The sequence below is a fragment of the Streptomyces sp. A1277 genome (assembly GCF_004795015.1).
Classification (GTDB): Bacteria; Actinomycetota; Actinomycetes; order Streptomycetales; family Streptomycetaceae; genus Streptomyces.
Window position 1 is genome coordinate 55,220 of sequence record NZ_SSBI01000018.1, and the last position, 56,994, is coordinate 112,213.

General features: G+C 72.4%; 52 protein-coding genes and 1 pseudogene (2 of these 53 only partly in view). 27 read left to right on the plus strand and 26 right to left on the minus strand.

Annotated elements, in window-relative coordinates; translation table 11 throughout:
• The 4 genes from E6R18_RS14620 to E6R18_RS14635 form a co-directional block, all read right to left on the minus strand.
• Positions 1-609 carry the 5' portion of a TetR/AcrR family transcriptional regulator gene (locus E6R18_RS14620; protein ID WP_240799730.1) on the minus strand. Its footprint begins 171 nt before the window's first position, so only the first 609 of its 780 coding nucleotides appear in the window; its start codon is at positions 607-609; its stop codon lies beyond the left edge, outside the window.
• The gene (locus E6R18_RS14625) at positions 606-1,286 is read right to left on the minus strand and encodes a DUF4166 domain-containing protein (protein WP_136317318.1); all 681 of its coding nucleotides are present in this window, start codon (positions 1,284-1,286) and stop codon (positions 606-608) included. Before E6R18_RS14625 ends, E6R18_RS14620 begins: the two co-directional genes overlap by 4 nt.
• Positions 1,283-2,077 (minus strand): hypothetical protein, encoded by a 795-nt coding sequence (locus E6R18_RS14630; protein WP_136317319.1) that lies wholly within the window; start codon positions 2,075-2,077, stop codon positions 1,283-1,285. Before E6R18_RS14630 ends, E6R18_RS14625 begins: the two co-directional genes overlap by 4 nt.
• A gap of 143 nt (positions 2,078-2,220) precedes the next feature.
• Positions 2,221-2,712: a hypothetical protein gene (locus tag E6R18_RS14635; RefSeq protein ID WP_136317320.1), complete on the minus strand. Its 492-nt coding sequence runs from the start codon at positions 2,710-2,712 to the stop codon at positions 2,221-2,223.
• 61 nt (positions 2,713-2,773) lie between these two features.
• Between E6R18_RS14635 and pip the strand changes: the two genes are divergently transcribed.
• Both pip and E6R18_RS14645 read left to right on the plus strand, forming a co-directional pair.
• Positions 2,774-3,751: a prolyl aminopeptidase gene (pip, locus tag E6R18_RS14640; RefSeq protein ID WP_136317321.1), complete on the plus strand. Its 978-nt coding sequence runs from the start codon at positions 2,774-2,776 to the stop codon at positions 3,749-3,751.
• Positions 3,752-3,801: 50 nt separating this feature from the next.
• Positions 3,802-4,797, plus strand: coding sequence for an aldo/keto reductase (locus E6R18_RS14645; protein WP_136317322.1), 996 nt, complete (start codon positions 3,802-3,804; stop codon positions 4,795-4,797).
• Between the two features lie 208 nt (positions 4,798-5,005).
• On the opposite strand, the gene E6R18_RS14650 is transcribed toward E6R18_RS14645, so the two are convergent.
• Both E6R18_RS14650 and E6R18_RS14655 read right to left on the minus strand, forming a co-directional pair.
• A complete protein-coding gene (locus E6R18_RS14650; RefSeq protein ID WP_136317323.1) occupies positions 5,006-6,340 on the minus strand; it encodes an MFS transporter in 1,335 nt (444 codons plus the stop codon).
• Between the two features lie 96 nt (positions 6,341-6,436).
• Positions 6,437-6,877, minus strand: a complete 441-nt coding sequence (locus E6R18_RS14655; RefSeq protein WP_136317324.1) for a MarR family transcriptional regulator — start codon at positions 6,875-6,877, stop codon at positions 6,437-6,439.
• Positions 6,878-7,021: 144 nt separating this feature from the next.
• Between E6R18_RS14655 and E6R18_RS14660 the strand changes: the two genes are divergently transcribed.
• On the plus strand, positions 7,022-7,240 hold the full coding sequence (locus E6R18_RS14660; protein WP_206308284.1) for a hypothetical protein: 219 nt from the start codon (positions 7,022-7,024) through the stop codon (positions 7,238-7,240).
• A 28-nt stretch (positions 7,241-7,268) separates the two neighbouring features.
• Here E6R18_RS14660 and E6R18_RS14665 read toward each other — a convergent pair whose 3' ends face one another.
• The gene (locus E6R18_RS14665) at positions 7,269-8,720 is read right to left on the minus strand and encodes an NCS2 family permease (RefSeq protein WP_136317325.1); all 1,452 of its coding nucleotides are present in this window, start codon (positions 8,718-8,720) and stop codon (positions 7,269-7,271) included.
• Positions 8,721-8,906: 186 nt separating this feature from the next.
• On the opposite strand from E6R18_RS14665, the gene E6R18_RS14670 reads away from it, so the two are divergent.
• A complete protein-coding gene (locus E6R18_RS14670; protein WP_136317326.1) occupies positions 8,907-9,197 on the plus strand; it encodes a DUF2530 domain-containing protein in 291 nt (96 codons plus the stop codon).
• A gap of 116 nt (positions 9,198-9,313) precedes the next feature.
• Positions 9,314-11,782: an HAD-IC family P-type ATPase gene (locus tag E6R18_RS14675; protein WP_136317327.1), complete on the plus strand. Its 2,469-nt coding sequence runs from the start codon at positions 9,314-9,316 to the stop codon at positions 11,780-11,782.
• Between the two features lie 33 nt (positions 11,783-11,815).
• On the opposite strand, the gene E6R18_RS14680 is transcribed toward E6R18_RS14675, so the two are convergent.
• The 3 genes from E6R18_RS14680 to E6R18_RS14690 form a co-directional block, all read right to left on the minus strand.
• On the minus strand, positions 11,816-12,751 hold the full coding sequence (locus E6R18_RS14680) for a hypothetical protein (protein WP_136317328.1): 936 nt from the start codon (positions 12,749-12,751) through the stop codon (positions 11,816-11,818).
• Positions 12,752-12,930: 179 nt separating this feature from the next.
• Positions 12,931-16,140, minus strand: coding sequence for a molecular chaperone Hsp90 (locus E6R18_RS14685; protein WP_136317329.1), 3,210 nt, complete (start codon positions 16,138-16,140; stop codon positions 12,931-12,933).
• A gap of 495 nt (positions 16,141-16,635) precedes the next feature.
• Positions 16,636-17,553, minus strand: coding sequence for a DUF3027 domain-containing protein (locus tag E6R18_RS14690; RefSeq protein WP_206308285.1), 918 nt, complete (start codon positions 17,551-17,553; stop codon positions 16,636-16,638).
• Between the two features lie 419 nt (positions 17,554-17,972).
• On the opposite strand from E6R18_RS14690, the gene E6R18_RS14695 reads away from it, so the two are divergent.
• The 4 genes from E6R18_RS14695 to E6R18_RS14710 are packed head-to-tail and all read left to right on the plus strand — an operon-like array spanning position 17,973 to position 21,488.
• On the plus strand, positions 17,973-19,403 hold the full coding sequence (locus E6R18_RS14695; protein WP_136317330.1) for an MFS transporter: 1,431 nt from the start codon (positions 17,973-17,975) through the stop codon (positions 19,401-19,403).
• Positions 19,404-19,430: 27 nt separating this feature from the next.
• On the plus strand, positions 19,431-19,910 hold the full coding sequence (locus tag E6R18_RS14700) for a DUF2771 domain-containing protein (RefSeq protein WP_136317331.1): 480 nt from the start codon (positions 19,431-19,433) through the stop codon (positions 19,908-19,910).
• A 29-nt stretch (positions 19,911-19,939) separates the two neighbouring features.
• Positions 19,940-20,650: a futalosine hydrolase gene (locus E6R18_RS14705; protein ID WP_136317332.1), complete on the plus strand. Its 711-nt coding sequence runs from the start codon at positions 19,940-19,942 to the stop codon at positions 20,648-20,650.
• Positions 20,625-21,488 carry a 1,4-dihydroxy-6-naphthoate synthase gene (locus E6R18_RS14710; RefSeq protein WP_136317333.1) on the plus strand — a complete coding sequence of 288 codons (864 nt, stop codon included), beginning with the start codon at positions 20,625-20,627 and terminating at the stop codon, positions 21,486-21,488. Before E6R18_RS14705 ends, E6R18_RS14710 begins: the two co-directional genes overlap by 26 nt.
• Before the next feature lie 153 nt (positions 21,489-21,641).
• Here E6R18_RS14710 and E6R18_RS35255 read toward each other — a convergent pair whose 3' ends face one another.
• Complete coding sequence (locus E6R18_RS35255; protein ID WP_136317334.1) at positions 21,642-22,025, minus strand: cold-shock protein; 384 nt, start codon at positions 22,023-22,025, stop codon at positions 21,642-21,644.
• Between the two features lie 212 nt (positions 22,026-22,237).
• Between E6R18_RS35255 and E6R18_RS14720 the strand changes: the two genes are divergently transcribed.
• Positions 22,238-22,471, plus strand: coding sequence for a hypothetical protein (locus tag E6R18_RS14720; RefSeq protein ID WP_136317335.1), 234 nt, complete (start codon positions 22,238-22,240; stop codon positions 22,469-22,471).
• 13 nt (positions 22,472-22,484) lie between these two features.
• On the opposite strand, the gene E6R18_RS14725 is transcribed toward E6R18_RS14720, so the two are convergent.
• The gene (locus E6R18_RS14725) at positions 22,485-23,099 is read right to left on the minus strand and encodes an HAD family hydrolase (protein WP_136317336.1); all 615 of its coding nucleotides are present in this window, start codon (positions 23,097-23,099) and stop codon (positions 22,485-22,487) included.
• Between the two features lie 198 nt (positions 23,100-23,297).
• The gene (locus E6R18_RS14730) at positions 23,298-24,356 is read right to left on the minus strand and encodes a hypothetical protein (RefSeq protein WP_136317337.1); all 1,059 of its coding nucleotides are present in this window, start codon (positions 24,354-24,356) and stop codon (positions 23,298-23,300) included.
• A gap of 85 nt (positions 24,357-24,441) precedes the next feature.
• On the opposite strand from E6R18_RS14730, the gene E6R18_RS14735 reads away from it, so the two are divergent.
• On the plus strand, positions 24,442-26,886 hold the full coding sequence (locus E6R18_RS14735; protein WP_136317338.1) for a helicase C-terminal domain-containing protein: 2,445 nt from the start codon (positions 24,442-24,444) through the stop codon (positions 26,884-26,886).
• Positions 26,887-27,009: 123 nt separating this feature from the next.
• Here E6R18_RS14735 and E6R18_RS14740 read toward each other — a convergent pair whose 3' ends face one another.
• From E6R18_RS14740 to E6R18_RS14750, 3 genes are all read right to left on the minus strand, one after another.
• Positions 27,010-27,483 (minus strand): DUF4429 domain-containing protein, encoded by a 474-nt coding sequence (locus E6R18_RS14740; protein WP_136317339.1) that lies wholly within the window; start codon positions 27,481-27,483, stop codon positions 27,010-27,012.
• A 142-nt stretch (positions 27,484-27,625) separates the two neighbouring features.
• Positions 27,626-28,501 carry a thiopeptide-type bacteriocin biosynthesis protein gene (locus E6R18_RS14745; RefSeq protein WP_240799731.1) on the minus strand — a complete coding sequence of 292 codons (876 nt, stop codon included), beginning with the start codon at positions 28,499-28,501 and terminating at the stop codon, positions 27,626-27,628.
• A gap of 95 nt (positions 28,502-28,596) precedes the next feature.
• Positions 28,597-29,190 carry a lanthionine synthetase LanC family protein gene (locus E6R18_RS14750; protein WP_346764987.1) on the minus strand — a complete coding sequence of 198 codons (594 nt, stop codon included), beginning with the start codon at positions 29,188-29,190 and terminating at the stop codon, positions 28,597-28,599.
• 55 nt (positions 29,191-29,245) lie between these two features.
• Between E6R18_RS14750 and E6R18_RS14755 the strand changes: the two genes are divergently transcribed.
• Entirely contained in the window at positions 29,246-30,463 is a 1,218-nt protein-coding gene (locus E6R18_RS14755; RefSeq protein WP_136317341.1) for a hypothetical protein, read from the plus strand.
• A gap of 3 nt (positions 30,464-30,466) precedes the next feature.
• Here E6R18_RS14755 and E6R18_RS14760 read toward each other — a convergent pair whose 3' ends face one another.
• Positions 30,467-31,498, minus strand: coding sequence for an NAD-dependent epimerase/dehydratase family protein (locus E6R18_RS14760; protein WP_136317342.1), 1,032 nt, complete (start codon positions 31,496-31,498; stop codon positions 30,467-30,469).
• 277 nt (positions 31,499-31,775) lie between these two features.
• Here E6R18_RS14760 and E6R18_RS14765 point away from each other — a divergent pair, with 277 nt between their 5' ends.
• Positions 31,776-33,419, plus strand: coding sequence for a DNA repair helicase XPB (locus tag E6R18_RS14765; RefSeq protein WP_136317343.1), 1,644 nt, complete (start codon positions 31,776-31,778; stop codon positions 33,417-33,419).
• Positions 33,420-33,441: 22 nt separating this feature from the next.
• Here the strand turns inward: E6R18_RS14765 and E6R18_RS34030 are convergent, their stop codons facing one another.
• Complete coding sequence (locus E6R18_RS34030; protein ID WP_168712351.1) at positions 33,442-33,615, minus strand: hypothetical protein; 174 nt, start codon at positions 33,613-33,615, stop codon at positions 33,442-33,444.
• 411 nt (positions 33,616-34,026) lie between these two features.
• On the opposite strand from E6R18_RS34030, the gene E6R18_RS14770 reads away from it, so the two are divergent.
• Complete coding sequence (locus E6R18_RS14770) at positions 34,027-36,099, plus strand: UvrD-helicase domain-containing protein (RefSeq protein ID WP_136317344.1); 2,073 nt, start codon at positions 34,027-34,029, stop codon at positions 36,097-36,099.
• A 50-nt stretch (positions 36,100-36,149) separates the two neighbouring features.
• On the opposite strand, the gene E6R18_RS14775 is transcribed toward E6R18_RS14770, so the two are convergent.
• Together E6R18_RS14775 and E6R18_RS14780 are read right to left on the minus strand one after the other, a co-directional pair.
• On the minus strand, positions 36,150-38,786 hold the full coding sequence (locus tag E6R18_RS14775) for a glycoside hydrolase family 9 protein (protein WP_136317345.1): 2,637 nt from the start codon (positions 38,784-38,786) through the stop codon (positions 36,150-36,152).
• A 466-nt stretch (positions 38,787-39,252) separates the two neighbouring features.
• A complete protein-coding gene (locus E6R18_RS14780; RefSeq protein WP_136317346.1) occupies positions 39,253-39,942 on the minus strand; it encodes a copper homeostasis protein CutC in 690 nt (229 codons plus the stop codon).
• A gap of 251 nt (positions 39,943-40,193) precedes the next feature.
• Here E6R18_RS14780 and E6R18_RS14785 point away from each other — a divergent pair, with 251 nt between their 5' ends.
• The gene (locus E6R18_RS14785; protein ID WP_206308286.1) at positions 40,194-42,515 is read left to right on the plus strand and encodes a heavy metal translocating P-type ATPase; all 2,322 of its coding nucleotides are present in this window, start codon (positions 40,194-40,196) and stop codon (positions 42,513-42,515) included.
• A 40-nt stretch (positions 42,516-42,555) separates the two neighbouring features.
• On the opposite strand, the pseudogene E6R18_RS14790 reads toward E6R18_RS14785, so the two are convergent.
• The 4 genes and pseudogenes from E6R18_RS14790 to tgmA all read right to left on the minus strand — a co-directional run.
• Positions 42,556-42,816: pseudogene (locus tag E6R18_RS14790) on the minus strand (GNAT family protein); the annotation flags it as partial.
• A 245-nt stretch (positions 42,817-43,061) separates the two neighbouring features.
• Positions 43,062-44,231 (minus strand): ATP-grasp peptide maturase system methyltransferase, encoded by a 1,170-nt coding sequence (tgmC, locus tag E6R18_RS14795; RefSeq protein ID WP_136317347.1) that lies wholly within the window; start codon positions 44,229-44,231, stop codon positions 43,062-43,064.
• Positions 44,228-45,187, minus strand: a complete 960-nt coding sequence (gene tgmB, locus E6R18_RS14800) for an ATP-grasp ribosomal peptide maturase (protein WP_136317348.1) — start codon at positions 45,185-45,187, stop codon at positions 44,228-44,230. The genes tgmC and tgmB overlap by 4 nt, the downstream gene beginning before the upstream one ends.
• 3 nt (positions 45,188-45,190) lie before the next feature.
• Positions 45,191-45,445 (minus strand): putative ATP-grasp-modified RiPP, encoded by a 255-nt coding sequence (gene tgmA / locus E6R18_RS14805; RefSeq protein WP_136317349.1) that lies wholly within the window; start codon positions 45,443-45,445, stop codon positions 45,191-45,193.
• Positions 45,446-45,458: 13 nt separating this feature from the next.
• Here tgmA and E6R18_RS14810 point away from each other — a divergent pair, with 13 nt between their 5' ends.
• From E6R18_RS14810 to E6R18_RS14850, 9 genes are all read left to right on the plus strand, one after another.
• Positions 45,459-46,661 (plus strand): XRE family transcriptional regulator, encoded by a 1,203-nt coding sequence (locus tag E6R18_RS14810; protein ID WP_240799736.1) that lies wholly within the window; start codon positions 45,459-45,461, stop codon positions 46,659-46,661.
• A gap of 20 nt (positions 46,662-46,681) precedes the next feature.
• The gene (locus E6R18_RS14815) at positions 46,682-47,263 is read left to right on the plus strand and encodes an HD domain-containing protein (RefSeq protein ID WP_136317350.1); all 582 of its coding nucleotides are present in this window, start codon (positions 46,682-46,684) and stop codon (positions 47,261-47,263) included.
• Between the two features lie 71 nt (positions 47,264-47,334).
• Positions 47,335-47,883: a hypothetical protein gene (locus tag E6R18_RS14820; RefSeq protein WP_136317351.1), complete on the plus strand. Its 549-nt coding sequence runs from the start codon at positions 47,335-47,337 to the stop codon at positions 47,881-47,883.
• Positions 47,880-48,428 carry a hypothetical protein gene (locus tag E6R18_RS14825; protein ID WP_136317352.1) on the plus strand — a complete coding sequence of 183 codons (549 nt, stop codon included), beginning with the start codon at positions 47,880-47,882 and terminating at the stop codon, positions 48,426-48,428. Before E6R18_RS14820 ends, E6R18_RS14825 begins: the two co-directional genes overlap by 4 nt.
• Before the next feature lie 256 nt (positions 48,429-48,684).
• Complete coding sequence (locus tag E6R18_RS14830) at positions 48,685-49,134, plus strand: hypothetical protein (protein WP_136317353.1); 450 nt, start codon at positions 48,685-48,687, stop codon at positions 49,132-49,134.
• Positions 49,131-49,976: a hypothetical protein gene (locus E6R18_RS14835; RefSeq protein WP_136317354.1), complete on the plus strand. Its 846-nt coding sequence runs from the start codon at positions 49,131-49,133 to the stop codon at positions 49,974-49,976. Before E6R18_RS14830 ends, E6R18_RS14835 begins: the two co-directional genes overlap by 4 nt.
• A 29-nt stretch (positions 49,977-50,005) precedes the next feature.
• The gene (locus E6R18_RS14840) at positions 50,006-50,899 is read left to right on the plus strand and encodes a transporter substrate-binding domain-containing protein (RefSeq protein WP_240799732.1); all 894 of its coding nucleotides are present in this window, start codon (positions 50,006-50,008) and stop codon (positions 50,897-50,899) included.
• 45 nt (positions 50,900-50,944) lie between these two features.
• A complete protein-coding gene (locus E6R18_RS14845; protein WP_136317355.1) occupies positions 50,945-51,595 on the plus strand; it encodes a hypothetical protein in 651 nt (216 codons plus the stop codon).
• 158 nt (positions 51,596-51,753) lie between these two features.
• Entirely contained in the window at positions 51,754-53,019 is a 1,266-nt protein-coding gene (locus E6R18_RS14850; protein ID WP_136317356.1) for a Cmx/CmrA family chloramphenicol efflux MFS transporter, read from the plus strand.
• Positions 53,020-53,028: 9 nt separating this feature from the next.
• On the opposite strand, the gene E6R18_RS14855 is transcribed toward E6R18_RS14850, so the two are convergent.
• Positions 53,029-53,304, minus strand: coding sequence for a DUF4031 domain-containing protein (locus E6R18_RS14855; RefSeq protein ID WP_136317357.1), 276 nt, complete (start codon positions 53,302-53,304; stop codon positions 53,029-53,031).
• Positions 53,301-53,669 (minus strand): hypothetical protein, encoded by a 369-nt coding sequence (locus E6R18_RS14860; RefSeq protein ID WP_206308290.1) that lies wholly within the window; start codon positions 53,667-53,669, stop codon positions 53,301-53,303. Before E6R18_RS14860 ends, E6R18_RS14855 begins: the two co-directional genes overlap by 4 nt.
• 117 nt (positions 53,670-53,786) lie before the next feature.
• On the opposite strand from E6R18_RS14860, the gene E6R18_RS14865 reads away from it, so the two are divergent.
• From E6R18_RS14865 to E6R18_RS14875, 3 genes are all read left to right on the plus strand, one after another.
• The gene (locus tag E6R18_RS14865; RefSeq protein ID WP_136317359.1) at positions 53,787-54,704 is read left to right on the plus strand and encodes a MurR/RpiR family transcriptional regulator; all 918 of its coding nucleotides are present in this window, start codon (positions 53,787-53,789) and stop codon (positions 54,702-54,704) included.
• Between the two features lie 71 nt (positions 54,705-54,775).
• Positions 54,776-55,741, plus strand: coding sequence for an N-acetylmuramic acid 6-phosphate etherase (gene murQ / locus E6R18_RS14870; RefSeq protein ID WP_136317360.1), 966 nt, complete (start codon positions 54,776-54,778; stop codon positions 55,739-55,741).
• A gap of 31 nt (positions 55,742-55,772) precedes the next feature.
• On the plus strand, positions 55,773-56,994 hold the 5' portion of the coding sequence (locus tag E6R18_RS14875) for a PTS transporter subunit EIIC (RefSeq protein ID WP_136317361.1). Its footprint extends 299 nt past the window's final position; 1,222 of the gene's 1,521 nt are visible here — the first part of the coding sequence; its start codon is at positions 55,773-55,775; its stop codon lies off the right edge, out of view.

A 56,994-nucleotide genomic window follows, 5' to 3' on the forward strand; every position in this document is an offset into this window, starting at 1 on the left:
GAAGGCCGCGGAGGCCGCCTTCGCCAGACCCCTCACGTCCACGAACTCGGCGAGCGGCGTGCCCGCCAGGACCCGGCCGAGCACCCGCTCGATCTCCTCGGTCCACAGCGTGAGGCCCGCGGCCGTGGCGGTCGCGAGGCGCGGCTGCGTCTGGCCGCCCGCGAGCAGCTGCCCCAGCACGGCGACCTGGCCGCCCGCGCGTTCGGAGGCGTTCAGCTCGCGGGCCACGGCCAGGAGTTCGCCCAGGGAGCGCACCCGGTCCAGGCGTTCGCGGTAGGTCGCGAGGCGCTGCTCCGCCCCGTAGCGGCAGGCCGCGGCGAGCAGTTCGTCAACCGTGCCGAAGTGGTAGAAGACCAGCGCCTGGTTGACCCCGGCGGTGGCGGCGATGCTCCGCGCCGAGGTCTTGGCGATGCCCTGCTCGGTGAGCGTGGCGAGGGCCCCGGCGAGCAGCTTCGTGCGCGTGTCCTCGCCGGAGGGCGTCCGGCCGGTTGCGGCCCGTTTCCCCCCGCCCGCGTCCGCGCGCTTCTCCCCGCTCGTGTCCGCCCGTTTCTCCCCGCTCGTGTCCGCGCGCTTCTCCTCGCTCGTGTCCGCGCGCTTCTCCCCGCTCATGCCCGCGCCTCCTCGCGTACCGGGCGCAGGTCCCGGCGTACGCCCTGCCCGCGCACGTCCGCGTACTCCGCGGTGAACGAGCCCTCGTAGCCGAACAGCGGGCCGAAGCGGCGGTTGGTGACCGAGACCTGGATGCGGAAGCGGCCCGCCGCCTCGTCGAACGATTCCCTGACCACCGCGTCGCCCCCGATCAGATCCGGCACCCGGGCGTCCACCGGGCCCTCCCGGAAGCGGTGCTCGCCGGAGCGGATGACCAGGGCGCCGGCCTCGTCCACCGCGAGGTGGAGGTCGGTGGCCAGGTGCTGATGCGTGCCCAGGTAGTCCACCACACAGCCGCGTTCCGCGCTGTAGACCATCGTCGCGTCGAACCGCCGGGGCCCGTCCGGGAAGGCGAACGTCCTCACGAAGGTGACCGTCTCGCGGCCGAAGGAGTCCGTGAAGGGGACGTTCTCGATGGTGAACGGGACGTCGCGCCCCGCGCGCGGGACGAGGATGTGGCGTATCCCGCCGAGCGCCAGGAACGGCCGCACCCAGGGGCCGCCGTGCCAGACCCGGTCCATCACCCCGCGCCCCGTGCAGGACTCGCCGCTGTCGAGGCCGACGGAGAAGCGGCGCCGGACGCGCGGGTGGAGGCGGTCGAAGTCGGCCCCCAGGGCCTGCTGGAAGATCGAGGTCACGGACGCTCCAGGTGGTCGAGAAGGGCGGGCGGCGCGGTGGTGGTGCGCGCGGGCGGGCGGCGCAGGCAGCGGGCGGCCGACGGGGTGGAGGGCAGCGGCGGCAGGAGGACGGCGGCAAGCAGGACCGGTACGGCGGCGAGCGGGGCAGCCCAGGCCGCCAGGGCCACCGCCGCCAGCCGGACCGCCACCTCCGCGAGGCCGTGCCGCAGCGCGCGTTCGGGGGTGATCCCGCGCTCGCACCACAGCCGCAGCCGGTCGAACGACCAGGCGGTGGCCCAGCCCATCAGCGGGCGGAAGAGCAGGCGGTCGGCGAGCCGGCCGGGACGGCCCCAGCGGGGCTCGTAGTCGTAGCCGGTGAGGAAGCGGATGCCGCCGCCCTCGCCCGCCCGGCCGCCGCCGCCCTTCCAGCTGCCCGCGCCCTTCCAGCTGCCCGCGCCCTCCCGGCCGCCCTCGCCCGCCCGGCCGCCCTCGCAGGGCACGTAGCGCCAGTAGCCCCGACCCTCGGTGAGGAACGACAGCGGGTGGGCGCAGGCGAAGCGGAGGGCGGAGGTCCGGGTGCCGTCGGGGCGGTGCCGCTCACCGGCGGAGATGCCGGTCCCGGCGACGAGGAGCCCCGGCAGGACGCGCACCCCGTAGGTGAACCGCTGCGGCTCCCCCTCCGCGCGGGGCAGGTACGCGATGCGCGTGAACCGCAGGTCCCAGCGCTGGTGCTGCGCCGGGTCCTGGGTGCGTTCCCAGACGCACTCCAGACCGGCCCGTATCCGCGCCTCGATGTACAGGCCATGGCCCACGTTCCGCACCCCCTCCAGCGGTTTGAGCGGTCGCTCAAATCGCTGTTCCGCAGACAGTAGGGCAGTTTGAGCGACCGCTCAAGTCGATGGGCGTGCGGACGCGGGGGGCACGTACGACTACGCGCCCCCCCGGCGGGGAAGGCTCAGCGGTCCGGGAAGCGTTCCCCGCACGCGCTGCAGTACACCGGCGCGGACTCCTGGGACATCCGCCCGCACTCGGGGCAGACCCGGTCCAGCGCGCAGGGCGCCTCGCCGCCCTCCCGTACGGACACCGCCGGCTTGATCGCCAGCCCCGGGCGGCGGCGGTGCACCGTCAGATAGGCGAGGCCGTCCGGGCCCGCCGTCAGGGAGCGCCGCGAGGTGCGGGGCAGCCAGGTGGCCGTGGTCGGGGTCAGCGTGAGGGGCGTACCGCCGTCGCCGGGGACGAGGCGGCCGCCGCCGGCGAGGACCACCAGGAGGACGTCGAGCACGTCCTCCTGGTGCTCCCCCACCTCCGCGCCCGGGGGCAGCCGCACCAGATTCGCGTCCAGCTCCCTCCCCTGCCGGTCCAGTTGCCACAGCGCCCCACGGGCGTCGGGGGCTGCGGCGGCGAGCAGATCGTCCAGTACGGCCAGAACCTCGGGAGTCGCGTTCACGCCGCCCAGGCTACGACCGCGTGGGCTTAAGCTGTACGCCGCTGAACGAGGGAGCCACCTCATGGGGCGCCCGCCCGACGAGAAGTACCCGCCGACCGAGCCGTACGAGCACGGCATGCTCGACGTCGGCGACGGCGACCTCGTGTACTGGGAGGTGTGCGGCAACCCGGCGGGCAAGCCCGCGGCCGTCGTCCACGGCGGTCCGGGGTCGGGGTGCACCGAGCGGCCCCGGCAGTACTTCGACCCGGAGCGCTACCGCGTCGTCCTCTTCGACCAGCGGGGCTGCGGCCGCTCGACGCCGCACGCGAGCGATCCGGCCGTGGACCTGCGGCACAACACCACCGACCACCTGGTCGCCGACATGGAACGGCTCCGCGTCCACCTCGGCATCGACCGGTGGCTGCTGTACGGGGGCTCCTGGGGCTCGACGCTGATCCTCGCGTACGCCGAACGCCACCCGGAGCGGGTCACCGAGATCGTGATCCCGGCCGTCACGACGACCCGGCGCTCCGAGATCGACTGGCTGTACCGGGGCGCGGGCCGCTTCTTCCCCGAGGCGTGGGACCTCTTCCGGGCGGGCGTCCCGGAGGCGGCGAGCGACGCGACCCCGGACGTGCTCGCCGCGTACGCCCGGCGCACCGTGGACCCCGACCCGGCGGTACGGGCGCGGGCGACGGCCGACTGGTGCGCCTGGGAGGACGCGGTGCTCTCACAGGAGGCGTACACGGGGCCGCCCCCGTACAGCGGCCGGCCGGGCCGGGCCCGGGAGGCGCTGGTGCGGATCTGCGCGCACTACTTCTCGCACGGCGCGTGGCTGGAGGAGGGGCAGCTGATCCGGGACGCGGGGCGGCTCGCCGGGATTCCGGGGGTGCTGGTGCACGGGCGGGGCGACATGGGCGGGCCGCTGGTCACCGCGTGGGAGCTGGCGAAGGCGTGGCCGGACGCGGAGCTGACGGTGATCGAGGACGCCGGCCACCTCGGCGGGGCGGCGACCAGGCGGGCGGTGCTGGCGGCGCTGGACCGGTTCGCCCAGGTGTGAAGAGGTGGCGGCTTGCTTCGAGCGCGCTCGAAGGAGTTGGCTTGGGGTCCATGAAGTACACGCAGCTCGGACGCACCGGACTCAAAGTCAGCCGCCTCGTCCTGGGGACGATGAACTTCGGCCCCCAGACCAACGAGAGCGACAGCCACACCCTCATGGACGCCGCGCTGGACGCGGGCGTCAACTTCTTCGACACCGCGAATGTCTACGGCTGGGGCGAGAACAAGGGCCGCACCGAGGAGATCCTCGGCACCTGGTTCGCGCAGGGCGGCGACCGCCGCGACAAGGTCGTGCTCGCCACCAAGGTCTACGGCAACATGGGCCCCGACGGCGAGGCGTGGCCCAACCACGACAAGCTCTCCGCCTTCAACATCCGCCGGGCCGTCGATGCCAGCCTGAAGCGGCTACAGACGGACCACATCGATCTGTACCAGTTCCACCACGTCGACCGGTCCACCCCGATCGAGGAGATCTGGCAGGCCATCGACGTACTGATCCAGCAGGGCAAGATCCTCTACGCGGGCTCCTCCAACTTCGCCGGCTACAAGATCGCCCAGGCCAACGAGGTCGCCCGGCAGCGCGGCAGCTACGGGCTGGTCAGCGAGCAGTGCATCTACAACCTGATGGAGCGCGGCGCCGAGATGGAGGTCATCCCGGCCGCCCAGGAGTACGGCCTCGGGGTCATCCCCTGGTCGCCGCTGCACGGCGGGCTGCTCGGCGGCGCGATCCGCAAGGAGCGCGAGGGCGGGGGCGCCCGGTCCACCTCCGGCCGGTCCGGCGAGGCGCTGGCCGACCCGAAGGTGCGGGCGCAGATCCAGGCGTACGAGGACCTGCTGGACAAGCACGGTCTGGAGCCCGGCGAGGTGGGCCTGGCCTGGCTGCTGACCCGGCCCGGCGTCACCGGCCCGATCTCCGGCCCGCGCACGCGGGAGCAGCTCGACTCGGCGCTGCGCGCGGTGGAGCTGGAGCTGTCGGCGGAGGTGCTGGAGGCCCTGGAGGAGATCTTCCCCGGCCCGGGCCCGTCGCCGGAGAATTTCGCCTGGTAGGAAGCGGCGCCCTCGGCCGTCCCGGCTGGGTCAGCCGAGGGCGGCCGCCACGGCGACGACGGCGAACATGAGCACGAGCACGGCTGCCATGATGCGGTTTCTGGTCTTCGGGTCCACCCGACGAGCGTAACCGGCCCGGCATCCGTGAACGCGACGCGGCCCCGTCCCGGGTATCCGGGCGGGGCCGCGTCGCGCTCACGGGCGGTTCTCAGGCCGCCGTCGCCAGTCTTTCGCGCGGGACGAAGCGCACGTGCGGGCGGCCCGGACGCAGGTCCACCTTCAGGCGCAGCCCGCCGACGCGGGCCAGCATCACGGCGACACCGATCGCCGCCACCAGGGACAGCGCGCCGCCGACCACCATGCCGGTGCGGGCGCCGTACGCGTCGCTGATCCAGCCGACGATCGGGGCGCCCACCGGCGTACCGCCGGCGAACACCATCATGTACAGGCTCATCACCCGGCCGCGCATGGCCGGATCGGCCGCCATCTGGACGCTGGTGTTGGCGCTGATGTTGGTCGTCAGGCCGATCATGCCGATCGGCACGAGCAGGATCGCGAACATCCATACGGACGGCGCGAGCGCCGCGATGATCTCCAGCAGGCCGAACGCCGTACCGGCGGCGACCAGCATCCGCAGCCGCGAGGAGCGGCGGCGGGCGGCGAGCAGCGCACCGGCCAGGGAGCCGGCCGCCATGAGGATGTTGAAGAACGAGTACATCCCGGCGCCGCCGTGGAAGATCTCGTCCGCGAAGGCCGTCAGCCAGATCGGGAAGTTGAAACCGAACGTGCCGACGAAGCCGACCAGGACGATCGGCCAGACCAGCTCGGGACGGCCCGAGACGTAGCGCAGCCCCTCGCGGAGCTGGCCCTTGGCGCGCGGCACGACGACGGCCTTGTGCAGCTCGCTCGTCCGCATCATCATCAGGCCGACCAGCGGCGCGAGGAACGACAGGCCGTTGAACATGAAGGCCCAGCCGCTGCCGACCGTCGTGATCAGCACACCCGCGACGGCGGGACCGATGAGCCGGGCGGACTGGAAGTTCGCCGAGTTCAGGCTGACCGCGTTGCGCAGCTGGGCGGGGCCGACCATCTCGGAGACGAATGCCTGTCTGGCCGGGTTGTCCACGACGGTGACCATGCCGAGCAGGAACGCGATCAGGTAGACGTGCCACACCTGGACCACGCCGGAGAGCGTGAGGACCGCGAGCACGACGCCACAGGCGCCGAGGGCCGCCTGGCTGACGAGCAGGAGCTTGCGCTTCGGCAGCCGGTCGGCGATGACGCCGCCGTACAGGCCGAAGAGAAGCATCGGGAGGAACTGGAGTGCCGTGGTGATGCCGACGGCGGCGGCGGACCCGGTGAGGCTCAGGACGAGCCAGTCCTGCGTGATGCGGGACATCCAGGTACCGGTGTTGGAGATCACGGCGCCCGTTGCGAACAGGCGGTAGTTGCGGATCTTCAGCGACGAGAAGGTCCCGCCGGGCTTGCTCTCGTGGGTGGAAGTCGGTGCGGGGGCGGAGTCTGCTCCGGATCCCGTACTCAAAAGGGTTCGCCTCCTCGGGCGTGGACTCTGTGCTGACTGACGGGGATGCGGCGGCGGGGGCGGTGCGCCGGGTGCTGCCCGGCGCGTCCCCTTCCGCTACAGGTGGGCGAGCTTCTCCAGCACGGGCGCCGCGTTGCGCAGCGTCGCCCACTCGTCCTCGTCCAGACCTTCCGCGAGGGTGGTCAGCCAGGCGTTCCGCTTGTCGCGGCTCTCGGCGAGCATGGCCTCGGCCTGCTCGGTCTGGCTGACCATCTTCTGACGACGGTCATCGGGGTGCGGTTCCAGCCTGACCAGACCCTTCGATTCGAGCAACGCGACGATGCGGGTCATCGACGGCGGCTGTACGTGCTCCTTGCGGGCCAGCTCACCGGGAGTGGCCGAACCGCAACGGGCGAGTGTTCCGAGCACCGACATCTCGGTCGGGCTCAGCGACTCGTCGACGCGCTGGTGCTTGAGGCGCCGGCCGAGCAGCATGACGGCGGAACGAAGGGAGCTCACGGCGGCGGCACTGTCGCTGTCGTGGATCAGGTCAGGCATGTTTGTTAGCGTAACTCATTACTTACCCTAAATACCACTTGGTGGTACACGCGCGAGAGCCGGATCACAATCGATCACCCGAACGAGTGAGTATGCGGCGGAAAATCACGCACGGTGGGCCCGCGGGACGTAACCCTGCTTGCCATGGGATCGACAGTGCTCAGCCTGCGCATAGACGGTGAGCTGCTCGACCGGCTCAAGCAGCACGCCGCCAAACGCGGAATGAGCGTCCAGGACTATGTGGTCCGGACGCTCATTCGCGACGACTTCGACGAGCGCTTCCAGGCGGCCGTCGACGAGACGGAGAAGTTCTACGGGATGGAGGTCCCGGCGGACGGGGTGCCGGCCGAGGAGGTCACCTGACCCCCGGGGCCGGCCCCGCACGCCGCCCTTACGTGAGGCCGAGCGCCGGCATCGTGTAGTAGAAGACGAAGACCGCCGACACCGCGTACATGGCCACCGGCACCTCGCGACCGCGCCCGGAGGCCAGCCGCAGCACGCTGAACGCGATGAAGCCGATGCCGATGCCATTGGTGATCGAGTACGTGAACGGCATCATGACCATGGCGAGGAAGGCCGGGATCGCGAGCGTGAAGTCGCTCCAGTCGATGTCCCGCACGGAACCCGCGATGATCAGGAAGCCCACCGCCAGCAGGGCCGGGGTGGCCGCCTGCGAGGGGACCATGGTCGCCAGCGGCGTGAGGAACAGCGCCACCGTGAACAGCAGCCCCGTGACGATGCTCGCCAGGCCCGTACGGGCGCCCTCGCCGACGCCCGCCGTGGACTCCACGAAGCAGGTCGATGCGGAGGAGGAGCTCGCACCGCCCGCGGCGACGCCGATGCCGTCGACGAACAGCACCCGGTTGATGCCGGGGAAGTGGCCGTCCTTGTCGGTCAGCTTCGCCTCGTCGCCGACGCCGAGGATGGTGCCCATCGCGTCGAAGAAGCAGGACAGCAGCACGGTGAAGACGAACAGGATGCCGGTGAGGACGCCCACCTTGTGGAAGCCGCCGAACAGGCTGAAGTGACCGAGCAGCCCGAAGTCCGGGGTGGCGACCGGATTGCCCGGCCACTCCGGCACGGTCAGCCCCCACGCCTCGCCCGGCAGGTCGGCGACCGCGTTGATGATCAGCGCGAGGACGGTCATCGCCACGATGGAGATCAGGATCGCGCCCGGAACCCTGCGTACGATCAGCACGAGGGTGAGCAGCGCGCCGAGCACGAAGATCAGGACCGGCCAGCCGGTGAGGCGGCCGTCACCGCCGAGCTGGAGCGGGACGGTGGTCAGCGCCTTGTCGGGGATGCGCGAGACGAAACCCGAGTCCACCAGACCGATCAGCAGGATGAACAGGCCGATGCCGATCGCGATGCCCTTGCGCAGCGAGCCCGGTACGGCGTTCATCACGCGTTCCCGCAGTCCGGTCGCGACCAGCAGCATGACCACGATGCCCGCGAGGACGACCATGCCCATGGCGTCGGGCCACGTCATCCGGGGGGCGAGCTGGAGGGCGACGACGGTGTTGACGCCGAGGCCCGCGGCCAGCGCGATCGGCACGTTGCCGATGACGCCCATGAGCAGGGTGGAGAACGCGGCGGTCAGCACGGTCGCGGTGACCAGCTGGCCGTGGTTGAGGTAGTTCTCGTTGATGTCCTTCGCGCTGCCCAGGATGATCGGGTTCAGCACGATGATGTAGGCCATCGCGAAGAAGGTCGCGAATCCGCCGCGGACCTCGCGGGCTACCGACGACTTCCGCTCGGAGATCTTGAAGAAACGGTCCAGGCCGCCGGTGGGCTGAGGAGCCGGGGGCGTGGCGTCGACCGGAGCGGTGGCCGAGGGGGACATGTATGACCTCAGTCGTACGTAGAGGGGGATAAAAGTGGTCAGCTTTGGACGTTCACACGAATAATTCGAGCCAGTCCTAAGCAGATTCAGTATGAATACATGAGGCGAAGATCGCTATCTCCGCGCGTAGACCCTTGGGCCGACTGACCCGGCGGCACTTGCATACGCGCCGCATACACTGACCGCATGGCGAAGTGGACACCGAAGCACGAGGCGCCCGAGCCCCTGGAGGGGCCGGTCGTCGCGACCATCACCGGCGGCACGATCCTCTGGTTCGTCCTCTTCCTCGTACAGATCCCGTTCTACGGCTGGTTCGACGACCACGGCCACCTGTGGTGGGTGTGGACCTGCCTGGCGGGCGCGGGCCTCGGCCTGATCGGCATCTGGTACGTGCGCGGACGCGACGCGGCCCTCAAGCGGGCGGCGGCGGCAGCGGACGGCTCCGGATCGGACGAAGCGCCGGGCGCCACCGCCTGAGCGGGGGGCCTCCGCGCCGGTTTCGTACGACCAGGGGACCATCCCGCTCCTCCCCCGGTCTGATCTTCACACCCCCCGGCGGGTGCGCCGGACGTTCCGCCCGTACCGTCTGAACCATGACTCAGCGGGCATCCGACCCCTCCGGAGAGCAGCGAACCGGTCCCTCCGGGCGGCCGGCGACCATCGACGCCGGGGCGGAGCTCGACCCGGTCCATCCGGTCGAGCTGCCGGACCCGCCCGCCGCACGCGGCCTGACCTCGGCCGAGGTCGCCGAGCGGATCGCCCGGGGCGAGGTCAACGACGTACCGGTGCGCTCCTCGCGGTCCCTGACCGAGATCGTCCGGGCCAACGTCTTCACCCGGTTCAACCTCATCATCGGCGTGCTCTGGCTGATCATGCTGTTCGTGGCGCCGATCCAGGACAGCCTCTTCGGCTTCGTGATCATCGCCAACACCGGTATCGGCATCGTGCAGGAGTGGCGGGCCAAGAAGACGCTGGACAGCCTGGCGGTCATCGGCGAGGCCAAGCCCACGGTCCGTCGCGACGGGGCGGCCGCCGAGATCCACACCTCGGAGATCGTCCTCGGCGACCTGGTCGAGATGGGCCCGGGCGACAAGGTCGTCGTGGACGGCACGGTCGCCGAGGCGGACGGCCTGGAGGTGGACGAGTCCCTGCTCACCGGCGAGGCGGACCCGGTCATCAAGCGGACCGGCGATCCGGTGATGTCCGGCAGCTTCGTCGTCGCGGGAGGCGGGGCGTTCACCGCCACGAAGGTCGGGCGCGAGGCGTACGCGGCACAGCTCGCCGAGGAGGCGTCCCGCTTCACGCTCGTACGGTCCGAGCTGCGCACCGGCATCTCCACGATCCTCAAGTACGTCACCTGGATGATGGTGCCGACCGCGATCGGCCTGGTCATCAGCCAGCTGGTGGTCAAGGACAACAACGTCAAGGACTCGATCGCCCGGACCGTCGGCGGCATCGTCCCGATGATCCCGGAGGGCCTGGTCCTGCTGACCTCGGTCGCCTTCGCGATCGGGGTCGTACGCCTCGGCCGCAAGCAGTGCCTCGTCCAGGAGCTGCCCGCCATCGAGGGCCTGGCCCGGGTGGACGTCGTCTGTCTGGACAAGACGGGCACGCTCACCGAGGGCGGCATGGACGTCACCGAGGTCCGTGCGCTGAACGGCACCGACGAGCCGTACCTGCACCGCGTGCTGGCTGCCTTCGGCGCGTCCGAGCCCCGGCCGAACGCCAGCCTCCAGGCGATCATCGACGCCTGCCCGGCCCCGGAGGCCGGCGGCTGGGAGGTCACGGGGACGCTGCCGTTCTCCTCCGCCCGCAAGTACAGCGGCGCCGCCTTCGCGGAGGGCGGCGGCACGTCCTCCGCCTGGCTGCTCGGCGCCCCCGACGTGCTGCTGGCCGAGGACGACCCGGCCATGGCGGAGGTCGGGGAGCTCAACGAGCAGGGGCTGCGGGTGCTGCTGCTGGCGCGGGCGCGCGGCGATCTGGACGCACCGGACGCCGCCGAGGGGGCCGAGCCGGGCGCCCTGGTCGTCCTGGAGCAGCGGCTGCGGCCCGACGCCGGGCAGACCCTCGCCTACTTCGGTGAGCAGCGGGTCGCCACCAAGGTGATCTCCGGCGACAACGCCGTATCGGTCGGCGCGGTGGCCGCGAAGCTCGGCATGCCGGGCGCCGAACACGCCCTGGACGCGCGCCGGATGCCCACGGATCCGGACGAGATGGCGACCGCGATGGAGGAGAACGCGGTGTTCGGCCGCGTCACCCCGCAGCAGAAACGGGAGATGGTCGCCGCGCTCCAGTCGCGCGGCCACACCGTGGCGATGACGGGCGACGGGGTCAACGACGTCCTCGCGCTGAAGGACGCCGACATCGGGGTCTCGATGGGCTCGGGCTCCGAGGCGACCCGCGCGGTCGCCCAGATCGTGCTGCTGAACAACAGCTTCGCGACCCTGCCGTCCGTGGTCGCCGAGGGCCGCCGGGTGATCGGCAACATCACCCGGGTCGCGACCCTGTTCCTCACGAAGACCGTGTACTCGGTGCTGCTGGCCGTCCTGGTGGTCTGCTTCCAGGTCGAGTACCCGTTCCTGCCCCGCCACCTGACCCTGCTGTCCACGCTGACGATCGGCATCCCGGCGTTCTTCCTGGCGCTGGCCCCCAACAAGGAGCGCGCACACCCGCACTTCGTGCGCCGCGTCATGCGGTACGCGGTCCCCTCGGGCGTCATCGCGGCCGCCGCGACCTTCGCGACGTACCTGATCGCCCGCCACCACTACGCCGGAACGGGCGCCCTGGACGCGGAGACGAGCGCGGCGACGCTCACGCTGTTCCTGGTCTCGATGTGGGTCCTGGCGATCATCGCCCGCCCCTACACCTGGTGGCGGATCTGCCTGGTGGCCGCGATGGGCCTGGCCTTCCTGATCGTGCTCGCGGTGCCGTGGCTCCAGGACTTCTTCGCGCTGAAGCTGGTGGGTACGCGGATGCCGTGGGCGGCGGTGGCCATCGCGGTGGCCGCGTCGGCGGTGCTGGAGTACGCCTGGCGGCTGGTGGGCCGCCGCTTCCCGGTGTAGTCCCCGTACGGGGAAGCGGCGGCCCCGGCCGGTCTACTTCACGTCGACGTAGTCACCCGTGGCCGTGACGGCCGGGGTGGTGGACGTACCCGCGAAGCTGTAGCGCCAGTAGCCGTCGACCGCGGCCTTGACGGTCGTCTTCAGGTCGCCCTTGTTGTTCGTCTTGACGGTCTTCACCGTGGTGTAGGTCTTGCCGCCCTTCTTGCGGAACTGCAGCTTGACGGGCTGGGCGGTGTAGCCGTGGTACTTGAAGTCGTCCCAGTTGGCCCGGGACAGCCAGCCGGTGACGGTGATGGTCTTGCCCTTCTTGACCGGCTCGGGCGAGGCGTTGACGGTCAGCTTCGACGCGCGCTGGACGAGGGCCGTCCCCAGCTTGTCCTGGACGACGAAGCCGACGTCGCCCGGTTCGACCTCGTCCGGGTCCTGACCGTTGAGCGCGACCGCGTAGCCCACGGCCTTCCACTTCGTGGCGTCGGCGTTGCCGAACAGGTCGAACTCGGGGTAGACCGCGATGTTCCCCTTGCAGGTGGCGACCGTGGCGGACACCGCCTTGCAGACGGGGAAGTCGTCGCCGTAGAACTCGTTGGCCGGCTTGTCGAACGAACCGCGGTAGAGCCCGACCTCCAGCATGAAGTCCTTGGCGAAGATGTTCACGTCGGCGGCGTGCGTGACGGTGAAGGTGGTCGGGACCCGCTTGGTGTACGTGGTCCCCACCACGATCGGCTTGCCGCCGTTGATCGTGAACTTGGAGAAGGTGAGGGCGAGCGGAGCCGGCTCGGCCGCGGGTGCGGCGGACCGGGCGCCGGTCTTCGCGCCGGAGTGCGCGGCGGCGGACTGGGCCGCCCGCGCGAGGTCGGCGACACTGCCGGTCGAACCGTGCGCACCGTCGGCCTGGGCGGCCGACGGAAGAGCGAGAGCGGAAAGGGCCAGGGCGCCGCTGACAGCGGCCACGGTGGCACGTATGCGCATGTTCGTTCCCCAAGGTGGAGAAGGGGGCCCGCCGCGACGGTCGTCGCGCGGGCCCGAGGTTGTCTGTGGAGCCTGATGGCTCCACAGACCAGACGGAGTTCACCTGTGAAGGGTTGTGCGGAATCTGAGACTTTTTTGTGAATTCTCCCCGGCCGCCCGGTCACCGCCCGGGCCGGACCTCAGTCGAACCAGCGGTCCCGGGCCAGCTCCCGCGTCCGGGACGGGTCCTCCAGCAGGGCCGCGACCTCGAAGCGGCGGGGCCACTGGCCGGCGGCCCAGGCCAGGCCCGCCGCGACGCCCTCCAGGGTGGCGGCGTGCACCACGCCGTCCGGGGTGCGGCGCCAGTCCAGTTCGACGCCGCCCGCGCGCAGCTCGCCGTGCTCGACGTACGTGGCCGGGGTGCCCGGGCCCAGCAGGACGCGGACCGGCTCGGGGACCTCGTGCTCCTCGCCGTCGCTGGTGACCTCGGCCGCCACGCTGTCACCGAGCCGCCGCACCTGGAACAGCTCGGCCAGCTCCGCCGCGTGCGCCGGGGCCACGGGCAGCAGCCCCAGCCCCTCGGTGAGCGGGAGCAGGTCCGGCGCGTCCGCGACCACCGCGTCCGCCGCGTCCACCACCCGCACCTCGCCGTCCACGACCGCCCGCAACTCGTCGGGCAGCGTGACCTGTTCCGGGTCGAGCGCGGCCAGCGCCGTGTACAGGCCGTGCAGGTGTACGGGGCCGACCGGGCGGTCCTCGTCGGCGAGCCGGCCGAGGAGTTCGGCCGCGCCGCCCGGCTCGTCCAGCAGGGCGTCGAGCGAGGTCCGCACGCCGAGGGCCCGCAGCACCTCGGCGTCGTCGAAGCCGGTCGCGTCCACGGAGTCGTACAGGCCCGCCAGATGGGGGTCGCCCCCGTGGGCGCGCAGTCCTGCCGGGCGGCGGCCGTCGAGCACCGGGTGGCCGCGCAGCCACCAGGCCGTGTACGGGCGCACGGACTGCGTGGTGCCGTCCGGGAGCAGCACCCGCACCGGCTGGGTGAGGGCGTCGCGCAGCGGCGGGCGGGCGAGGAGGGCGAGGGCCTGCGGCCAGGCGTCGTCGTCCACGAGGTCCAGGTCGCGGACGGCGACGAGTTCGGTGGCGACGGGCGGCACGGGGCTGTCCGGCAGCTGGTCGAGGATGTCCTCGCACCACACGTCGACGGCGTCGAGCAGCCCGGCGTCGTCGGGTTCGGCGAAGTCGCCGTCACGCGGCTCCAGTTCGTCCGGGTCGAGGACGACATCGGTGGCGCGTACGAGGGCGAAGGTGGCGAGCACCCCGCAGGCGGTGAGCGGCTGCTCACCCCAGCGCTCGGCCAACTCCTCGTCGCACAGCGCGAGTTCGCCCTCACGCATGACGGCGGCGAACGCACTGCCGGGCAGCACCAGTTCACCGGCCGGGGCGGGTTCGCCGTCCTCGTCGGGCAGCGCGAGCGCGCCGAGCCAGGGCTCGTCGCCCGGCTCCAGGGCGGCGTCCCGGACCAGGGTGAGCACGGTGTCGGCCAGCTCGTCGCCGTCGAGCGCGTCCTCGTCCCAGATCTCGCCCGCGTCCAGCGAACCGGCGACGGCGGTCCGTACCTGCGGGGTCGTCAGCACGGCGCGCGGGGTCGCGGGCAGGGCGCCCAGCTTCTCCAGGAGCGGGTGCGCGGCGTCCGGGTGGGCGACCTTCAGCCCGAGCCGGGCGAGCCGGTCCAGGACCGGTCCGGTCAGCGCGTCCGGGAGCGGGAGCAGGACCTGCCGGGGGCCGATCGTGGTGCGGGGCCGGGCCGGAACGTCCGGGTCGGGCCCGGCGGACTCCGTACCGGCGAGCGGCACGGGCAGCCCGGACAGCCGGTCCGGGTCGACCCCGGCCAGGCTCTCGTACAGCCGCCGCCACCAGGCCGGATCGCGCTCCAGACCGGCGAGGCGGTCGATCGCCTCGGTCAGCGGGACGCGGGCGACGCCGAGCGTGCGCAGCTCGACGCGCCGCTCAAGCCCGGCGGGCAGCAGGCAGGGCAGCACCTCGGCGAGCACCGCGACGGTCTGCGCGCCGACGCCCTCCACCACCTCGGCCTCGACCGGCCGCAGCGCGACGGCGTCCTTGCGGACGGCCTCGTCCCCGTCCCAGCCGTCCCACCGGTCCGGCTCGGCGGCCGGGTCGCGCGGGGCGGCCGGCTCCAGGAACGCCACGCGCGGCAGCCGCTCCAGGATCGCGCCGCGCAGCGCGCCGTCCAGCCCGCCCTGCCCGAGCGGGCCCGGCACCAGGGCGATCGTCGCGACGGACACCGGCTCCCAGGCGCCGAGCAGTTCCGCGTACGCGTCGGCCGCGCGCGCCACCAGGAAGTCGGTGAGCGGCCCGGGCGCGGGGTGCCTGCGGGTGGTGTCCAGCGGCAGCGAGGCGATGAGCAGCGCGGGCAGGCCGAGCGGTTCGTCGGTGGGCGTCGGCGCGTGCACCACGGGGGCGGTACGGGGAGGGACCGGGGCGCCGTCCGCGTCCACCGGGACGGCCCAGGTCACCGACCAGTGCGGGCGCAGCCGTTCCTCCAGCGGGCGGTCGGCGAGCAGGGCCGGCTCGACGGGGCCGTGGTGGACGGCGGTGCGCCAGCGGTTCGTACCGTGCGCGGAGTCCTCGATGTGGGTGTACGGGCCGTGTTGCGAGCGGCGCAGCGTCCGTACGGCCTCCGGGGTCTCCACGACGACCTCGTCGAGCCCGGTCAGCGTGAGCAGCAGCGCGTCGTCCACGGCGGCCAGCAGCCGGCCCACCAGGTCCTCGGCGACGCCGTCGCGCAGCGGCAGGACGACCACGGTGTCGTAGCCGTCCGGCGCGGTGCCCTCGGCGGGCAGCGGGAGCCGCAGCAGCGGTACGTGGCCGTCGCGGCGGCGCAGCTCGTCGCCCAGGCCGGGGCTGCCGACGGCCGCCGCACGGGCCAGCTCGCGGGCCTCGGCGAGGGACCAGCGCACGCCGCCGTGCCGGCCGACGATCGCCGGCTCGTCGCTCACCGCGAGCACGGCGGCGAACCCGACGCCGAACCGGCCCACGGCCCCCTCGTGGCCCTCGCGCTTGGCGGAGGCCCGCAGCGTCGACAGCGACTCCACGCCGGTGGCGTCCAGCGGGGCGCCGGTGTTCGCGGCGGCGAGGACGGCGGGGCCGCCGTCCGCCGCCGGGTGCAGGGTCAGGCGGAGCCGGCCGGGGACGTGGGCGCGGGCGGCGGCGTCGGCGGCGTTCTGGGCCAGCTCCACGACGAGGCGGTCGCGGTAGCCGCCGAGCGCGAGGTCCTCCTCGGCGTTGGCGTCCTCCCGGAAGCGGGCGGGGCCGGCGCCCCAGGCGTCGAGCACGCCGCGCCGCAGCCGCGCGGTGCCGAATGGGTCGGCGCCCTCGGTCGCATTGATGCCCACGCGTACTCCCTCTGCCGGCTTCCAGTGTGCGCCCGAAGCTACCGGGTGCGCGGGGGTGCGGGTCGCGGCCCCCGGCGCAACGGCCCCCGCAGGCGGCCGGCCCCCACCCGAGGGCTTCCGTCCTCAAACGCCGGACGGGCTGGGGTTTCGCCGGCGCCCGGCCGCACTCATCGAGACCGGCCGGCCAAATCAAGCCCGTCCGGCGATTGAGGACGGAACCGGCCCACCGGAGCACGGCAAGCACAACCAAGCCCGTCCGGCGATTGAGGACGGAACCGGCCCACCGGAGCACGCCAAGCACAACCAAGCCCGTCCGGCGATTGAGGACGGAACCGGCCCACCGGAGCACGCCAAGCGCAACCAAGCCCGTCCGGCGATTGAGGACGGAACCGGCCCGCCGGAGCACGGCAAGCACAACCAAGCCCGTCCGGCGATTGAGGACAGAACCGGCCCGCCGGAGCGCCCGAGGCCGCAGGGCCCCGGGCCCAGGCCCGGCTACGCGTGGCCCAGGTCCTCCGAGGACCCTTCGGCCTCCGCCCGCAGCGAGTACTCGTCCACCCGCACCGTGTCCAGCGCATGCGGCGCCGGCTTCGGCGGCGTCGGCATCACCGCCGCCTCCGAGTGCCCCCCGCACCCGTACGCCAGCGACACCACATGCCCGTCCGCCGGGGCGAACTCGTTCGCGCACACCCCGAATGCCTGCCGCAGCGAGCCCGCCAGCGGCAACAGGAAGGCGCACGACACGCACGAGGCCGGCGCCGCCTGAGCCATCGGCGTCTTCGCGCCGAACTCCTCGTCCCAGCGGTCGGCCGCCTCGCGCAGCCCGTACCGGGACAGCACCCGCGCCCGCCGCACGCCCAGCTCGTCGGCGACCGCCGCGATCGACCCGCGAAGCGGCGGCTCCGGGCGCGTCGTCAGCTCCGCGTCCTCCGCGTCGACGAGGTCGGCCAGCTCGCCGGTGACCGAGGCGACCGCCGAGTTCGGCGGGGGCTCGTCCGCGCCGGTGTACCCGGGCTCCAGGCGCAGGTCGTCCGCCTCGGTGGGCAGCAGGTCGCCCGGCCCCATGTCGCCCGGCCGCAGCCGCTCGCTCCACGGCACCCACTCCGGCGCGAGCAGCGCGTCGCCGCCCGGCAGCAGCACCGTCTCGTCCAGCGTCACGTTCTTCGCGCGGGAGGCGCGGGCGACCGTCACGGCCCAGCGCCAGCCCCGGTAGCCGGGATCCTCGCACTCGAAGTAGTGCGTGACGACCCGGTCCCCCTCGGAGACCACGGCCACATGCTCACCCACGACCCCTGGCGCGGCCGCCTCCTCGGCCGCCGCGCGGGCGAGGTCTACGGCCTCGGCGCACAAACGGTCGGGCACAGGGGTACGGGCGGTACGGGCCGTACGGCCTCGCGTCGTCGCAGCACTCACAGGTCTCGCTTCTCTCCTACGCCAGTCTCACGAGCGCGCCAGCACATCCATCGGTTCCGGCCATACGGTCGCGGACGGAGCGGACCTGGGGGCCGCGTCGACGTCCACACCCGTTGGGCCAGCCTCGGGCACGCCTTCCGTAATCCATTCTGCGGGATCGCCGAGAGGCGCGCGGCCGAGAACAACCGCCGGTGGCGCGCTACGCACGCTACCCTCTCCGCCGCTCCCCGCCCACCTGCCCGTCCCGAACGACCGCGTATCCGGCACCGCGACGCGCCTGAGCGAGGCCGCCCGAGCACCCCCGCAGGCCCCCGCGCACCCCCCGCCACCTGGTCGATCACTGACCCGACGGGGCGGTCCCGCTCGTGCCCCGCCCGTATGCCGGTTCGCATCGCCCGGTCCTGGGGCACTATGACCAAGTGGCTTCTGCCAGGTCGCACGACGGTCCCGGCCCGCTCCGCAGGACGGGGCGGTCGATCGGCCGTGCCCTGAAGTACCCGTTCACCGGCGCCGCGCGCTCCATCCGCAGGGCGACGCACGCGCACGGGGCCGGCGAGAGCGGCCTCGGCAAACTGATCGAGCTGCACGCGGTGAACGGCGCGGGCGACGTGATGATCACCGTCGCGCTCGCCTCCACCGTGTTCTTCTCCGTACCGACGGACCAGGCGCGCGGCCGGGTCGCGCTGTACCTCGCGGTGACGATGGCGCCGTTCATCCTCCTCGCCCCGGTCATCGGCCCGCTCCTGGACCGCCTGCCGCACGGCCGGCGGGCCGCGATGGCCGGTTCCATGCTGGCCCGTGCCCTGCTGGCGCTCACCATGTCGGCCGCGGTCGCCACCGGCGGCCTGGAGCTGTACCCGGCGGCGCTCGGCGTGCTGGTCTGCTCGAAGGCGTACGGGGTGGTGCGCAGCGCCGTCGTACCGCGGCTGCTGCCACCGCGGTTCTCGCTGGTGAAGGCGAACTCCCGGGTGACCCTCGCCGGGCTGCTGGCCACCGGGGCCGCCGCGCCGATCGGGGCGGGGCTGCAGACGATCGGCCCGCCGTGGCCGCTGTACGGGGCGTGCGTGATCTTCGCCGGCGGCGCGGCCCTGGCGTTCACGCTGCCGCCCAAGGTGGACTCGGCGAAGGGCGAGCGCAAGGCGCAGCTGGTACCGCCGCACGGCGAGAGCGCGCCCCGGCCGGAACCGCTGCGGTCCTCGGACCGCAGGAGCGGGCGCAAGGAGCGCAAGCGGAAGGAGAACGGCGAGAGGCGGCCGGGGCTGCGCTCCGTCGGCCCGTCCGTCATGCACGGGCTCCAGGCCAACGCCGCGCACCGCGCGCTCTCCGGCTTCCTGATCTTCTTCCTGGCGTTCCTGCTGCGCGAGCACCCGCTGGCCGGGCAGAGCGCCGCGATCTCGCTGGGCATCGTCGGCGTGGCGGCCGGTGTGGGCAACGCGCTGGGCACGGCGGTGGGCTCCTGGCTCCGGGCCCGCGGCCCCGAGATCATCATCGCCTCGGTGCTGGGCCTGGCCCTGGGCGTCGCGGTCCTCGCGGCCGTCTTCTTCAGTACGGTCATGGTCGCCGCGCTCGCCGCGACGGCGGGGCTCACCCAGGCCCTGTCGAAGCTGTCGCTGGACGCGATGATCCAGCGCGATGTGCCGGAGGAGGTGCGGACCTCCGCGTTCGCCCGCTCCGAGACACTGCTCCAGATGGCCTGGGTGGCCGGCGGCGCGATCGGGATCGCCCTCCCCCTCAACGGCGTACTGGGCATGTCGGTCGCCGCGGGCCTCCTGGCGCTCGGCGCGTCCACCTCCGTACGGGGGCTGCTGGGCGCCGCGCGGCGCGGCTCGCCGCACCCCCGCGTGGCGTGAGCCGGAGCGACCGATAGCCTTCGGCCCATGACCGTTGCGTTCTTCTCCGGTAAGGGCCGTCGAATCGGCGTCGCTCTTGGTGCCGTGTCCGCGGGACTCCTCGTCCTCTCCGCCTGCGACAAGCCGACGCCGCTCGCCACCGTGACGGTCGGCGACGACTCGGTGAACACCGAGGCCACCTGCTACAACGACGGCAAGGCCCTCAAGGAATCCGAGTACAAGAGCTGCCTCAACGAGAAGGCGGAGAAGACCGTCAAGGTCGGGATGGACGACAAGGTCCGCTTCGGCGTCGACCCCACCATCGCGGACAACGGCTGGACGCTGTTCATCAACGGCCAGCAGGCCGAGCAGGAGCCGTACAAGAAGACGTACCGCTCCATCCCCGGCAGCGCCTTCTTCTCCAGCCAGACCGGCGAGACCACCGACAAGACGCAGATCAGCGTGGTGGAGACGAAGGGCAAGGACCTGGTCGGTATCTGGCACTTCGAGCTGAAGAAGACCGACTGACCCCCTCCTGAACTCGAAGGACCCTCTTCGTGCGTGTGCTCGTCGTGACCGCGGTCCCGGTGGAACGGGACGCGGTCACGCGTGCGTACGGGGACGCCTCCGACGTGGCCGTGCGTACGGTGCCGGGGGCGGAGATCCACCGGGCGGGCCCGCTCGACGTCCTCGCGGGCGGCGCGGGACCGGCCGCGGCGGCGGCCTCGGCCGCGTACGCCCTGGCGGCCACGTGCTACGACCTGGTGATCTCGGCGGGCATCGGCGGCGGCTTCGCCCCGTCCGCCCCGCCGGGCTCGCTCGTCGTCGCGAGCGCGATCGTGGCCGCCGACCTGGGCGCGGACACTCCGGACGGCTTCCTGCCGGTGACGGCGCTCGGTTTCGGCCGCGACCGGTTCGCGCCGCCGCCCGCGCTGGTACGGGAGACGGCCGCCGCGACGGGCGCCCGGACCGGCGAGATCCTCACCGTCTCCACCGTCACCGGCACGGCGGAACGCGCCGCCGCCCTCATCGCCGCGCACCCCGGCGCCCTCGCCGAGGCCATGGAGGGCTTCGGGGTCGCGGAGGCGGCCGGCCTGCGGGGTGTGCCCGCCCTGGAGATCAGGGCCGTGTCGAACGCGGTCGGCCCGCGCGACCGCGACGCCTGGCGCATCGGCGACGCGCTGCTGGCGCTGACCGAGGCGTTCGGGAAGCTCATACCCGTACTGGAAGGCTGGACCCGCCATGACCGAGACGACACCGGCAGCTGACGCGCTGCGCATCGCTTTCTCGCCGTGCCCGAACGACACGTTCGTCTTCGACGCCTGGGCGCACGGCAGGGTCCCCGACGCGCCCGCGCTCGACGTCACGTTCGCCGACATCGACCTCACCAACGGCATGGCCGAGCGCGGCGAGCTGGACGTGCTCAAGGTGTCGTACGCGGTGCTGCCCTGGGTCCTCGACGAGTACGCGCTGCTGCCGTGCGGCGGGGCACTGGGCCGGGGCTGCGGCCCGCTCGTCCTCACCCGCGGGGCGGACACCGACCTGACGGGGAAGACCGTCGCCGTACCGAGCGAGCGCTCCACCGCCTACCTGCTGTTCCGTCTCTGGGCCGCCGACGTGGTGCCGGGCGGGGTCGGCGAGATCGTCGTCATGCCGTTCGACCAGATCATGCCCGCTGTACGGGACGGCAAGGTGGACGCCGGTCTCGTCATCCACGAGGCGCGCTTCACGTACCGGAACTACGGCCTGCACAACCTGGCCGACATGGGCCGGCACTGGGAGGACACCACCGGCCTGCCGATCCCGCTCGGCGCGATCATCGCCAAGCGGTCACTCGGCGCGAACACGCTGAAGCTGCTCGCCGAGTCGGTGCGCGCGTCGGTACGGATGGCCTGGGACGACCCGGAGGCGTCCCGCCCGTACGTGCTGGAGCACGCGCAGGAGATGGACCCGTCCGTCGCCGACCAGCACATCGGCCTGTACGTCAACGAGTTCACCGCCGATCTGGGCGAGGACGGCTACGCCGCGATCCGCGGCCTGCTGACCCGCGCCGCCGCCGAGGGCCTGGTCCCGCCGCTCGGCCCGGACGCGCTGTCGTTCGTCTGACGTGCCCGGGCACACCGTTGCGCGGTCGGTGCCGCCGTCGCTCGCACGAGAAGCGGGTGCCAGCGGCCCGGTCAGGGCGTCCGCACCCGCGTCGCGCTACGGCTCACACGTCGAGGTCGCGCTACGGCTCACACGTCGAGGTCGCGCCACGGCTCACACGTCGAGCTGGTCGGCGACCGCCCGCAGCAGAGCGGCGATCTTGGCGCCCGCGGCCTTGTCGGGGTAGCGGCCGCGCTCCAGCATCGGCGTGATGTTCTCCAGGACGGTGGTCAGGTCCTGGACGATCGACGCCAGCTCGTCCGGCTTGCGCCGCTGGGCGGCCGCGACGGACGGGGTGGGGTCGAGGATCGCCACGGAAAGCGCCTGGTCACCGCGCTGACCGGCGACCACGCCGAATTCGACGCGCTGGCCGGGCTTGAGGGCGTCGACCCCGGCCGGGAGCACGGACGAGTGCACGAAGACGTCGCTGCCGTCGTCGCGGGAGAGGAAGCCGAAGCCCTTCTCGCTGTTGAACCACTTGACCTTGCCAGTCGGCAAAGCACGCACCCCATCTCAACCCGTATGCCGGAACAAAGCCCTCAGCAGGTCAGGCCGTCCTGTGGTCGTGCTTCCCCTGCTGGCTGAAGCCTCCACAGGTGAAGTACCCCTCGTCAAGCCTGGTCATCCGGACTGTGTCCGGAAACGGCACCTGCTTCACCCGCAGGGCGCCCGGGCGCGGTTTCGGCGTGCCCGGGAACTACCCTGGCGGGGTGAGTACTCCATCTTCTGGCCCGGGCGACCGGCTCGTCCGGATCGGCGCGATCGTCTTCCTCGTCGGCGCCCTCTCCACCCTCGCCACCATGGCCCCCCTCTTCCTCGGCACCCGTCCCCTGCCGTCCGTCTTCTGGTCCCTCTGCATGCTGATGGGCGCCGGTTTCCTGATCGCCGCGGCGGGCGTGGTGCGGTCGGTACGGGCGGGGGCACGCGCGGGGGCCGGGGAGTAGGGCTCTTCCGGCCCTACGACGCGTACGCCTCCAGCCAGGCGGGCAGCTCCGTGAGCGACGACAGGACGATGTCCGCGCCCGCCGCACGCAGTTCCTCCGCGTCGCACGGGCCCGTCGTGACGCCCACCGAGACGGCGTTCGCCGCGCGGGCGCCGCGTACGTCGCCTATGTGGTCGCCCACGTAGACCGTGGCCCCGTGCTCCTTCAGGGCCACCGCCTTCTGCTCCGCCCAGAGGTCGCCCACGAGCACGTCCGGTTCGATCCCGAGGTGCGACAGGTGCAGCTTCGCGTTCGGCTCGTACTTGGCGGTGACGACGATCGTCCGCCCGCCCCGCTCCCGGATCGCGTCGACCGCCTCCCGGGCGCCCGGCATGGCGAGCGTCGAGGTGATCGCGTGGGAGGGGTACATCTCCCGGAACCGCTCCGCCATCACGGCCACCTCGCCGGGCGGGAACCAGTTCGCGAGCTCGTGCTCCAGCGGCGGGCCGAGACGGCTCACCACCAGGTCGGCGTCGATCACGGCGCCGGTTTCGGCGGCGAGCGCCACGAAGGCGGTCCTGATGCCGGGGCGGGAGTCGATGAGCGTCATGTCCAGGTCGAAGCCGACCGTAAGAGGGTGCGAGGCCATGGCGTCCATTGTGCCGGGCCGGCCTGCGGCCGGGGGCGGGGTTACGAGCCATTGCTCGTCCACGCACGTGAGCCCGGCCTTCCCCCCGACGGACGGTTCCGTCCTCAAACGCCGGACGGGCTGGGATGGGCGCCGGACGGGTGGGGGCGCGGACGGGCCGGGGCCGCGGGAAGGCCGCGGGCGGGCCGGCAAGGGCGGTTATCGGCGCCTTGCCCGCCAGAGCAGGAAGGCCGCCGAGGCCACCGCCGCCGTGCGTACCGTGATCGGCCACACGTCGCTCAGGGCGTCCGCCATGCCGTGTTCCGGGATGGGGGTGCCCCAGCGGCCCTCCATGCGGCCCCACAGCCAGACCACGGCGCCCGCCGCGACCACCCCGGGCAGGCCCAGGGCCGCCCACTTCGCCTCCGCGCGCGACAGCTTCCGGGAGCCGTACGCGAGGAGCCAGCCGCCGCCCAGGGCCAGCAGTGAGCCCATCACCGCGCCGGTGACCAGCAGGGCGGCGGCGAGCAGGAGCAGGGGGTGGCCGAAGCCCCGGGGGGAGGCGGCGGGTGCCGCGTCCGTGGGGCGGGAGCGGCGTACCTTCGGCAGCCAGCGCCTCCGGCGCCGCTCGGGGAGCGCCGCCTCTTCTTCGTCCTCGGGCTCGCGAGGCTCCCCGGATCGCTCCGGTTCCTCGTCCTCCTCGTCCTCCTCCGGTGCCGGGGGGCGCAGGATCTCGGGGATCTCCACGCCGCCCCGGAAGCCGGGGACCTCCGTCCCGGGTCCGAACTCGCCGAAGGGGCCCGGCTCGACGCGCCACCAGTCCGGTTCGCCGCCGTCGGGGCCCAGCTCGTCCGTGCCGGCCCGGTGGGGGGCGGAGGGCTGGGGCGGGGGCGGCACCGGCTCGCGCTCCTGGGGCGCGTCCTTGCGGAGAGGGTCCTTCCTGAGGGGGTCCTTCCGGAGGCGGAGCTTCGGCCGGCGCGGGCTGGGGATCTTGGTGGTGGCCTCCGGCCGGCCCTCCTCCCGGGTCTGCGGCGCCGGCGCCGCCACGCCCGTCCGCGCCGCCGCCTCGACGAGTTCGTCCGGCGTACCGAGCGTGCCGATGATGCGGCGTACCGCCCCGGGCGTGTCAGCCGCCTGGGCCGCGCGCTGCCGTTCGATCTCGGTCCGGAGCTCCGCCACGAGCCGCATCCGTACGCCCGACGACAGCTGTTGCCGCTGCGCCAGGTCCCCGACCCGGCTCAGATAGTCGTAGACCAGCTGGTCGCTCTCGATCCCCACGCGATGGTTCCCCTCGGTTCCCCGCTACCGCACTGCACCGACGGTAGCGCCCTCGCGGCTGTCCGGAGCGACTACCGTGGGGCGGATGGGGACGACCACACCACCGCGCACGCTCGCCGAGGCTCTGCGCGCCCGGGACGACGAGTCACTGGCCGGGCTGCTGCGGGCGCGACCCGATCTCCTCTCCCCCGTGCCGGGCGACATCACGCAGCTCGCCACGCGGGCCGGCACCCGTGCGTCCGTCGTCCGCGCCCTGGAACACCTCGACCGGTTCGCCCTGCAGACCGCCGAGGCGCTGGCGGTCACGCCCGACCCCGCCCCGTACGCCACCCTGCTGAGCCTGCTCACCGGTGACGGGCAGGACGACGGCGAGCACCGCGACGACGCGGGCGCCGCGATCACCGCCGCGCTGCCCGGCGCCCTCGCAACCCTGCGCGAGCAGGCCCTCGTGTGGGGCGAGGACGACCGGCTGCGGCTGGTGCGTACGGCCAGGGAGCTGCTGTCGCCGTCGCCGCAGCACCCCTCCCCCACCGGTCTCGGGCCGACCGTCGCCGAGGCCACCGCCGGGATGTCGCCCGGCCGGCTCCAGGAGATCCTGGCCGCCGCGGGGCTGCCCGCCACCCACGACCCGGTCTCCGCGGTGACCGCCCTGACCGCGCTGTTCACCGACCGCACCCGGATGGGCGAACTCCTCGACACCGCCCCCATGGAGGCCCTGGCGGTGCTCGACCGGCTCGTCTGGGGGCCGCCGTACGGGGAGGTGACGCCGAACCCGACCCCGCCCGTGAGGTGGCTGCGCGACCGGGGCCTGCTGCTGCCCGTCTCGACCCGCACCGTCGTACTGCCCCGCGAGGCCGCGCTGCACCTGCGGGCCGGGCGCGCCCACCGGGTGCCCGAGCCGCGGCCGCCCGCCGTGGCCGCCGTCGCCGAACGCGATCCACAGGCTGTGGACAGCGCCGCGGCCGGCCAGGCGTTCCTGGCGGTCGCCACCGTCGAGGAACTGCTCAAGGCGTGGAACGGCGGCGGCCCCACCGTCCTGCGGGCCGGCGGGCTCAGCGTCCGCGAGCTGAGGAAGACCGCCGCCGCGCTGGACGTCTCCGAACCCGTCGCCGCGTTCTGGGTCGAACTCGCGTACGCGGCCGGGCTGCTGGCCTCCGACGGCGAGGCGGACGAGCGGTACGCGCCGACCCCTGCGTACGACGAATGGGCCGAGCTGCCCGCCCAGGACCGCTGGGTCGCCCTCGCCACCGCCTGGCTCACCGCCACCCGCGCCTCGGGGCTGGTCGGCGGCCAGGACGCCAAGGGCCGCGCGCTGTCCGCCCTCGGCCCCGACCTGGACCGCTCCGCCGCGCCGGAGGTCCGCCACCGCGTCCTCGCCCTGCTCGCCGAACTGCCCGCCGGCACCGCGCCCGACCCGGAGACCGTGCTCGCCCGGCTCCGCTGGGAACGCCCCCTGCGCGGGACCGCCGCGACCGCCGGGGACGCCACGGATCTGCGGTCCCGGATCGCCCTGTGGACGCTGACCGAGTCCGAGTTCCTCGGCATCACCGGGCGCGGCGCGCTCGCCTCCCAGACCCGCGCGCTGCTCACCGGCGGCCCCGCCGAGGCCGCCGCCCGGCTCGCCCCGCTCCTCCCCGAACCCCTCGACCACGTCCTCCTCCAGGCCGACCTCACCGCCGTCGCGCCGGGCCCGCTGGAACGCCCGCTCGCCGAGGTGCTCGGGGCGCTCGCGGACATCGAGTCGAAGGGCGGTGCGACGGTGTACCGGTTCACGCCCGGGTCCGTGCGGCGCGCCCTGGACGCCGGGCAGACCGCCGCCGACCTGCACGCCTTCCTCGCCGCGCACAGCCGTACGCCGGTGCCGCAGCCGCTCAGCTACCTCATCGACGACGTGGCCCGCCGCCACGGGCACCTGCGCATCGGTGCCGCCTCCTCCTACGTGCGCTGCGACGACGAGGCCGTCCTCAACGAGATCCTGGCCGACAAGCGGTCCGCCGCGCTGCGGCTGCGCAGGCTCGCCCCGACGGTCCTTGCCGCCCGCACCGACCCGGCGGCCCTCCTCGACGGCCTGCGCGACATGGGCTACGCGCCCGCCGCGGAGTCCGCCGACGGCGACGTCCTGATCACCCGCGCCGGCGCCCACCGCACCCCGCCCCGCTCCGCGCCCGTCCCCGTCCCCGAGGGCCCGCCCGTCCCCGACCCCACGCTGCTCGGCGCGGCGGTCCGGGCGATCCGGGCCGGCGACACCGCCGCGACGGTCGTCCACAAGGACGCCGAGGCCGCCGCGTCGCCCGGCGGCCCCCTGCCCCGGACGACACCCGCCGAGACCCTGGTCACCGTCCAGGCCGCCGCGATGACCGGCTCCGCGGTCTGGATCGGCTACGTCAACGCGGAAGGCACCGCGAGCCAGCGCGTGATCGCCCCGGTACGAGTGGAGGGCGGCTTCGTGACCGCGTACGACCACACGGCGGACGAGGTCCGCACGTATCCCCTCCACCGGATCACGGGCGTGGCGGAGCTGGCGGAGTAGCGGTTGCCCCCGGTCAGGGGCGGAAGGTTCCGTCCTCAATCGCCGGACGGGCTTGAGTGGCGTTTGTTTCGTCGGGGCGCAATGCATCGCCCACTGAACTGCGGAAGCAGGCCGGACTCGGAGTCACTGGCCGAGGATGCGAGACTTTTGCGCGTCGAATTCTTCGGGGGTAAGAATGCCTGCCTCTCGGAGACCGGCGAGTTTGGTCAGCTCGTCAGCTACCGATGACGACGTAGCGGCAGGTGCGGCGTGCTGCGAGGTGTGCTGAGCCAGGATTGCCGCGTCGAGTCGGGCGCGCAGCTCCTCGAAGGCCGGCATCTGCTGCTTGGTGAAGACGACTGAGTTCTCGTCCTTCGCAGCATTCGATGTCTGCGAGCCGAGCCTGCCCCGGACCTCGTTCCCTCCGGGAACGGTGAACTGGATGAAACCGTTGACCAGCGGGCCCGCCGGCTTCCATTGGATCGCGGCGACTTGGCTGATGTGAAGCCGCTTCTCACCCTTGCCATGGGTGGCGCGAGCGAGAAACCCTTTACGGGTGATGGTGATGTATTGGCCATCGAACTCGATCTGTCCGCCCTGACCTGACACTTGTGTCACTGGCACCCCTTCGTTTCTTGTGAAGGCAGGGTGCCACACATGTGGAAGGTACGTGAAGGAAAGTGAGCAAGAGGCTGATCAGCCCGACAAACCGTGTGGGAACTCGTACCCGAGCGGTGGCCGGATGGGCAGACACGGCTTGCTATGCCTGGTTCCTGGTGTCGAGGATCGCGGACCTGGCTGCCCCGGCCAAGATGCTCTGTCCCCGCATGGACAGTCCGAGGCGGTTCCAGTGGAAGAGCACGTGATAGCTGAGTACCCGTCGCAACCCGCGGTCGAGCGTTCCTTCCTTGACGGCATGGCCGAGTTCCTGTCCCGCGTCGCGGAAGGCGGCGGCCCACTCGCTGACGGGCTCCAGCGGTCCGCCGGGGCGCAGCAGGATGTTGCTGTCTGCGAGGAGCAGAGGCCGGATCTCCTGGGCGCGGGCTTCGAGACTGCTGGTCGGGACATCGTTGATGACTGAGCGGCCCTCTTCCGTGATGACGCGGTGCCAGACGTCTCCCTGCTCGTACCACTCCAGCTTGGCGGCGCGCATCATGATCGTGCAGAGGAGAACCGACAGCTCGCGAGGCCCCACGGCCAGTTCGTTGCGCTGCCGCAACTGTTGCGCCTGCCGACTGTCGGTGATGAACAGGCCGTGCGCGGCGGCCATGCCGGCCGCCCCTCCGAATGCCGCGGTCTCCGGCTCGTAGATGCCGGGCCACCACCGTTGGACATGCCCGTCGGCGACGAGGCGATCCAAGTCGTCGCCGACAGCCAACCCAACGCCGGATCCCGGTCGTACGCGCAGACGCAGGCGCCAGCACGGGTACTTCCGGGTGTACCACCAGCCATCGACGGCGTGGTCGGCTTCAGCGTCTCGCAGGACAGGCAGCACGTGCGTGGTGAAGATGGTGTCGGCATTCGCCCAGTCGGTGAAGTGGAGGTATGCCTGCCACCAGTTGGTGGTTGCGAAGCAACGGCCCAGGGCTTCTCGGCCGGCCTGGTCGTAGACCTTCACGGCGTCGGCCAAGGTCACGGTGTCCACCCGGCACCGGCGTGCGGCGTCGGCAATCGGTAGTCCGGTGAGCACAGCGAGGGCCGCGCTCCGGATGGAGGGCGGTTCCGCCTGAGTCAGTTGATCAGGAGACATGAGTCCCATCCGGTGATCGGGGCCTGCTGCGAGGCGTAGGTCGTGAGGGCGAGCGCGGTGCCGGCGGCGCCGCTGATCAGCCCGGTAGCCGGGAGGCCGCCGGGTCGGACGTTCGCCGCGAGAGTGTCCCCGAGGCTCTGTGGGAGCGTCCGGAGGCGGGGATCGAGGGCGTCGGCGGCGGCACGGAAGGCGGTCTGGTAGATGCCTGCCCAGCCGTGGCACAGGCCGGTGTCGGTGACGTGGGCGAGTTGTTCGGGGTCAGTCAGGGCCCGGTACAAGGCGCCCTCGTAGAACGCCTGGAGATGGGGAGCGTGCAGGGCGATCCCGGCGAGTTGGCCGGCCCGTGCGATGCCCGTCGTCCCGTAGCACCAACTCGGTCGGGTGGGGGCGTCATGGTGAGGCTGCGTACGGTCGAAGTCACGGCGCGAGATGTGCTCGGGCCACCAGGCACCGGAGGGACTGCGCCGGCACCAGGTGTCGAGGTGTTCGCAGATGGTCCACATGGCTTCGCGGTGACCGTTGACGGTGATGCCGAGGCGCAGGGCTTGAGCCAGGAGGAGGAGCGGGCCGGTGATACGCCCGCGTTGCCGAGCAGTACGGAGCGAGGGCCATGAAGTCGCCCCAGCTCCCGTGGCGCGTCACTACGAGCGCTTCCTCAAGCACGGGGGAGTCAAGACGACGCCGCACGCTCCCACTGCCCGGGTGCTGGAGCGCATGTTCCGGATGCCCGTGGGAGACCTGTTCGGCTCGGCCTCCGCCGTCCGGGAGCTCGAGCCGGGGGGATCCGCTCGGGCCCCTGCTCCGCCCGTGCTCGACGAAAGTGAACTGCTGATGACCGCTCGGGATGCCGCCTCACACGCCAGTGAGGCCGCCTCGCTGCACTTGCACGAGTTGACCCTGGACCAGCTCCATGACGATCTGGCTCACTTGGCGCGTACGTATGGTCAGACAGTCCCGGGCGAGGTCTACCGGAACGCGACGAACCTGCTGAACCAAGCACAGGTGCTGGTCGAACGCACCCGGTCCCCCGAGCAGCACACACGCCTCTACTACGCGGCGGCGCAGGCCAGCGCGATGCTCGCCGCGGTCTCTTTCGACCTAGGCGCATTGGCGCCCGCCGTCACCTTCGCCCGGTCCTCCGCGCAGTACGGCAAGACCATCAACAACGGACCGGTGCAGGCGTACGCCTACGGGATGATGGCCTTCATGGCGTTCTGGGGCGGGCGTCCCGGAGAGGCCGTACGGCTCGCGAAGTCGGGCCAGCAGTTCGGCGGGCTGGGAGATACCGCCCGCCGCCGCCTCTACTCCATCGAGGCCCGAGCGCACGGGCATCTGCGCAACGAAGACCAGGCTGAGCGGGCCGTCCGCGATGCACTCGGCCAGAGCAGCGGCCGCCGGGACGAGCTGCACGACGACATCGGCGGCGAGTTCGCCTTCGACGCCGCCCGTACGGCCATGAGCAACGCGACGACATGCCTGCTACTGCGGAACGCCGAGGGCGCGGAGGAGTTCGCCACAAGGGCACTCGCCCTGGTCCACGCGCGCCCCGCCGATGAGCAGCAGATCCCGGTGTCCGGCCCGGCAGCCGTCGACCTGGCCCGTGCACGATTGCTTCGCAACCAGGTCGAGGGAGCCCAGGAGGCGCTGACCACAGTTTTTCATGTGCCGCCGGGCTGGCGAGGCTCCGGTCTGTTGGAGCGGCTCACAGCGGCGCGGATCGAGCTCACTCGCACCGAGTTCCGGAACGCGCCTGTGGCGCTTGAGCTGGCCGAACAGATCGAGGCGTTCAGCGCGCTGTCCCCGACCCGTCGGCTCGGCGCTGCGAACCCGCTCGCGATCGAAGCCTGACTGCTACCGGCCGAGCGCGGCCAGGATCACAGCCTCCTTCTCGGGCGTGATCCCGTGCTCGGCCCAGCGGGGGTGCTCCACCGGCATGCCCCCGCCCCGAAGCCACGCCCAGGTGTCGGCAACGGTGTCCGCCAGTGGTCGGCACACCAGCCCTGCTCCCTGGGCCCGCGTGGACTCGATCCGCCACACACCGGAGTGCGTACGCCACAGTGGCAGCTCCGTCCACTGCTGGACCCCATGGTCCAGGAGCAGCTTGTCCGGCGCCCATGCCAATCGTGCGCCGCCTTCAGTGGCGAGAACGCAGGAGGCAAGAAGGTCCCCCATGGTGTCCCGGCCGATCGGCGCGACGCAGTTGTACGCGCCACCGTGGTCGTCTGCGGCCCGGTCCAGCGCGAACGCGGCCACGTCACGTACGTCGATGGGCTGGATACCCTTGTCCGCGGCGCCCGGGGCGAGCATCGGGCCGCCGCGCGCGGCGCGGTTGAGCCACCAGGGGAGCCGGCCGACATACTCACCGGGCCCGAGGATCACGCCCGGCCGAAGGACGGCCGTGCGGTCGTCGCCGAACATCGTGGTGACGGCCCTCTCAGCACCAGCCTTCTGCCGGCCGTAGTACCAGTCCGGTCCGTCCCAGCCCTCGGGGAGCCGCCCATAATCAGCATCGGCGTCCGGTGGACCGTCCAGCACGTGCGAGTCCTCGGAGAGCGGTTCGTCGGGCCAGCCGCGGTAGGCGTTCACCGTGGAGACGTAGACGTATCGGCCCGCTACCGGTTCCAGGGCATGTGCGCCGGCGAGGACGTCGCGCGGTGCCATGTCGGACGCGGAGGTGTCCACCACGGCATCCCAAGGGCCTTCGCCCGCCAGCCGCACCAAGTCCGCGACGACCGTGCGGTCACCGTGGACCCCCCGGGTGCCCTCGGGTGCGATTCCCGACCGGCCACGGTTGAAGACCGTCACCTCCCACCCGCGATCGAGCGCGGCCTGTGCGACCGCCCGTCCCAGGAACCAGGTTCCGCCGAGTACGAGAATCTTCATGACGGCGATCTTGCCGTGCCGAACAGCAGTCGCGGAAGGCGGTCGGACTCGGACTGCCGGGCGGAATTCCATCCACAGTCGCCGGACGGGCTGGGCTTGTGCGGGTCGCTCCGCGGGGCGCGGGTCGCCTCCACCCGGTGAATGGGGGCAGGTCCAAACCCAGCCCGTCCGGCGCTAGAGGACGGAACCCCGCGCCCCGGACCGGGGCAAGCACCGACACGCCCGCCCCCGCATACGGCACACTGGACGTTTCCCCTAGCCGAAAGGGCCGAAGCGCGTGAGCGGACCCCTCATCGTCCAGAGCGACAAAACGCTCCTTCTGGAGGTCGACCACGAGCAGGCCGACGCCTGCCGCAGGGCCATCGCGCCGTTCGCGGAGCTGGAGCGCGCGCCCGAGCACATCCACACCTACCGGCTGACCCCGCTCGGGCTGTGGAACGCCCGAGCGGCCGGGCACGACGCCGAGCAGGTCGTGGACGCGCTCGTGACGTACTCCCGCTACCCCGTACCGCACGCGCTGCTCGTCGACATCGCCGAGACGATGGGCCGGTACGGGCGCCTCACGCTGTCGAAGCACCCCGTGCACGGGCTGGTGCTCACGACGACGGACCGGCCGGTGCTGGAGGAGATCCTGCGGTCGAAGAAGGTGCAGCCGCTGGTCGGGGCGCGGATCGACCCGGACACCGTGGCGGTGCACCCGTCCGAGCGCGGGCAGGTCAAGCAGACGCTGCTGAAGCTGGGCTGGCCGGCCGAGGACCTCGCGGGGTACGTGGACGGCGAGGCGCACCCGATCGAGCTGGACGAGAACGGCTGGTCGCTGCGGCCGTATCAGAAGCAGGCCGTCGAGGGGTTCTGGCACGGCGGGTCCGGGGTCGTCGTGCTGCCGTGCGGCGCGGGCAAGACGCTGGTCGGGGCGGGCGCGATGGCGCAGGCGAAGGCGACCACGCTGATCCTGGTGACGAACACCGTCTCCGCCCGGCAGTGGAAGCACGAGCTGGTGAAGCGGACGTCGCTGACCGAGGACGAGATCGGCGAGTACAGCGGGACCAGGAAGGAGATCCGGCCGGTCACGATCGCCACGTACCAGGTGCTGACGACGCGCCGGAAGGGCGTCTACCCGCACCTGGAGCTGTTCGACTCCCGCGACTGGGGCCTGGTGGTCTACGACGAGGTGCACCTGCTGCCGGCCCCGGTCTTCAAGTTCACCGCGGACCTCCAGGCCCGCCGCCGCCTCGGGCTGACCGCGACGCTGGTGCGCGAGGACGGGCGCGAGTCGGACGTCTTCTCGCTGATCGGGCCCAAGCGGTTCGACGCCCCGTGGAAGGAGATCGAGGCGCAGGGCTACATCGCCCCGGCGGACTGCGTCGAGGTCCGGGTCAATCTGACGGACTCGGAGCGGCTGGCGTACGCGACCGCCGAGACGGAGGAGAAGTACCGGTTCTGCGCGACGACCGCGACGAAGCGGAAGGTCACCGAGGCGCTGGTGCGCAAGCACAAGGGCGAGCAGACGCTGGTCATCGGGCAGTACATCGACCAGCTGGACGAGCTGGGCGAGCACCTGGACGCCCCGGTGATCAAGGGCGAGACGAGCAACGCCCAGCGCGAGAAGCTGTTCGAAGCCTTCCGGCAGGGCGAGCTGAACGTGCTGGTGGTGTCGAAGGTGGCGAACTTCTCCATCGACCTGCCGGAGGCGACGGTCGCCATCCAGGTGTCGGGGACGTTCGGTTCGCGCCAGGAGGAGGCGCAGCGCCTGGGCCGGGTGCTGCGGCCGAAGGCGGACGGGCACGAGGCGCGATTCTACTCGGTCGTCGCGCGCGACACGATCGACCAGGACTTCGCGGCGCACCGCCAGCGGTTCCTGGCCGAGCAGGGCTACGCGTACCGGATCGTGGACGCGGACGAGCTGCTGTCGGAGAGCTGAGGGGCGGGGCGGGGGCGCGCGTTCAGCGCGTACGGCGTACCCCCGCCTCCTCCGCGTACTCGCCGAGGACGACGACGCCGAAGACCGCCTGGGCGAAGACCTTGACGGCGCGCAGGGCGCCGGAGGCGCGGTTGTGGGGGTGACCGGGGGCCGCGGTGGCGCCGGTCCTTCGTGGGTCCAGGGTGACGGTGCTCATGTATCCATGGTGCTCCGGGCGGCCGGGCCGGGGCGTCGGCCCGGAGTCGGAAGCACGGGGCGACGCGCGTACGCCTGGGGTCGCACGGCGTCCCCTACGGGACGGACACGCCCCCTACGGGACGGACGGGCCGAGGGAGGGGCTTCGGGAGGGCGGTAATCCGTTCGCGCGCGGGACGGGCCGCCGGTACACTCGCCGCTCTGCCCGCCTCCCGCACCGTGGTACCGGCGGCCCGTGAGGGCCCGCGCCGGCAGCCGGGGGAGCGCCGCCGACCGGACGGAAACCGGCCGACAACCGTACGTGCGTCCCCGTACGTACCAGTGATCGATCCCCGAGCGGACCGCATCGACCCCCTTGCACCGGGGACGGGTTGCGGTCCGCCGTCCTGCGTTGAATGCCGGAGGCAACACCGTGCCCGCGCACGAATTCGAGAGCGACACCACCACCGACCCCCTCGCCCATGAGCGCGCCCATCTCGCGGCCTCGCGCGCCGCGCTGCGCGCCATGCGGGAGGACGCCCAGGCCCTGGACATCCGCGATGTCACGGCGAACTGGGTGAACGCAGCCGTGCTTCAGGCGCAGATCGACGAGCGCATCAAGTCGCTCGCCGACCTCTCGCACACCCCGCTCTTCTTCGGGCGGCTCGACTATCTCCACGTGGTCGGGGCCGAGGAGGCGGAGGGTGCGGAGGGCGAGCAGTTCTACATCGGGCGCCGCCACGTGCACGACGCCGCCGGGGACCCGATGGTCATCGACTGGCGTGCGCCGGTCTCGCAGCCGTTCTACCGGGCGTCCCGCAAGGACCCGCTGGACGTCGGCCGCAGGCGCCGTTTCGGGTACACGGGCGGCGATCTGACCGCGTACGAGGACGAGCACCTGACCGACCCGGCGGAGGCGGAGCAGACGAGCAAGCTGCTCCAGGCGGAGATCGAGCGGCCCCGTGTCGGGCCGATGCGGGACATCGTGGCGACGATCCAGCCGGAGCAGGACGAGATCGTCCGCAGCGAGCTGGGCGGCACGGTGTGCGTGCAGGGCGGGCCCGGCACCGGGAAGACGGCCGTGGGCCTGCACCGGGTGGCGTATCTGCTGTACGCGCACCGCGAGCGCCTGGCCCGCACCGGGACCCTGGTGGTCGGGCCGAACCGGTCGTTCCTGCACTACATCGAGCAGGTGCTGCCCGCCCTCGGTGAGCTGGAGGTGAAGCAGGCGACGGTCGAGGACCTGGTGGGCGCGCAGGTCGAGGTGCGGGGCACGGACGAGGCGCGGGCCGCCGTCGTGAAGGGCGACGCGCGGATGGCCGAGGTGCTGCGGCGGGCGCTCAGGTCGCACGTGACGCCGCCGACCGAGCCGGTGATGGTGGTGCGCGGCTCGCGGCGCTGGCGGGTCCCGGCGTACGAGATCGAGGAGATGGTCCAGGAGCTGCTGGCCCGCGACATGCGGTACGGGGCCGCGCACGAGGCGCTGCCGCAGCGCATCGCGCACGCGGTGCTGGTGCGGATGGAGGAGGCGGGCGAGGCGCCCGACGACCGGGTGCAGAACGCGGTGGCCCGCACCCCCGCCGTGAAGGCGGCGGTGAAGGCGGTCTGGCCTGCGGTGGACCCGGCGAAGCTGGTGCTGCGGCTGCTGTCGGACCCGGAGTTCCTGGCGGCGCACGCACAGGGGCTGCTGTCCGAGGACGAGCAGAAGGCGATCCTGTGGACGAAGCCGGCCCGCAGTGTGAAGTCCGCGAAGTGGTCGGCGGCGGACGCGGTGCTGATCGACGAGGCGGCGGACCTGGTGGCGCGTACGCACTCGCTGGGCCATGTCGTGATCGACGAGGCGCAGGACCTCTCCCCCATGCAGTACCGGGCGGTCGGCCGCCGCTGCTCGACCGGTTCGGCGACCGTGCTCGGCGACCTGGCGCAGGGCACGACGCCGTGGTCGACGCAGAGCTGGGAGCAGGCGCTGCACCACCTGGGCAAGGCGGACGCGGTGGTGGAGGAGCTGACTGCGGGCTTCCGCGTGCCGCGCGATGTGATCGCGTACGCCTCCCGGCTGCTGCCGGTGATCTCGCCGGGGCTGACGGCGGTGGAGTCGGTGCGTGAGTCGCCCGGTTCGCTGTCCGTACGGGAGGTGGCGGGCCCGGAGGCGCTGGACGCGGCGGTGGTCGCGGCGTGCGAGGAGGCGCTCGGGCACGAGGGGTCGACCGGTCTGATCGCCGCCGACGCGCGTATCCCGGCGCTGGCCGAGGCCCTGACGGCGGCGGGTCACCCCTACCTCTCCCCCGGCCAGGAGACGACCGCCGAGTCCCGGCTGACCCTGGTCCCGGCGTCGCTGGCCAAGGGCCTGGAGTACGACTACGTGGTGCTGGACGAACCGGCGGCGGTGGTCGACGGGGAGCCGGACGCGCGCACGGGCCTGCGCCGGCTGTACGTGGCGCTGACCCGTGCGGTGTCCGGGCTTACGGTGCTTCACTCCGCGCCGCTGCCGGAGGAGTTGGCGTAGGAGGCGGAGTGGGGGCGGGGGGCCTGTGCACACCCCCGCCCCCGCCCCGGTCAGCCGGCCGTGCAGGCCCTCCCGTTCAGCTTGACCGTGCCCGGGTCTGCCGCCGGGCCGGAGACGGTGCTGTTGAAGCCGAAGTCGACCGAGGCGCCCGGTGCGAGGGTCCGGTTCCAGGACAGCGGGGCCGCCGTCACCGTCCGCCCGTACTGGGCGATTTCGGCGCTCCAGGTGTGGCTGAGCTTCTGGTCGCCGGGCAGCAGCCAGGTCAGGGACCAGGGGGTGACGGCCTCGGTGCCGGTGTTCTTCACCGTGACCGTGGTGGTCGATCCGGTGCTCCACGGGTGCGAGGAGTACGTGACCCGGCAGGCGCGGTCCGGGCCGGCGCCGTCGCCGGCGTCGTCCAGGTAGGAGGTGACGAAGGCGAGCGGGGCGTTCCAGTTGATGGCGACCTCGTTGGTGGCGTACGAGCCGTTGTCGTCGAGGTAGCACATCGCGGCCGCGCAGCCCTTGAGCTTCGCCGCGGCCTCCGGGTCGCCCGAGGTGGGGGCGGTGAGGTTGGGGCCGCCCGCGAGGGAGCCGGCCGGCGGGTGGGGCAGGGCGGGGTCGGACTCGTGCGCCCAGAAGCGGTGGTGCTGGTTCCGCGAGAAGCGCTCGCCGTACCCGGTGACGTAGGACTGGTTGAGCGGGTTGCGCCCGAACAGGTAGTCCGCGCCGCGCAGGACGGCGTCGCGGTAGGCGGCCTCGCCGGTGAGGTCGGCGGCGGTGGCCAGCACGATCATGTTGTTCAGCACCTGGCTGTTGGAGCCCCAGGTGTAGTTCTGGCCCGCGGGGGCGTACGGCACGCCGTACAGCTGGTCCCGGGTCTGCCGCGCGTAGCGGTCGGCCGCCGTGGTGACGACCGCGCGTACGTCGGCGAGCTGGCCGGCGGTCAGGTCGTTGGGCACGGTGGCCAGGGTCAGCACGCCGAGCCCGGCGGTGCCGCCCCACCACATGCCGCCGTCGGCGGGGAAGGCCGCGTCGGCGTCACCGTGCAGCGGCGAGTCGAGCAGGGCCCGGCGGTAGGTGTCCTTGCCGGTGGTGGTGAACAGCTCGGCGGCGGCCCAGTAGAACTCGTCGCTGACGTCGTCGTCCTCGTAGGTGCCGCCCCCGACGCCGTCCGCGGGGCTGGCGTACACGGCCGGGTGGGCCTTCGCCGCGGCCCACGCCGTCTCGGCGGCGGTACGGCACTCGGCCGCGAAGTCCGCGTCGAACGGCTCGTACAGCCGGGCGCACTGGGCGGCGGTCGCGGCGAGGTTGAGGGTGGCGGCGGTGGTCGGCGGGTGCAGTTCGCGCTGCTCGGGGTCGAGTTCGGGCCGCATCGGCAGGCCGGTCCACTGGGCGTCGTGCACCTTGTGGTGGACCATTCCGGCCAGCGGGTTCCCGGCCGGGACCTGCATGCGCAGCAGGAAGTCCAGCTCCCAGCGCGCCTCGTCCAGGATGTCGGGCACGTCGTTGCCGTGCTCGGGCACCCGCAGCGCGCCGTCGCCGAGTTCGGCGGACTCCGCCCCGTCTGCGGTCAGGGTCCGCTCGTAGGTGTCCATCAGCTCGGCGACCGCGATGCCGCCGTTGACGACGTACTTGCCGTGGTCGCCGGCGTCGTACCAGCCGCCCCGCACGTCGAGCCGGTAGTCGCAGGCCCCGGGCTGGCACGGCACGTCGGTGTCGCCCTTGTTGGGCGCGACGTCCAGGTGGCCCGCCGGGCGCGCGTACTCCTCGCCGACGAGGTCCGCGTCGATCGCGATGCCGCTGCGGTTCTGGTAGAAGTACGCGAGCGAGTCGGAGCGCAGGCTGTCGTAGAGGTCGGCGCGGATCGAGAAGGGCTCGCTGACCTGCCCGTCCGCCTCGATCGTGAAGCCGTCACCGGTGGTGGTGACGTCGCTGAAGTCGAAGGTGTGGACGTTCTGCCGGGAGGTCGGGTCCTCCCCGCCCGGCACGGTCGTCCCGCTCGCGACCGCCGCCCCGTCGGCCGCCTTCAGCGTCCACGGCAGCGGGTCGGTCGCGTCGGTGACCAGGGTGCCGGTCTTGGGACCCTTGGGGAGGTAGCCGACCTGGTTGACGCGGACCGGCGAGCCGGTGTCGGGCTCGTACACGGGCGGTTCGGCGCCGCCGCGCAGGGACACGTCGTCCACACAGAAGGTGGCCGCCTCGGCGCCGCCGCCGATCTGGAAGGCGACCTGGGCGGCGTCCCGGTCGGCGGTCGCGGTGAAGACATGGGTGACCGGGACCGCCTCGGCGCCGATGCGGTCGGTCGCGGAGAGGTCGGTGGTGTACGGCTCGGTGGCCATCTGCACGTTGGTGTGGATGGAGAGCGGGACGGTGGAGGTGGCCGTGTAGGTGAGGGTGTAGGTCTCCCCGGCGATGAGCGGGATGTCGTTCTGGCCGACGATCGCGTCCCACGGGTTGGCGGTTCCCGCCTCCACGTCGGCGCAGAGCCGGCCGTCCACGACCGCGGCGGGCGCGTTGGCCGTCCACCACCAGGGCGCGGTCCCGGCGGAGAAGTCGCCGTTGGTGATCTGCTCCGGGGCGGGGTCGTCGTCCGCGGCGGCGGCGCCGGGCGCGGTGAGGGCGCCGCCGAACAGTGCGGCGAGGGCCAGCACTCCGAGCGCGCGGTGTCTGCGGCGGGCGGGGGACGGGGGTGGGGAGGCGTTCACCGGGGGCCTTTCGTCAGAGCGGGTGGGGTGTGACGGGCAGCCGAGCGGGTTCAAGGCGATGGGAGCGCTCCCACGACAGACGGGCATGCCGGGGAGGCGCATCATGGGAGCGTTCCCATCACCGCGCAGCCATTGTGGAGCGGGGTGCCGCTGTTACGCCAGGGTCATGACAGCCGCACTCGGAAACCGCACCCGGGGACCCGCGTCCGCGACAGTCATGACCACCGGCGCGCACCCGCGAGGCGGCCGGTGGGGGCGTACAGGGCGGTCCCCGCAGAAAACGGCATACGCCCCGGGCCCCCCGCGTACCCGGGTGAACGCGCCATTTTGAGGAGTCCGGGGCCCGCCCCCGCCCAACGGGTGAAGGCGCACCCCGCGTACGGCCGAACCCAGCCCGTCCGGCGCTTGAGGACAAAACCCCCGCCCCGGACCGGGCCGGCCTTCAGGAATGCCGCTCGCCCAAGGGCTACGCGTCCAGCACGTCCCGCCACTCGCGCACCGCCGCCGCGTCCACCGGGCCGGACCAGCCGGCCGGGCGGGCGGCGCCGCCGATGTGCACGGCGTCGATGCCCGCGTCCAGCAGCTCCGGCAGGTGGTCCAGGCGCAGGCCGCCGCCGACGAGGATCTGCGCCTCGTACCCCGGCTCGCCCTTGCGGGCCGCCTCGACCACCAGCGTGGGGATGCCCTCGTCCACCCCGGCGGCCGAACCGGCCGTGAGGTACGTGTCCAGGCCCGGCAGATCCGCGAGGGCCTTGCGCAGGGCGTCCCGGTCGGCGGCGCGGTCGATCGCGCGGTGGAACGTCCAGTGACAGCCCTCCAGCTCGGCGACGAGCCGTTCGACCGCGACCAGGTCGGGGTTGCCGTCCGCGTCCAGGAAGCCGAGCACGAACTCGTCGGCGCCCTCGGCCCGCAGCTCGCGGGCCTTGCGTACGAGTACGTCGACGTCGCCGGCCGCGAAGCCGTCGGCGACCCTGAGCATCACGCGCAGCGGAATGTCCACCGCGGCGCGGATCGCCGCGAAGGTCGCACAGGACGGGGTGAGGCCGTCCGCCGCCATGTCGGTGACCAGCTCAAGCCGGTCCGCACCACCCGCCTGGGCAGCGACCGCGTCCTCCGCGTCGAGAGCGATCACCTCCAGGACTGCACGGTTGCTCATGGGAACCCAATCCTCCAGGAAGCAGCTATAGGTCTAGTCCAATGGCCAGCCTACGGGGCGGTAGCCCGGCGGCGCAGCCCTCACCGTGAACGTGAAGATACGCGAGGTCAAACGCACGACCGGCGCCCGGCCGCGCGCGGGCCGGGCCCCGCCGAAGGATCACCCTTGCGGATGGATAGGGGGTGGGGGTATACAGGAGACACAAGGGGATACCCCCCCGGGGTATTACTCCACTCGCAGAGGAGGGCACTGTGTCCGCGCAAACCGCAGCCACCACCGCAGCCACCACCGCTGCCGGCACCGCTGCCGGCACCGCTGCCGGCACGACCGTCGGCGCCGCAGAGGTCGAGCTCGCCATCGGGGGCATGACCTGTGCCTCGTGCGCGGCCCGTATCGAGAAGAAGCTCAACCGGATGGACGGCGTCACCGCCACCGTCAACTACGCCACCGAGAAGGCCCACGTCAGCTACGAGGGCGCCGACGTCTCGGTCCAGGACCTCATCGCCACGGTCGAGAAGACCGGGTACACCGCGCACGAGCCCGCTCCCCCGGTGCGTACCGAGGGCGCGGCCGACGCCCCGGCCGAGGAGGCGGACGAGTTGCGTCCGCTGCGGCAGCGGCTGGTCACGGCCGTCCTGCTCGCGGTGCCTGTGATCGCGATGGCGATGATCCCGGCGCTCCAGTTCGACTACTGGCAGTGGCTCTCGCTCACCCTCACGGCGCCCGTCGTCACCTACGCCGCCTGGCCCTTCCACCGGGCCGCGTGGACCAACGCCCGGCACGGCGCGGCCACGATGGACACGCTGATCTCGGTCGGCACCTCGGCCGCGTTCCTGTGGTCGGTGTGGGCGCTGTTCTTCGGCACCGCCGGGATGACCGGCATGACGCACCCCTTCGAGCTGACCATCGGCCGCGGCGACGGCGCCGGGAACATCTACCTCGAAGCCGCCGCCGGCGTCACCGCGTTCATCCTCGCCGGGCGCTGGTTCGAGGCCCGTTCCAAGCGGAAGGCGGGCGCCGCGCTGAAGGCGCTCCTGGAGCTCGGCGCGAAGGAGGTCACCGTCCTGCGCGACGGCCGCGAGGTGACCGTGGACACGGCGGACCTGCGGGTCGGCGACCGCTTCCTGGTCCGCCCGGGCGAGAAGATCGCCACGGACGGCGTGGTCGTGGAGGGCGGTTCGGCGGTGGACGCGTCGATGCTCACGGGTGAGTCGGTCCCCGTCGAGGTCGCGGTCGGCGACCCGGTGACCGGCGCGACGCTGAACGCGGGCGGCCGGCTCGTCGTCGAGGCGACCCGGGTCGGCGCCGACACGCAGCTGGCCCGGATGGCGAAGCTGGTCGAGGACGCGCAGAACGGCAAGGCGGCGGCGCAGCGGCTGGCGGACCGGATCTCGGCGGTGTTCGTCCCCGTGGTGATCGTGCTGGCGCTCGGCACGCTGGCCTTCTGGCTGAGCACCGGGGCGGGCCTCACGGCCGCGTTCACGGCGGCGGTGGCCGTCCTGATCATCGCCTGCCCGTGCGCCCTGGGCCTCGCCACACCGACCGCCCTCATGGTCGGCACCGGACGCGGCGCACAGCTCGGCATCCTCATCAAGGGCCCCGAAGTCCTGGAATCCACCCGCCAGGTCGACACGATCGTCCTCGACAAGACGGGCACGGTCACCACCGGCCGCATGACCCTCCAGGCCGTCCACACCACGCCCACCACGACCGAGACCGAAGCCCTCCGCCTCGCCGGCGCCCTGGAACACGCCTCCGAACACCCCATCGCCCAAGCCGTCGCCACCGGCGCCACCGACCGCACCGGCACACCCCTGCCCACCCCCGAGGACTTCACCAACGTCCCCGGCCTCGGCGTCCGGGGCGTCGTGGACGGCCACGCCGTCCTGGTGGGGCGCCCCCGGCTGCTCACCGACGCCGGAATCGGCCTCCCCGACACACTGGCCGCCGCACTGACGGAGGCCGCCGCTCAGGGGCGTACGGCCATCGCGGTCGCCTGGGACGGCGAGGCGCGCGCGGTGCTGGAGGTGGCCGACGCGGTGAAGGACACCAGCGCGGAGGCGATCGTGCGGCTGCGCGGGCTCGGCCTGACCCCGATCCTGCTGACCGGCGACAACCGGGCGGTGGCCGAGGCGGTCGCGGCCGAGGTCGGGATCGACCAGGTGTACGCGGAGGTCATGCCGCAGGACAAGGTGGACGTCGTCAAGCGCCTCCAGGCCGAGGGCCGTTCGGTGGCGATGGTCGGCGACGGGGTGAACGACGCCGCCGCCCTCGCCCAGGCCGACCTGGGCCTGGCGATGGGCACCGGCACGGACGCGGCGATCGAGGCGGGCGACCTGACGCTGGTGCGCGGCGACCTGCGGGCGGCGGCCGACGCGATCCGGCTGGCGCGCCGGACGCTCGGCACCATCCGGACGAACCTGTTCTGGGCGTTCGCGTACAACGTGGCCGCGCTGCCGCTGGCCGCGGCGGGCCTGCTGAACCCGATGATCGCGGGCGCGGCGATGGCGTTCTCATCGGTGTTCGTGGTCGGCAACTCGCTGCGGCTGCGCGGGTTCCGGGCGGGGGCGTAGGGGGTACGCCCCCGTTGGGCGTCCCGAGGGGCGGTCGGGCTCAGCCTCCGAGAGGGAGGCGGGTCTCCGGCCGCTCCCCGCTGTGCCCGCGCGCGATGCGCGCCCTCAAGCGCTCCCGCACCTCCGGCCACTCCTCCGCCGTGATCGAGAAGACCGCCGAGTCCCGCAGCCGCCCCTCCTCACCGGGCGCCCACGACCGGGACCAGTTGCGCAGGACGCCCTCGAAGCGCGCGCCCACCGACTCGATCGCGGCCCGCGACGGGCTGTTGCGCGCGTCCGTCTTCAGGTCGACCCGCGCCACACAATTGGGCCGTGCGGCCGACGGGAAGCTCGTGCCGTACGTGCAGGTGGACCGGGCATCCGGGCACGAAAGTCATCGCTCACCCATCCAGTCATCAGTAGCGGCAGAGGTCACAGGGGCGCGGGCCCGTGCGTAGGGTTCCAGAGCCCTCGGCCAGGTGTCGCGCGAATTCGGCTGCGGTCCCCGCCGAACGCACCCGCTCCCCACCTCGTTGCCAGTGAGCTGCCGACGTTGCGTTCACTCGGTCAGACGAGGTGGTGCTGCCAACGAAGCTCCGGATGGCCGTCGATCCAGTAGGCGTGGGCCTCCGGGGTGACGCGGAGCCGTACTGCGGTGATGTCGGGGTGGCCCGCGTCCTGCCAGGCGGTGAGGGCCTGCTCGATCGTGTCCCACAGGGCTGCCGGGCCGCCCTGGCGCACCGTCCAGGTCCCGTCGTTCTCCGTGAATGCGGCGAAGGACTCCCGGTCCGGGTCGAAAAGGTGCAGCAGCCGGTCGCCTTCCAGCGACGTGGCGCGGGAGAAGCGCACCCCCGGGGCCGTGAGCTGGGCGAGGAAGGCCGGCATCCACTCTTCGAGCAGCAGCGGGGACACCTTGGACTCGCGCTCGGTGTCGGCATAGGCGGTTCGGGCGGACAGGTCGCCGTCGATGGGGATGTCCGCCTGGGACCGGGCCCGCATGAACGAGCTGCGGCCGATGATCCTGCCCTCGGCGGTGCCGTCGTCGGCGACCGTGACCTTCGCCAGCCCCGTCCCGTAGTTCCACGCACCGCCCACCGTGGCGAGCACGATGCCGCCCGGTTCGGTCTGCCTGATCCAGGTGTACGGGATGCGGCGTACCGCGCAGGTGGCGATGACACGGTCGTACGGGGCGCGGCGGGGGTGGCCGAGCAGTCCGTCGCCGGTGACGGTCCAGGTCGAGTATCCGGCGGCCTCCAGGGCGGCGTCGGCGCGGGCCGCGACGTCCGGGTCCACCTCGATCGTGGTGACGTTGTCCTCCCCGAGGCGGAAGCACATCAGCGCGGAGGAGTATCCGGTCCCCGTACCGATCTCCAGCACCTGGTGCCCGTCCTCCACCTCAAGCTTCTCCAGCATGTCCACGACCGTGAACGGGGTAGTGGACGAGGAGGTCGGGGAGCCGGTCACGAGGTCGCAGGTCTGGTCGGCCGTCAGGTGCCCGTCCAACTGCGTGGTCAGGGACTCGTCGCGGTAGGCGGTCCGCACCCACTCGGCAGGGTCACTTCCGACCGCCGTCACCGGCCGCCACCGGCCGCCCTCCGCAGGCAGGAAGACGCCGGGGTTCAAGAACAGCTCGCGCGGTACGGCCTCCACCGCTGCCCGCCAGCGGGGGCCGGTGAGGACGCCCGCCCGCGCCAGGCGGGCGGCGAGGGCGCGTCGCTCGTAAGCGGTGTCGGTCATGGCGCGTCTCCTTGTGTCAGCAGTTCAGCGAATGCGGCGGACATCGCGAGGCCGGTGGATTCCTCCAGCCATCCCCACTGTCCGTTCGGGTTCAGCTCCAGCCACCAGAGATCACCGGCCTTGTCCACGGCAAGGTCGAAGCTCCCCGAGACCAGTCCGAAGTGGTCGAGGTACGCCAGAAGCCCCCTCTCCACGCGGTCGGGCAGGTGCACCACGCGGTAGGACAGGGCCGAGTAGTCCTTGCGCCAGTCCAGCAATCCGGACTCGATCCGTACGGCGAACACCTCGCGGCCGACAACCAGCACGCGGAGGTCGGCCACCTTGTCCACCACGGCCTGGAACAGGTGGGGCGCCAGAGCCACGCTCTCGTCGATCTCCCCGGCAGTGACCAGGTCGGCCCAGCCGGTCACGGAAACGCCGTCACGCTGGTACGGCGTCCACCGGAGGGTCTTGAAGAGCACCTGACCGTTATCACTGACGAAGGACCGCGCCGCCTCCGGGTCGTTCGTGACCAGGGTCGGCGGTACCTTCAGCCCGAGGCGCTGGGCGACGGCGAGCTGGGCGGGCTTGTAGTCGGCGGCGGCATTGTGCAGCGGGTGGTTGACCCACAGCGGCCCGGCGAGGGCGTACAGGGTTCCGCCGAGCCCGTGGCGGACCTGGGCAGCCGCGAACCGCGCGTCGTCGGCGCCGAGGTGGTCGAAGGCGGGCCACACCGGGCGGCGCCAGTAGACCGCCCGGACGCGGGCCAGGTCCACGGTCCGCGACGGGGTCCGAAGCTGCCCGGCCACGGGGGCCGGGCAGCTTCCGAACTGAGCGGAGACCGTCAGGGACGCCCCGATGTCCGCCGGGTCGAACCTGGTCACCAGCACGTTGCGCCGGTTCAGCTCGGTGATCACCATGTCGGCGGTGAGGTCGTCCGCCTCGGTGGCCACGAGCACCGGCCTCTCGTCAGTCACCGGTCAGTCCTGCTGGGAGTCCTGGTCGTGCCCCTGATCGTTCTGGGAGTCGCTGTTCGTGGTCGTGTTCGTCTCGGTGCCCTTGCTGGTGCCGTGCTTGCCCATCTCGATCACCGTGCCGGTCTGGTCGGTGTAGACCCCGAGCTGGGTGTCGGGGTCGAGCGTGACCGAAGTGTGGGGGAGACGGGTGACGGTCGGATAGGGGGCGAGCCGACCGGCCCCCCAGGGGCGCACGCCGGTCTCAACTGCGGTAGACATCCTGGCCTCCTTGATGACGGTGGTTGTTGCCGAATCCGAAGCTACGGTCACCGCGGATGGAGTAGGACTGACTGTGGGTACGGGTTGGATGACCGAGCGCACAGGGGGCGGCATGGCGGCGACCGGCGGTGCGCGCGGACGTGCCACCACGGGCACAATCGCCGGGTTCGTCCTTCGGGTCGCCCGGGAGAGTACGGTCCTCCGCACGCAGGCCGGCATGGCCGAGGCGATGGGGGTTGATCTCACCACCTGGCAGGGCTGGGAAACAGGACGGCGCCCGCTGGCCAACGTGAAGGCCGGCGCTCTTCTCGGCATCCGCCGCCGATTACTCGCATTGGGCGCGGATCCCCATGTCCTTCACCTCCTCGACCCGGCGATGGACGCGGACCGTGTCATCACCGCGACGATCCACCCGGAGGTCAACGTCCGCCACCCCCTCGCATGCTGGGTGCACACCCGCGACACGGCCCACATGATCGCCTGGGCGCTGAACGGGACCGTTCCGCCCGCTCTCGCGCACAGAGCCGTGACGGAACGACGTGGGCCCGTCACCAAGGCCCCGCTCATGCCCGCTCCCGACCGCAGCGTGTTCTTCGCCCGTCTCCGGGAGACCGCCGAGTCCGCGTTGCGCGCCGGAGACGACGGGCTGCTGCTTCACCGCCAGACCCTCTACCTCTGCTCCTACGACCGGACCCCCGAGGCGACATCGTGGGCTGTGCACGCTCTGCACAGCCGCCGCGACTTGATCTCCGCGCGCGGGTGGACACCGCACTGGGCCACGGCGCGGTCAACTGCCGCCGCCCTGGTTCGGCTTGGCGATCAGCAGCCGCTGCTGGATTTCATCGAGAGGGGCTTGGCAGGCGACGACTACGCCGAAAGCGCGAACCTCAACTACTGGGCGTACTGGCTCGGTTCGATTCAGGAGCCGCAACCGGACGACAGCTTCATGCGGCACGGGCCGACCGACTGGGATCCCGTACGGCTCCTGCGGGGGCTCGCCGCCGGCCTCCACCAAGCCCCGGCGTACATGGACCTGTACGTCCATTCGCTGTGGGCCCTGCTGAACGCCAACCCCTGGCTCCCCCTGGCAGACGCCGTCCTGACGGGCAGGCTGGCCGCACACACCGCCAGGCTCCTCGACCACGGCGGGATCTCTCCGCGGGCGAGGCGTGAACTCAGTGCGGTGCATTACGTTCTACGCAAGAACCGCACATGACACATCGGAGGGCGCATTTCATGGCGGATGCAGAGCAGGAGCAGGCAAAGGGCACCGCGGGCTTCCTGCTGGAGATGGGGATGCTCAAGCGCGCCAAGCGGAGCGGCTGGTGGATCGCCGGGGTGAAGGACCCCGAGACCATCGCCGAGCACAGTTTCAGGGTCGCGCTCATCGGCTCCGTGCTCGCCATGATGGAGGGCGCAGACCCGGCGAAGACGGCCCTCCTCGGCCTGTGGCACGACACCCAGGAGACCCGCGTCAGCGACATCCCGCACATCGGCCGCCGCTACCTCGAAGCCGCCGGCAACGAGAAGGTCACCGCTGACCAGGTATCCGCCGCGCACCCGGCCGTCAGAGCCGGTGCTCAGCGGATCGTTGAGGAGTACGAGAACGGCGACTCCCTCGAAGTCATCTGCGCGCACGACGCCGACAAGCTCGAATGCCTCCTCCAAGCCGTCGAGTACCGCGAACAGGGCTGCTCGAACGTGCAGCCCTGGATCGACAGCAGCATCGCCAAGCTCAAGACGGCTTCCGCTCAGTCCCTCGCGGACGCCGCGCTCACCATGACCTCGATCGAATGGCAGCAAACGTATCTGCCCTGACCGCAGAACCGGACCCGCCCCCAACGCCGCCTCGCGGGCCCGTTGTCAGTACCCGCGCCTACGCTCCTGCCATGAGTGACTTGCTGCACGACGCGTTCCCCGGGCACGAGGTCAACCTCGTCTTCGCCCGCGGCCTGTCCCTGTCCGCCCTCACCGCCGGTCTGCGCGGGCTGGACCGCGAGCCGCTCGCCGAGGGTGAGGCGGGCGGCTGGGCGTGGGCGGTGCACGACATGGTCAACGTGGAGATCGAGGACTGGGACGACATCGACTACCGGCGGGTCTGTCCGCAGGGGGCCGAGGTCGTGGTGTTCGTGACCGAGCCGTGCAGCGCGAAGGCCCATGGGCCGGGGTTCGACTACCTGCGCGACGGCAAGTGGACGCTCTCTTTCAGCTTCGAGGACCTGACGCAGCGCATGGGCGACAACCCCGACTACATGTCGCAGGAGCTGCTGGCCGCCAAGCTCATAGGCCCGGAGTCTGAGTGCGACAAGTGGGAGACCGAGGAGGGCCACGACTGCTGCGAGCACGAGGAAGACCGTGAGGAGCGGATCGCGAGGGCGATCGCCCAGTGCTTCGCCCTGCCGTCGCCGCCGCTCGCCCTGGCGGTGACCGCCAAGTGAACACGCCCCTCATCGCCCCCGGCACCTTCGTCACCTACGCCAGGGGCCTGGACCTGCCCGCGCTCAGCGGGATCTACGCCGACGCGGGGCTTCCCGCCCGCACGAAGGGCGCCTCGGACGGCTGGGTCTGGGTGACGCACGACGCGGCCGGCGTGAGCGGGGGCGAGGTCGCGAAACAGGCGGGCTACGTCACCGGGTACCGCTACGAGGACCGGTTCGGGCGGCCCAACCCCGTGGAGACGGTGTTCCTGGCCTCGACTCCGGCCTGCGAGTGCCCGCACGGGCAGAACTACGGGGTGCCGCACTGCGACGCGCACCCGTTCCAGTTCCTCCACAGCCGGCGCGGGTTCGCGACGACGTACTTCAACGTCGGTCGTCGCCGCGAGTCGCGCCGCCAAGGCGACCTGCTGGTACGGGAGTTGCTTGAGGCGGGCATCGTCGGCCGGGAGACCCCGCGCTACGAGGCCGAGCCCGGGTTCAACGATGACGGAGCCGTGACACTGCGGATCATCGCCGACCACTTCGGCCTGCCCGCCACCGGGTGAGCGCCACCGGATGAGCGCCACCGGGTGAGCGCCACCGGATGAGCACCAAACCGGCCCGAACGCCGAGCCGGCCGGAACCCCGGGCCGGCCCGAACCCCGAACCGGCCGGAACCCCGAACCCGCCGGAACGCGCGGCGCCTCCCCCCGCCCAACCGCCGGCGGCTGGACCTCTCGCTTGCGATGCCGGATTCGCACATACTCAATTACCCTCTGCATCAAGAGAGTTGGCAGATACCCCAAGCCTCCTGGAGCCATCGTGTCCCTGCTGATCGATCTGGCCGGCCAACTTGCCCCGCACTTCTCCTTCTTCGCCTCCCGCATGGCCGACGGTGTGATGCAGGGCGTCGCGGACCGGGTCGCGGGCCGGACCGTCAGCGCGGGCGAGGGCGCCTTCCGCAGCCTTGTCGGCACGGACGGATCGGCGGCCGACGACAGGGACGCATTCACCTCGCAGACCGCCGACGACCTGGACCGCAGGCTCGGGGAGCTGACCGATGAGCAGCGGGTCCGGCTCGCCGCGGCACTGCTCACCTGGCTGCGGAGCCCGCAGGACGACCGGCCCGGTCTCGTCGAGCTGGTGGCCGCCCGGCAGCCGGACGCCGCGCCGCCAGGACCGGGCAACCGTGTGGTGTCGTACGGCGACAACAACATGGTGATCGGCAGCGTCGGCACCTTCAACCAGTACCCGAGAGACGACCGGCCATGAGCCAGTACTCCGGTGGCTCGGGTGGGCCCTCCAACCAGTCGATCGGTCACAACAACACGGTCGTCGGCCGGGCCGACAAACTGTTCCAGATCTTCATCCAGCGGGCCTCCTTCGTCACGGGCTGGCTGTTCCTCGTCCTGGCCGTCGCCCTCGCCGGCTACGCCGTGTGGAACTGGCCCGGCGGCTCCCGCAAGCAGTACGTCCTCTTCTTCACCTTCCTGCTCCTCGCCTTCCTCGCCTCCGTCGTCCACATCAGCCTGCGGCGTCCCGAGCGCGGCCGAACAGCCGGACCCCAGGGGCAGGGGCAGGGGCAGGGGCAGGGGCAGGGGCAGGGGCAGGCGCAGGCGCAGGGGCAGGGGCAGGGGCAGAGGCGCAAGGACGGTTCGGGGCTCCGGCTTCCCGACCTGCTCCTCGTCGCCTCGCTCGTCTTCTCCCTGATCAGCTGGTGGGCGTTCGAGGACGTCGTGCGGACCGGCGAGGTGGCGGCGACGGTCCAGGTGCGCGGGGCGCAACCGCTGACCGGCGCCCTGGGCAGTGCGCTCACCCTGACACTGGTCCAGCCCGACCGTGGCGACCGGCGGGACCGGCTCCGCCTCACCCTGGAGATCGGGGAGGACGACCCGGACGCTCCGGCGTGCTCCCACAAGACGAGGGTCCTGCTCACCGCGGTCACCGAGGGCGTCACCCCGCGCCGGTCCGACCTGCCCGCCCGTTCCACCACCGACTTCGACCTCGGTGATCTCGCCGGACGGACCGGAGCGGCGTTCGAGCTGCGGGTGCGGACCGATGAGGGCTGCACCCTGCGCCTGGTGGACTGGCAGGGCGTCCTGCACAACGACTGACGGACAACTCACAGGGAGCGAGGCAGGAGATGGCAGGAGCAGCTCGGCGCCGCTGGGCGGCCCTCACCGCGGTGGCCCTTCTGTACGTGTACACGACCGGCTGCGATTCCGAGCCCCCGTCGATCCTCAGCGACCGGACGGAGGTCGGGGCCAAGAGCGACCAGCCCGGCACGAGCTTCTCGCCGCACGACGGCGAGTACAACGGCTTCGACGTCGCCGTCGTCGGCACGCTCATGAACATGCTGGGTTACGACACCCCGCGCTTCAGCGGGGTGCTGTCCAAGAACCGCGCAAAGCTGCTGCACGACGGCGACGTGCAGCTGGTGGCCGCGACGTTCTCGATCACGCCGACCCGGATGGCGCCCAAGGACAAGGGCGGCGACGACCTCGATTTCGTCGGCCCGTACGCCTCCACCCTCCAGGGCTTCCTGATCCGCGCGAACGACCGGAGCATCCGCACCCTGGCCGACCTCAACGGCAAGGTCGTCTGCGTCTGGAAGGGCACCACGTCCGCCAACGAACTCCGCAAGGCGGCGTACGACAAGATCGTCAAGCGGACCGAGGAGGACGCGAACTACTGCGTCAACGCGCTCAAGGACAAGGAGGTCGACGCGGTCTCCACGGACCAGCTGATCCTGTACGGGTTCATGCAGGCCAATCCGTCGCTCAGGGTCGTGCCCGGCATCAAGTTCGGGGAGCCCAACGACTACGGCATCGCGATGGCCAAGGGCCACCGGAAGGACTGCGTCCGGCTGCGCGACATGCTCACGCAGTACATCCGCCAGGCGACCGCCTGGGAACGCGACTTCCAGAACAGCCTTCCCGCCGTCCCCAAGGCGGCCCGGGACGAGGCCAAACCCACCGAGGACGAGGTCATGGCCCTTTCCTGCGTGGACCGGCCGGGCGACAGCCCCACCGACTGACCTGCGGCCACTCCCGCGATGCGAACACCCCCTAGAGTCGCCGCCATGACCGACAGCGCGCAGAGTCTGCGCATCCGCTGGCAGGAAGCCCTCGTCGCCGCCCGGGGCGGCGGCGAGGGCCCCGACCCGCTGCCGTACGCCGACAACCTCCTGGCGCGCTGGGCCGAACCGCAGCGCAAGTACCACACCACCGCCCATCTGGCGGCGGTGCTCGACCGGATCGACACGCTCGCCGGTCATGCCGCCGACCCGGACGCGGTGCGCCTGGCGGCCTGGTTCCACGACGCGGTCTACCGGCCGGACCGCTCGGAGAACGAGGAGCGCAGCGCGGCCCTCGCCGAGCGCGCGCTGCCCGAGGCCGGGGTGTCCGCCGAGGTCACGGCGGAGGTCGCCCGGCTGGTCCGGCTCACCGTCACGCACGACCCGGCCGCCGGCGACACGGACGGCGAGGTGCTGTGCGACGCGGACCTGGCGATCCTCGCGGCGCTGCCGAAGGAGTACGCGCGGTACGCGGCCCAGGTGCGCGAGGAGTACGGCTTCGTCCCGGAGGAGGCGTTCCGGGAGGGGCGGGCGGCGGTGCTCCGGCAGCTCCTGGGGCTGCCCCGGCTGTTCCGTACGCCGTACGGGGCGGCCGAGTGGGAACCGAGGGCGCGGCAGAACCTGCTGACCGAGCTGGAGCTGCTGACCGGCGCGTGACCCGGCGCACGCGCCGGCGGGAGCACCGGAGCGCGCGGCCAGTAGGCACCCATGGCAACGGCTGCCAGGAACACCCCGGGAATCCCGGGGGAATGCCAGGGCTGTTTTCACTGTTGGCAGCTGTCATGCCTGACTCCGCCGCTCGCGGCCGTTCCCGTATGCCTCTGGCCGTCTACATCCTCGGCCTCTCGGTCTTCGCCCTCGGAACGAGCGAGTTCATGCTCTCCGGGCTGCTGCCGCCGATCGCCGAGGACATGGACGTGTCGATTCCGCGCGCCGGACTCCTCATATCCGCTTTCGCGATCGGCATGGTGATCGGTGCCCCGCTGCTCGCCGTGGCGACGCTGCGGCTGCCGCGCCGCACCACGCTCATCGCGCTGATCTCGGTCTTCGGCCTCGGGCAGGTCGCGGGCGCGCTCGCGCCGACGTACGAGGTGCTGTTCGCGTCACGGGTGGTCAGCGCGTTCGCGTGCGCGGGGTTCTGGGCGGTCGGTGCGGCCGTCGCCATCGCGATGGTGCCGGTGAACGCGCGGGCGCGCGCCATGGCCGTGATGATCGGCGGGCTGTCCATCGCCAACGTGCTGGGCGTGCCGCTGGGGGCGTTCCTCGGGGACAACCTCGGCTGGCGCTCCGCGTTCTGGGCGGTCGGCGCGGCCTCGGCCGTGGCCCTGGCCGGAGTGATGACGCTGATCCCGCGCATCCCGCTCCCGGCCGAGAAGCCGCAGCTCAGGCGCGAGATGGGCATCTACCGCGACCGGCAGGTGTGGCTGTCCGTCGTGCTCACCGCCCTCGCGGCGGGCGGTGTGTTCTGCGCGTTCAGCTATCTCGCGCCGCTGCTGACGGATGTCGCCGGACTCGACTCGGGCTGGGTCCCGACCGTGCTGGCGCTGTTCGGGATCGGCGCGCTGGTCGGTACGACGATCGGCGGCCGGGTCGCGGACGCGCACCTCTTCGGGGTGCTGCTGAGCGGGATCGCGGCGTCCACGGTGTTCCTGGCCGCGCTCGCGCTGTTCGCCTCGAACCAGGCGGCCGTGATCACGCTGTCGTTCCTGCTGGGCCTGTCGGCGTTCTACACGGCCCCGGCGCTCAACGCCCGGATGTTCAACGTGGCGGGCGCCGCCCCGACGCTGGCGGGCGCGACGACGACCGCCGCGTTCAACCTGGGCAACACCGGCGGGCCCTGGCTGGGCGGCGCGGTGATCGACGCGGACTTCGGGTTCGAGGCGACCGCGTGGGCGGGGGCGGCGATGACGGTGGCCGCGCTGGCGACCGTGGTGGTCTCGCTGCGGCTCCAGCGGGCGCGCGGGTCGGCGTCCGGCTCGCGGCTGGTGGCGAAGGGCGCGGCGGCCAAGGGCGCGGCGGTGGAGGGCGCGTCGGCCGAGGGCGCGGCGGTGGAGTCCGCCGCCGACTGCACGACCGGCTGAGCCGGAGGCTCACACGCGCGGGGCCGGGCGGTGCTTCGGGCGGCGCAGGCCGGCCTCGGTGATGCGGCGGACCAGCTCCTTGGAGCCGATCTGCCGGGCGCCCGCCCGTACCGCGTCCTCGTACCGGGCGGCCGGGATGTCGTAGTGGTCCCGCTCGAAGGCCCGGGGCGGGCAGCCGATGGACGCCGCGAAGGCGTGCAGCTCCTCGAACGACACATCGCTGACCAGGTGCGACCAGAACCGGCCGTGTCCGGGCCAGTCCGGCGGGTCGATGTAGAGCGTCACGGGCGCAGTATCCCGCTGAGCCCGCCGACCGGGGCGACCGCGACGGCGGCCTTGGTGCACACCCAGTGCGGGTGCGGGCCGAGCTCCGGCTCGACGTCCAGGGCGTGCGGATCGCCCGCGTCGCAGACCGGGCACAGCGGCCAGCGGCCGTACTTCTCCAGGAGCGCGTCCTGCACGTCCTGGGCGACCAGGCCCACGACGAACTCGACGCCCTCCGGCCACTGCTCCACCCACCAGCGCCGGTGCGTCACCGCGTCCTCGACCATCGAGACGATCTGCGCCTCGGCCACGTCTCCGGCGGCGAGGTCGGCCATGACGAGTGCGCGGGCGGTGTGCAGCGCCTGTTCCAGGCGGTTCGGCTCCAGACGGTTCGGCTCCATGCAGCCATTGTCCACCTGCCCGACGGGACTTCCGCGGCTTCTGCCACAGGTCGGTACCAAAGGGGGGTTGACGGACTCCGCGGTTGAAAATATCTTTCAAAGGTGACCCATGACCTGAAGGAAACTTTCAGTCCGGACTCGCCGCCGGCCCCGGCCGCCCTGGCCGCCAAGGTGCGGACGCTGTCGCCGTCCATGACCCGCTCCATGCAGCGGGTCGCCGAGGCCGTAGCCGGCGATCCGGCCGGCTGCGCAGCCCTGACGGTCACCGGTCTCGCCGAGCTCACCGGCACCAGCGAGGCCACCGTGGTCCGCACCGCCCGCCTCCTCGGCTATCCCGGCTACCGCGACCTGCGCCTCGCGCTGGCCGGTCTCGCCGCCCACCAGGAGTCCGGCCGGGCCCCCGCCGTCACCGCGGACATAGCGGTGGACGACCCGATCGCCGACGTGGTCGCCAAGCTGGCCTACGACGAGCAGCAGACCCTCGCCGACACGGCCGCCGGGCTCGACACCGTGCAGCTCGGCGCCGCCGTCGCCGCGGCCGCCGCCGCCCGCCGGATCGACATCTACGGTGTGGGCGCCTCCTCCCTCGTCGGCCAGGACCTGGCCCAGAAGCTGTCCCGGATCGGCCTGATCGCCCACTCCCACACGGACCCGCACCTCGCGGTGACCAACGCCGTGCAGCTGCGCTCCGGTGACATGGCCATCGCGATCACGCACTCCGGCTCGACGGGCGACGTCATAGAGCCGCTGCGGGTCGCCTTCGACCGGGGCGCGACGACGGTCGCGATCACCGGCCGTCCCGACGGCCCCGTCACGCAGTACGCGGACCACGTCCTGACCACGTCCACCGCCCGCGAGAGCGAGCTGCGCCCGGCCGCCATGTCGAGCCGCACCAGCCAGCTCCTGGTCGTGGACTGCCTGTTCATAGGGGTCGCGCAGCGTACGTACGAGACGGCGGCCCCGGCGCTCGCCGCCTCCTACGAGGCGCTGGCCCACCGGCACAACCCGCGCACCCGCTGACCCCCGCCGGACCACTTCCGCACCCGCACCCGCACAACCGCACGCGTTACGAGAAAGCAGAGCCGCCCTCCATGACCTCCCTCACCGACGCCGACGCCGCCACCCCAGACGGGTACGGCGAGCTGCGCGCCCAGCTCGCGACGCTCACCACCGAGGAGTTCCGCCCGGAGCTGGCCGAGATCGACCGGCTGGCCACCGCCGAGATCGCCCGGATCATGAACGGCGAGGACCAGACCGTCCCCGCCGCCGTCGCCGCCCGGCTCCCCGAGATCTCCGCCGCGATCGACGCCACCGCGGACCGCATGGCCCGGGGCGGCCGGCTCGTCTACGCGGGCGCCGGCACCGCGGGCCGGCTCGGCGTGCTGGACGCCAGCGAGTGCCCGCCCACCTTCAACACGGACCCGGCCGACGTCATCGGCCTCATCGCGGGCGGCCCGTCCGCGATGGTCACCGCCGTGGAGGGGGCCGAGGACAGCAAGGAGCTGGCCGCCGCCGACCTCGAAGCGCTGGGGCTGACCGCGAAGGACACGGTGGTCGGCATCTCCGCCTCCGGCCGCACGCCGTACGCGATCGGGGCCGTCGAGCACGCCCGCGCGAAGGGCGCCCTGACCCTCGGCCTGTCGTGCAACGCGGACTCCGCGCTGGGCGCCGCCGCCGAGCACCCGCTCGAAGTCGTCGTCGGCCCCGAGCTGCTGACCGGCTCCACCCGGCTCAAGGCGGGCACGGCCCAGAAGCTCGTCCTCAACATGATCTCCACGATCACGATGATCCGGCTCGGCAAGACGTACGGGAACCTCATGGTCGACGTGCGCGCCTCCAACGAGAAGCTGCGGGCCCGCTCCCGGCGCATCGTCGCGCTGGCCACCGGCGCGTCCGACGAGGAGATCGAGACGGCGCTCGCCGCCACGGACGGCGAGGTGAAGAACGCCATCCTGACCATCCTCGGCCAGGTCGACGGACCCACCGCCGCCGCGCTCCTGTCCGCGTCGGACGGCCACCTGCGCGCCGCGCTCGCCGCCGCCCCCCGCACCACCTGACCCTCCCCCGCACAGCAAGGCACCACGCACCATGGCTACAGAAGACAAGAACCGCGCCACTGCCGCCGCGATCCTTCCGCTCGTCGGTGGCGCCGCGAACGTCAGCTCCATCGCCCACTGCATGACCCGGCTCCGGCTGGGCCTGCACGACCGTTCGCTCGTCCAGGACGAGGCGCTGAAAGCCGTGCCCGCCGTCATGGGCGTGGTCGAGGACGACACCTACCAGATCGTGCTCGGTCCCGGTACGGTCGCCCGCGTCACCCCGGAGTTCGAGAAGCTGGTCGAGGCGGGCAGGGCCGAGGCCCCCGCCCCGGCCGCCGCCCCGCTCACCGCGGAGGAGCTGGCCGCGCAGGGCGCCGAGATGCGGGCGGCCCGCAAGGCGAAGAACGCCACACCGTTCAAGCTGTTCCTGCGCCGGATCGCGAACATCTTCGTGCCGCTGATCCCGGCCCTGATCGGCTGCGGCATCATCGCCGGCCTCAACGGCCTGCTGGTCAACCTCGGCTGGCTGCCCTCGGTCACCCCGGCGCTCGCGGCGATGGCGTCCGGCTTCATGGCGCTGATCGCGGTCTTCGTCGGCTACAACACGGCGAAGGAGTTCGGCGGCACGCCGATCCTCGGCGGCGCGGTCGCGGCGATCATCGTCTTCCCGGGCGTCGCGAACATCGAGGCGTTCGGCCAGAAGCTCTCCCCCGGCCAGGGCGGCGTCCTCGGCGCACTGGGCGCGGCGGTGCTCGCGGTGTACGTGGAGAAGTGGTGCCGCCGCTGGGTGCCGGAAGCGCTGGACGTGCTGGTCACGCCGACGCTGACGGTCCTGATCTCCGGCCTGGTCACGATCTTCGGCCTGATGTACGTGGCGGGCGAGGTCTCCACCGCGATCGGTACATTCGCGGACTGGCTGCTCTCCAACGGTGGCGCGGGCGCGGGTCTCGTCCTCGGCGGCTTCTTCCTCCCGCTGGTCATGCTGGGCCTGCACCAGGCGCTGATCCCGATCCACACGACGCTGATCGAGCAGCAGGGCTACACCGTCCTGCTCCCGATCCTCGCCATGGCCGGGGCGGGCCAGGTCGGCGCGGCCATCGCGGTCTACTTCCGCCTCCCGCGCAACGAGTCGATCCGCAAGACCATCAAGTCCGCCCTGCCCGCGGGCTTCCTGGGCGTCGGCGAGCCCCTGATCTACGGCGTCTCGCTCCCGCTGGGCCGCCCGTTCGTCACGGCCTGCGTGGGCGGTGCGTTCGGCGGCGCGTTCGTCG

Bases quoted from the DNA above. Each gene is read 5' to 3' on its own strand.
- E6R18_RS14760 (WP_136317342.1), bottom strand. From the start codon at position 31,498: ATGAAGATTCTCGTACTCGGCGGAACCTGGTTCCTGGGACGGGCGGTC.
- E6R18_RS14815 (WP_136317350.1), top strand. From the start codon at position 46,682: ATGGCGGATGCAGAGCAGGAGCAGGCAAAGGGCACCGCGGGCTTCCTG.
- murQ (WP_136317360.1), top strand. From the start codon at position 54,776: ATGACCTCCCTCACCGACGCCGACGCCGCCACCCCAGACGGGTACGGC.
- E6R18_RS14780 (WP_136317346.1), bottom strand. From the start codon at position 39,942: ATGAGCAACCGTGCAGTCCTGGAGGTGATCGCTCTCGACGCGGAGGAC.
- E6R18_RS14725 (WP_136317336.1), bottom strand. From the start codon at position 23,099: ATGGCCTCGCACCCTCTTACGGTCGGCTTCGACCTGGACATGACGCTC.
- E6R18_RS14660 (WP_206308284.1), top strand. From the start codon at position 7,022: ATGGGATCGACAGTGCTCAGCCTGCGCATAGACGGTGAGCTGCTCGAC.
- pip (WP_136317321.1), top strand. From the start codon at position 2,774: ATGGGGCGCCCGCCCGACGAGAAGTACCCGCCGACCGAGCCGTACGAG.
- E6R18_RS14655 (WP_136317324.1), bottom strand. From the start codon at position 6,877: ATGCCTGACCTGATCCACGACAGCGACAGTGCCGCCGCCGTGAGCTCC.
- E6R18_RS14840 (WP_240799732.1), top strand. From the start codon at position 50,006: ATGGCAGGAGCAGCTCGGCGCCGCTGGGCGGCCCTCACCGCGGTGGCC.
- E6R18_RS14850 (WP_136317356.1), top strand. From the start codon at position 51,754: ATGCCTCTGGCCGTCTACATCCTCGGCCTCTCGGTCTTCGCCCTCGGA.
- E6R18_RS14810 (WP_240799736.1), top strand. From the start codon at position 45,459: ATGACGGTGGTTGTTGCCGAATCCGAAGCTACGGTCACCGCGGATGGA.
- E6R18_RS14735 (WP_136317338.1), top strand. From the start codon at position 24,442: ATGGGGACGACCACACCACCGCGCACGCTCGCCGAGGCTCTGCGCGCC.
- E6R18_RS34030 (WP_168712351.1), bottom strand. From the start codon at position 33,615: ATGAGCACCGTCACCCTGGACCCACGAAGGACCGGCGCCACCGCGGCC.
- E6R18_RS14670 (WP_136317326.1), top strand. From the start codon at position 8,907: ATGGCGAAGTGGACACCGAAGCACGAGGCGCCCGAGCCCCTGGAGGGG.
- E6R18_RS14675 (WP_136317327.1), top strand. From the start codon at position 9,314: ATGACTCAGCGGGCATCCGACCCCTCCGGAGAGCAGCGAACCGGTCCC.
- E6R18_RS14665 (WP_136317325.1), bottom strand. From the start codon at position 8,720: ATGTCCCCCTCGGCCACCGCTCCGGTCGACGCCACGCCCCCGGCTCCT.
- E6R18_RS14820 (WP_136317351.1), top strand. From the start codon at position 47,335: ATGAGTGACTTGCTGCACGACGCGTTCCCCGGGCACGAGGTCAACCTC.
- E6R18_RS14680 (WP_136317328.1), bottom strand. From the start codon at position 12,751: ATGCGCATACGTGCCACCGTGGCCGCTGTCAGCGGCGCCCTGGCCCTT.
- E6R18_RS14645 (WP_136317322.1), top strand. From the start codon at position 3,802: ATGAAGTACACGCAGCTCGGACGCACCGGACTCAAAGTCAGCCGCCTC.
- E6R18_RS14700 (WP_136317331.1), top strand. From the start codon at position 19,431: ATGACCGTTGCGTTCTTCTCCGGTAAGGGCCGTCGAATCGGCGTCGCT.
- E6R18_RS14845 (WP_136317355.1), top strand. From the start codon at position 50,945: ATGACCGACAGCGCGCAGAGTCTGCGCATCCGCTGGCAGGAAGCCCTC.
- tgmC (WP_136317347.1), bottom strand. From the start codon at position 44,231: ATGACCGACACCGCTTACGAGCGACGCGCCCTCGCCGCCCGCCTGGCG.
- E6R18_RS14835 (WP_136317354.1), top strand. From the start codon at position 49,131: ATGAGCCAGTACTCCGGTGGCTCGGGTGGGCCCTCCAACCAGTCGATC.
- E6R18_RS14710 (WP_136317333.1), top strand. From the start codon at position 20,625: ATGACCGAGACGACACCGGCAGCTGACGCGCTGCGCATCGCTTTCTCG.
- tgmA (WP_136317349.1), bottom strand. From the start codon at position 45,445: ATGTCTACCGCAGTTGAGACCGGCGTGCGCCCCTGGGGGGCCGGTCGG.